53 protein-coding genes, 2 tRNA genes and 1 CRISPR repeat array (2 of these 56 running past the window's edge) are annotated in these 57,671 nt (G+C 43.9%); of the genes, 37 read left to right on the top strand and 18 right to left on the bottom strand.

What is annotated here, in order from left to right:
• A CRISPR array of direct repeats spans positions 1-4,135; the repeat unit is 28 nt; unit sequence ATTCACTGCCGCACACGCAGCTTAGAAA (it extends 933 nt beyond the left edge of the window).
• 363 nt (positions 4,136-4,498) lie between these two features.
• From rpoH to ftsY, 4 genes are all read right to left on the bottom strand, one after another.
• Positions 4,499-5,362 carry an RNA polymerase sigma factor RpoH gene (gene rpoH / locus H0W44_01715; GenBank protein ID MBA3581148.1) on the bottom strand — a complete coding sequence of 288 codons (864 nt, stop codon included), beginning with the start codon at positions 5,360-5,362 and terminating at the stop codon, positions 4,499-4,501.
• A 112-nt stretch (positions 5,363-5,474) separates the two neighbouring features.
• On the bottom strand, positions 5,475-6,446 hold the full coding sequence (gene ftsX, locus H0W44_01710) for a cell division protein FtsX (GenBank protein MBA3581147.1): 972 nt from the start codon (positions 6,444-6,446) through the stop codon (positions 5,475-5,477).
• Positions 6,433-7,125 carry a cell division ATP-binding protein FtsE gene (ftsE, locus tag H0W44_01705; GenBank protein ID MBA3581146.1) on the bottom strand — a complete coding sequence of 231 codons (693 nt, stop codon included), beginning with the start codon at positions 7,123-7,125 and terminating at the stop codon, positions 6,433-6,435. The genes ftsX and ftsE overlap by 14 nt, the downstream gene beginning before the upstream one ends.
• Positions 7,125-8,102, bottom strand: coding sequence for a signal recognition particle-docking protein FtsY (gene ftsY / locus H0W44_01700; protein ID MBA3581145.1), 978 nt, complete (start codon positions 8,100-8,102; stop codon positions 7,125-7,127). Before ftsY ends, ftsE begins: the two co-directional genes overlap by 1 nt.
• A 246-nt stretch (positions 8,103-8,348) precedes the next feature.
• Here ftsY and H0W44_01695 point away from each other — a divergent pair, with 246 nt between their 5' ends.
• Genes H0W44_01695 through coaD form a run of 4 tightly spaced genes read left to right on the top strand, consistent with a single transcriptional unit; the run spans position 8,349 to position 12,125 of the window.
• Entirely contained in the window at positions 8,349-9,713 is a 1,365-nt protein-coding gene (locus H0W44_01695) for an insulinase family protein (GenBank protein MBA3581144.1), read from the top strand.
• A complete protein-coding gene (locus H0W44_01690; protein ID MBA3581143.1) occupies positions 9,710-11,032 on the top strand; it encodes an insulinase family protein in 1,323 nt (440 codons plus the stop codon). The genes H0W44_01695 and H0W44_01690 overlap by 4 nt, the downstream gene beginning before the upstream one ends.
• Before the next feature lie 20 nt (positions 11,033-11,052).
• Positions 11,053-11,592, top strand: coding sequence for a 16S rRNA (guanine(966)-N(2))-methyltransferase RsmD (gene rsmD, locus H0W44_01685; GenBank protein ID MBA3581142.1), 540 nt, complete (start codon positions 11,053-11,055; stop codon positions 11,590-11,592).
• Between the two features lie 41 nt (positions 11,593-11,633).
• A complete protein-coding gene (coaD, locus tag H0W44_01680) occupies positions 11,634-12,125 on the top strand; it encodes a pantetheine-phosphate adenylyltransferase (GenBank protein MBA3581141.1) in 492 nt (163 codons plus the stop codon).
• Positions 12,126-12,132: 7 nt separating this feature from the next.
• Here coaD and mutM read toward each other — a convergent pair whose 3' ends face one another.
• The 5 genes from mutM to H0W44_01655 are packed head-to-tail and all read right to left on the bottom strand — an operon-like array spanning position 12,133 to position 16,953.
• Positions 12,133-12,945: a bifunctional DNA-formamidopyrimidine glycosylase/DNA-(apurinic or apyrimidinic site) lyase gene (mutM, locus tag H0W44_01675; GenBank protein MBA3581140.1), complete on the bottom strand. Its 813-nt coding sequence runs from the start codon at positions 12,943-12,945 to the stop codon at positions 12,133-12,135.
• A 2-nt stretch (positions 12,946-12,947) separates the two neighbouring features.
• Entirely contained in the window at positions 12,948-13,832 is an 885-nt protein-coding gene (locus tag H0W44_01670; protein ID MBA3581139.1) for a hypothetical protein, read from the bottom strand.
• Positions 13,829-15,217 carry a GldG family protein gene (locus tag H0W44_01665; protein MBA3581138.1) on the bottom strand — a complete coding sequence of 463 codons (1,389 nt, stop codon included), beginning with the start codon at positions 15,215-15,217 and terminating at the stop codon, positions 13,829-13,831. The genes H0W44_01670 and H0W44_01665 overlap by 4 nt, the downstream gene beginning before the upstream one ends.
• Before the next feature lie 9 nt (positions 15,218-15,226).
• On the bottom strand, positions 15,227-15,976 hold the full coding sequence (locus H0W44_01660) for an ABC transporter permease subunit (GenBank protein ID MBA3581137.1): 750 nt from the start codon (positions 15,974-15,976) through the stop codon (positions 15,227-15,229).
• The gene (locus H0W44_01655) at positions 15,973-16,953 is read right to left on the bottom strand and encodes an ATP-binding cassette domain-containing protein (GenBank protein ID MBA3581136.1); all 981 of its coding nucleotides are present in this window, start codon (positions 16,951-16,953) and stop codon (positions 15,973-15,975) included. Before H0W44_01655 ends, H0W44_01660 begins: the two co-directional genes overlap by 4 nt.
• Positions 16,954-17,510: 557 nt before the next feature.
• Here H0W44_01655 and H0W44_01650 point away from each other — a divergent pair.
• Entirely contained in the window at positions 17,511-18,695 is a 1,185-nt protein-coding gene (locus H0W44_01650; protein MBA3581135.1) for a fatty acid desaturase, read from the top strand.
• Between the two features lie 97 nt (positions 18,696-18,792).
• Here the strand turns inward: H0W44_01650 and H0W44_01645 are convergent, their stop codons facing one another.
• Complete coding sequence (locus H0W44_01645) at positions 18,793-19,146, bottom strand: DMT family protein (protein MBA3581134.1); 354 nt, start codon at positions 19,144-19,146, stop codon at positions 18,793-18,795.
• A gap of 104 nt (positions 19,147-19,250) precedes the next feature.
• On the opposite strand from H0W44_01645, the gene H0W44_01640 reads away from it, so the two are divergent.
• The 11 genes from H0W44_01640 to H0W44_01590 all read left to right on the top strand — a co-directional run bounded on the left by H0W44_01640 (position 19,251) and on the right by H0W44_01590 (position 28,914).
• Complete coding sequence (locus H0W44_01640; GenBank protein ID MBA3581133.1) at positions 19,251-20,627, top strand: ATP-binding protein; 1,377 nt, start codon at positions 19,251-19,253, stop codon at positions 20,625-20,627.
• On the top strand, positions 20,627-21,130 hold the full coding sequence (locus H0W44_01635) for a hypothetical protein (GenBank protein ID MBA3581132.1): 504 nt from the start codon (positions 20,627-20,629) through the stop codon (positions 21,128-21,130). The genes H0W44_01640 and H0W44_01635 overlap by 1 nt, the downstream gene beginning before the upstream one ends.
• Complete coding sequence (locus tag H0W44_01630; GenBank protein ID MBA3581131.1) at positions 21,123-22,055, top strand: tetratricopeptide repeat protein; 933 nt, start codon at positions 21,123-21,125, stop codon at positions 22,053-22,055. Before H0W44_01635 ends, H0W44_01630 begins: the two co-directional genes overlap by 8 nt.
• 95 nt (positions 22,056-22,150) lie before the next feature.
• The gene (locus tag H0W44_01625; GenBank protein ID MBA3581130.1) at positions 22,151-22,801 is read left to right on the top strand and encodes a methylthioribulose 1-phosphate dehydratase; all 651 of its coding nucleotides are present in this window, start codon (positions 22,151-22,153) and stop codon (positions 22,799-22,801) included.
• A gap of 13 nt (positions 22,802-22,814) precedes the next feature.
• Entirely contained in the window at positions 22,815-23,504 is a 690-nt protein-coding gene (mtnC, locus tag H0W44_01620; GenBank protein ID MBA3581129.1) for an acireductone synthase, read from the top strand.
• The gene (locus H0W44_01615; GenBank protein ID MBA3581128.1) at positions 23,501-24,049 is read left to right on the top strand and encodes a cupin; all 549 of its coding nucleotides are present in this window, start codon (positions 23,501-23,503) and stop codon (positions 24,047-24,049) included. Before mtnC ends, H0W44_01615 begins: the two co-directional genes overlap by 4 nt.
• A 96-nt stretch (positions 24,050-24,145) precedes the next feature.
• A complete protein-coding gene (locus tag H0W44_01610; protein MBA3581127.1) occupies positions 24,146-25,327 on the top strand; it encodes an acetyl-CoA C-acyltransferase in 1,182 nt (393 codons plus the stop codon).
• A 108-nt stretch (positions 25,328-25,435) separates the two neighbouring features.
• Positions 25,436-26,296: a DMT family transporter gene (locus tag H0W44_01605; GenBank protein ID MBA3581126.1), complete on the top strand. Its 861-nt coding sequence runs from the start codon at positions 25,436-25,438 to the stop codon at positions 26,294-26,296.
• 673 nt (positions 26,297-26,969) lie between these two features.
• Positions 26,970-27,704 carry a HupE/UreJ family protein gene (locus tag H0W44_01600; GenBank protein MBA3581125.1) on the top strand — a complete coding sequence of 245 codons (735 nt, stop codon included), beginning with the start codon at positions 26,970-26,972 and terminating at the stop codon, positions 27,702-27,704.
• Between the two features lie 30 nt (positions 27,705-27,734).
• A complete protein-coding gene (locus H0W44_01595; protein MBA3581124.1) occupies positions 27,735-28,376 on the top strand; it encodes a transmembrane anchor protein in 642 nt (213 codons plus the stop codon).
• Between the two features lie 187 nt (positions 28,377-28,563).
• The gene (locus H0W44_01590; GenBank protein ID MBA3581123.1) at positions 28,564-28,914 is read left to right on the top strand and encodes a DUF3147 family protein; all 351 of its coding nucleotides are present in this window, start codon (positions 28,564-28,566) and stop codon (positions 28,912-28,914) included.
• A 4-nt stretch (positions 28,915-28,918) separates the two neighbouring features.
• On the opposite strand, the gene H0W44_01585 is transcribed toward H0W44_01590, so the two are convergent.
• From H0W44_01585 to H0W44_01570, 4 genes are all read right to left on the bottom strand, one after another.
• Positions 28,919-29,302 (bottom strand): VOC family protein, encoded by a 384-nt coding sequence (locus tag H0W44_01585; protein MBA3581122.1) that lies wholly within the window; start codon positions 29,300-29,302, stop codon positions 28,919-28,921.
• A gap of 114 nt (positions 29,303-29,416) precedes the next feature.
• On the bottom strand, positions 29,417-30,253 hold the full coding sequence (prmC, locus tag H0W44_01580; GenBank protein MBA3581121.1) for a peptide chain release factor N(5)-glutamine methyltransferase: 837 nt from the start codon (positions 30,251-30,253) through the stop codon (positions 29,417-29,419).
• The gene (gene prfA / locus H0W44_01575) at positions 30,250-31,332 is read right to left on the bottom strand and encodes a peptide chain release factor 1 (protein ID MBA3581120.1); all 1,083 of its coding nucleotides are present in this window, start codon (positions 31,330-31,332) and stop codon (positions 30,250-30,252) included. The genes prmC and prfA overlap by 4 nt, the downstream gene beginning before the upstream one ends.
• Positions 31,329-32,597, bottom strand: coding sequence for a glutamyl-tRNA reductase (locus tag H0W44_01570; GenBank protein ID MBA3581119.1), 1,269 nt, complete (start codon positions 32,595-32,597; stop codon positions 31,329-31,331). Before H0W44_01570 ends, prfA begins: the two co-directional genes overlap by 4 nt.
• A gap of 319 nt (positions 32,598-32,916) precedes the next feature.
• On the opposite strand from H0W44_01570, the gene H0W44_01565 reads away from it, so the two are divergent.
• From H0W44_01565 to H0W44_01520, 10 genes are all read left to right on the top strand, one after another.
• Positions 32,917-34,680 carry a tetratricopeptide repeat protein gene (locus H0W44_01565; GenBank protein ID MBA3581118.1) on the top strand — a complete coding sequence of 588 codons (1,764 nt, stop codon included), beginning with the start codon at positions 32,917-32,919 and terminating at the stop codon, positions 34,678-34,680.
• A gap of 19 nt (positions 34,681-34,699) precedes the next feature.
• Positions 34,700-35,341 (top strand): outer membrane lipoprotein LolB, encoded by a 642-nt coding sequence (gene lolB, locus H0W44_01560; protein MBA3581117.1) that lies wholly within the window; start codon positions 34,700-34,702, stop codon positions 35,339-35,341.
• A gap of 3 nt (positions 35,342-35,344) precedes the next feature.
• Positions 35,345-36,208: a 4-(cytidine 5'-diphospho)-2-C-methyl-D-erythritol kinase gene (gene ispE / locus H0W44_01555; GenBank protein ID MBA3581116.1), complete on the top strand. Its 864-nt coding sequence runs from the start codon at positions 35,345-35,347 to the stop codon at positions 36,206-36,208.
• A 30-nt stretch (positions 36,209-36,238) separates the two neighbouring features.
• Positions 36,239-36,313, top strand: a tRNA-Gln gene (locus tag H0W44_01550).
• 72 nt (positions 36,314-36,385) lie between these two features.
• Positions 36,386-37,324: a ribose-phosphate diphosphokinase gene (locus H0W44_01545; GenBank protein ID MBA3581115.1), complete on the top strand. Its 939-nt coding sequence runs from the start codon at positions 36,386-36,388 to the stop codon at positions 37,322-37,324.
• A gap of 168 nt (positions 37,325-37,492) precedes the next feature.
• Positions 37,493-38,119, top strand: coding sequence for a 50S ribosomal protein L25/general stress protein Ctc (locus tag H0W44_01540; protein ID MBA3581114.1), 627 nt, complete (start codon positions 37,493-37,495; stop codon positions 38,117-38,119).
• A 24-nt stretch (positions 38,120-38,143) separates the two neighbouring features.
• The gene (gene pth, locus H0W44_01535) at positions 38,144-38,740 is read left to right on the top strand and encodes an aminoacyl-tRNA hydrolase (GenBank protein MBA3581113.1); all 597 of its coding nucleotides are present in this window, start codon (positions 38,144-38,146) and stop codon (positions 38,738-38,740) included.
• Between the two features lie 35 nt (positions 38,741-38,775).
• Positions 38,776-39,867 (top strand): redox-regulated ATPase YchF, encoded by a 1,092-nt coding sequence (gene ychF / locus H0W44_01530; protein ID MBA3581112.1) that lies wholly within the window; start codon positions 38,776-38,778, stop codon positions 39,865-39,867.
• Between the two features lie 119 nt (positions 39,868-39,986).
• A tRNA-Met gene (locus H0W44_01525) sits at positions 39,987-40,063 on the top strand.
• A 99-nt stretch (positions 40,064-40,162) separates the two neighbouring features.
• Positions 40,163-41,629 (top strand): rhomboid family intramembrane serine protease, encoded by a 1,467-nt coding sequence (locus H0W44_01520; GenBank protein MBA3581111.1) that lies wholly within the window; start codon positions 40,163-40,165, stop codon positions 41,627-41,629.
• Here H0W44_01520 and H0W44_01515 read toward each other — a convergent pair whose 3' ends face one another.
• Positions 41,630-42,727, bottom strand: coding sequence for a DUF4013 domain-containing protein (locus H0W44_01515; GenBank protein ID MBA3581110.1), 1,098 nt, complete (start codon positions 42,725-42,727; stop codon positions 41,630-41,632). It lies immediately after the preceding gene.
• A gap of 540 nt (positions 42,728-43,267) precedes the next feature.
• On the opposite strand from H0W44_01515, the gene H0W44_01510 reads away from it, so the two are divergent.
• Genes H0W44_01510 through H0W44_01500 form a run of 3 tightly spaced genes read left to right on the top strand, consistent with a single transcriptional unit; the run spans position 43,268 to position 45,786 of the window.
• Positions 43,268-44,725, top strand: coding sequence for an NADH:flavin oxidoreductase (locus tag H0W44_01510; protein MBA3581109.1), 1,458 nt, complete (start codon positions 43,268-43,270; stop codon positions 44,723-44,725).
• A 41-nt stretch (positions 44,726-44,766) separates the two neighbouring features.
• Positions 44,767-45,246: a hypothetical protein gene (locus H0W44_01505; GenBank protein MBA3581108.1), complete on the top strand. Its 480-nt coding sequence runs from the start codon at positions 44,767-44,769 to the stop codon at positions 45,244-45,246.
• Between the two features lie 57 nt (positions 45,247-45,303).
• Positions 45,304-45,786, top strand: coding sequence for a glutathione peroxidase (locus tag H0W44_01500; GenBank protein ID MBA3581107.1), 483 nt, complete (start codon positions 45,304-45,306; stop codon positions 45,784-45,786).
• A 14-nt stretch (positions 45,787-45,800) separates the two neighbouring features.
• Here the strand turns inward: H0W44_01500 and H0W44_01495 are convergent, their stop codons facing one another.
• From H0W44_01495 to H0W44_01485, 3 genes are all read right to left on the bottom strand, one after another.
• Positions 45,801-47,123, bottom strand: a complete 1,323-nt coding sequence (locus tag H0W44_01495; protein ID MBA3581106.1) for a DEAD/DEAH box helicase — start codon at positions 47,121-47,123, stop codon at positions 45,801-45,803.
• 112 nt (positions 47,124-47,235) lie between these two features.
• A complete protein-coding gene (locus tag H0W44_01490; GenBank protein MBA3581105.1) occupies positions 47,236-49,299 on the bottom strand; it encodes a TonB-dependent receptor in 2,064 nt (687 codons plus the stop codon).
• A 33-nt stretch (positions 49,300-49,332) separates the two neighbouring features.
• Entirely contained in the window at positions 49,333-50,283 is a 951-nt protein-coding gene (locus tag H0W44_01485) for an NAD(P)-dependent alcohol dehydrogenase (protein ID MBA3581104.1), read from the bottom strand.
• 252 nt (positions 50,284-50,535) lie between these two features.
• On the opposite strand from H0W44_01485, the gene pilM reads away from it, so the two are divergent.
• The 8 genes in view from pilM to tadA are tightly spaced (at most 12 nt apart) and all read left to right on the top strand, a layout consistent with a single transcriptional unit that may run on beyond the window.
• Positions 50,536-51,498: a pilus assembly protein PilM gene (gene pilM, locus H0W44_01480; protein ID MBA3581103.1), complete on the top strand. Its 963-nt coding sequence runs from the start codon at positions 50,536-50,538 to the stop codon at positions 51,496-51,498.
• Positions 51,495-52,142 carry a PilN domain-containing protein gene (locus H0W44_01475; GenBank protein ID MBA3581102.1) on the top strand — a complete coding sequence of 216 codons (648 nt, stop codon included), beginning with the start codon at positions 51,495-51,497 and terminating at the stop codon, positions 52,140-52,142. Before pilM ends, H0W44_01475 begins: the two co-directional genes overlap by 4 nt.
• A complete protein-coding gene (locus tag H0W44_01470) occupies positions 52,139-52,858 on the top strand; it encodes a hypothetical protein (protein MBA3581101.1) in 720 nt (239 codons plus the stop codon). The genes H0W44_01475 and H0W44_01470 overlap by 4 nt, the downstream gene beginning before the upstream one ends.
• Complete coding sequence (locus tag H0W44_01465; protein ID MBA3581100.1) at positions 52,851-53,225, top strand: hypothetical protein; 375 nt, start codon at positions 52,851-52,853, stop codon at positions 53,223-53,225. Before H0W44_01470 ends, H0W44_01465 begins: the two co-directional genes overlap by 8 nt.
• Positions 53,222-54,934, top strand: coding sequence for a pilus (MSHA type) biogenesis protein MshL (gene mshL / locus H0W44_01460; protein MBA3581099.1), 1,713 nt, complete (start codon positions 53,222-53,224; stop codon positions 54,932-54,934). Before H0W44_01465 ends, mshL begins: the two co-directional genes overlap by 4 nt.
• A gap of 12 nt (positions 54,935-54,946) precedes the next feature.
• Positions 54,947-55,861 carry an AAA family ATPase gene (locus H0W44_01455; GenBank protein ID MBA3581098.1) on the top strand — a complete coding sequence of 305 codons (915 nt, stop codon included), beginning with the start codon at positions 54,947-54,949 and terminating at the stop codon, positions 55,859-55,861.
• Positions 55,858-57,153 (top strand): tetratricopeptide repeat protein, encoded by a 1,296-nt coding sequence (locus tag H0W44_01450; GenBank protein MBA3581097.1) that lies wholly within the window; start codon positions 55,858-55,860, stop codon positions 57,151-57,153. Before H0W44_01455 ends, H0W44_01450 begins: the two co-directional genes overlap by 4 nt.
• Before the next feature lie 9 nt (positions 57,154-57,162).
• A protein-coding gene (tadA, locus tag H0W44_01445) for a Flp pilus assembly complex ATPase component TadA (protein MBA3581096.1) crosses the window boundary here: on the top strand, positions 57,163-57,671 show its beginning. 1,225 nt of this gene lie beyond the right edge of the window; the window shows 509 of its 1,734 coding nt (coding positions 1-509); it begins with the start codon at positions 57,163-57,165; its stop codon lies beyond the right edge, outside the window.

Genomic DNA, 57,671 nt, shown 5'->3' with positions numbered 1-57,671 from the left:
CACCAGTGACCTTGCCAGCAGTAATAGATTCACTGCCGCACACGCAGCTTAGAAATCATCCATAATAGTTATAGCGTATCTGTTTGCATTCACTGCCGCACACGCAGCTTAGAAACACAGCCGCCCTTCGGGGCGGCGACTTATACAATTCACTGCCGCACACGCAGCTTAGAAAGCAGCATTTTCGGCGATATTGGCGCAGTGCGCATTCACTGCCGCACACGCAGCTTAGAAAAAATGCGCGGAAGCCCAGGCCTTACGAAAGGCATTCACTGCCGCACACGCAGCTTAGAAAGATCCAGGTGAGCGGCGTTGTATTCGGGATTGATTCACTGCCGCACACGCAGCTTAGAAAAACTTTAGAAGCTATAGCGTCGCTGGGTCCTCATTCACTGCCGCACACGCAGCTTAGAAAACTGGCAAGATTCCAATTTGCCAGTTTCTGTTATTCACTGCCGCACACGCAGCTTAGAAATAGTAGATACATATCTTGCAGCAGTAGCCGGGATTCACTGCCGCACACGCAGCTTAGAAAGCATCATAATGCGCCTGTAATTTATGTATTAAATTCACTGCCGCACACGCAGCTTAGAAACGTCTGTTTTGTTTGTCGGGCGGCAAAGCTGAATTCACTGCCGCACACGCAGCTTAGAAAGCCGCAATGCTGTCATTAACACTTATATATGTATTCACTGCCGCACACGCAGCTTAGAAAATAATCATTACTACGCGCTGCTTGAGTGCGGTATTCACTGCCGCACACGCAGCTTAGAAAAATACATTCTAGAAATGCCGAGCCAAGAACCAATTCACTGCCGCACACGCAGCTTAGAAAGCCGCCGAATTGCTGGCTTTTTATTTTTTGAAATTCACTGCCGCACACGCAGCTTAGAAATACAAATTCATCGTCTGCGATTTGATAATAAAATTCACTGCCGCACACGCAGCTTAGAAAGCTGCGCCATTTTCGGTTGGCTGGTGGGCGATATTCACTGCCGCACACGCAGCTTAGAAAACTGAGAAATATTTTATAGCGGTTCCCGCAAGATTCACTGCCGCACACGCAGCTTAGAAAAAACACTAAAGTACGCCGAAAAATATTCTTTTATTCACTGCCGCACACGCAGCTTAGAAAATTGAAAACGATTGTTTATTTCCCATAATTATATTCACTGCCGCACACGCAGCTTAGAAAGCCTCTGTTTCACTAATTAACTCCCCGTCATGATTCACTGCCGCACACGCAGCTTAGAAATTGCCATGCGACTACGCGATACTTATCTATTAATTCACTGCCGCACACGCAGCTTAGAAAGCTCTGCTTTAGCTTAATAATTCTAACTTGATATTCACTGCCGCACACGCAGCTTAGAAAATCTCAACTCGAAAATAATAAAATCTTAACTCATTCACTGCCGCACACGCAGCTTAGAAAGAATCAAACCGAGAAAAAATGGTTAAACAAAGATTCACTGCCGCACACGCAGCTTAGAAAGAAAAACTTTCGGGCGAGAGCATCGATTTATTATTCACTGCCGCACACGCAGCTTAGAAAGGTCACTTGACGAATAATCGAGCCGCCCCAGAATTCACTGCCGCACACGCAGCTTAGAAAAGCCAGGCAGGTAGCCGGCGCGGCATTTAAGGATTCACTGCCGCACACGCAGCTTAGAAAGTTAACGATTGATCAGTGGGAAGCAGAATATGATTCACTGCCGCACACGCAGCTTAGAAAGCAGTTTCTGTAATCACCGGCGCTGAAGCTGCATTCACTGCCGCACACGCAGCTTAGAAAAGACGTTGAATTTCTAAAAGATGAGCTGCCCCATTCACTGCCGCACACGCAGCTTAGAAAGAATCCTAATGCGCCAGATGGTTACGGCACTTATTCACTGCCGCACACGCAGCTTAGAAAGCCTAAAATACCCATCGGCTGACCATCTGCGCATTCACTGCCGCACACGCAGCTTAGAAATCTGCGTGTTTTAGCTGACTATCAACAAACACATTCACTGCCGCACACGCAGCTTAGAAATAGAACCAAAAATGCACGCATTCCCGAGAATAATTCACTGCCGCACACGCAGCTTAGAAAAGCGGTAACTTGAGTGCTTGTTGCGGCTTTGTATTCACTGCCGCACACGCAGCTTAGAAAGTGACGTGTCGCCCATCGCGCCGGCTTGTGGTATTCACTGCCGCACACGCAGCTTAGAAATAATATCGCCGATCGTGGCTATGGCTAATAGCATTCACTGCCGCACACGCAGCTTAGAAACAGACGATTCCTTGAGTCAGCAACTCGGAATCATTCACTGCCGCACACGCAGCTTAGAAAACCGCTCAAAACCGCAAATCCACATGCTATATATTCACTGCCGCACACGCAGCTTAGAAAAGGGGAAATATGGTAGCGAGTTATCGCTACTCATTCACTGCCGCACACGCAGCTTAGAAAACCGGATGAACCGCCACCACCACCGCCGCCGAATTCACTGCCGCACACGCAGCTTAGAAATAAGAACAAATAGACCAAAATGGAACGTAATTATTCACTGCCGCACACGCAGCTTAGAAAGTGATCACAGCGCTTAAAAATAATGACCCACTATTCACTGCCGCACACGCAGCTTAGAAACGATATATTTGTTTGATCGCCGGTATTTGTGCATTCACTGCCGCACACGCAGCTTAGAAAGCATTGATTTTCCGTAGTAAATCAATATCAAGATTCACTGCCGCACACGCAGCTTAGAAAATCTATTACCGCGATGTATAACTTCAATATGCATTCACTGCCGCACACGCAGCTTAGAAAATGTCAACGGACGTGCAGTTTTGATCCGATGTATTCACTGCCGCACACGCAGCTTAGAAAGGCACTAGGTAATGTTACAGTTGACACACAATATTCACTGCCGCACACGCAGCTTAGAAATTGTAGACCGCGTGGCGTATGGCCTCCAGCCTATTCACTGCCGCACACGCAGCTTAGAAACTATTTTTCAATATTAGAAACTCTTTGGTGTGATTCACTGCCGCACACGCAGCTTAGAAACAGATGAATTGTGTCAGCGGCTTCAGCGCTTGATTCACTGCCGCACACGCAGCTTAGAAAGGACGTTGAATTTCTAAAAGATGAGCTGCCCCATTCACTGCCGCACACGCAGCTTAGAAATAAGCGATGATGCGTACGTCAATCTTGTTGAGATTCACTGCCGCACACGCAGCTTAGAAAAGTCTAAACAAAATAATGACGTTGGACTAAACATTCACTGCCGCACACGCAGCTTAGAAAGGATTCTATCGCCGCGACTAACTGCGCTTTATATTCACTGCCGCACACGCAGCTTAGAAATATGTGTATGTTTAATGATTTTTTTATACCGAATTCACTGCCGCACACGCAGCTTAGAAAGAGCACCTCGTGGCTGATTGTCACCGCGCAGAATTCACTGCCGCACACGCAGCTTAGAAATACTATGCCGACGATTAAGCAGTGGACACCTGATTCACTGCCGCACACGCAGCTTAGAAAATTGTTAAGCGACAAGAAACGCATGGTGGATTATTCACTGCCGCACACGCAGCTTAGAAATAGCATCATCGGCGGGGCGCTGACAACGGCAAATTCACTGCCGCACACGCAGCTTAGAAAGAAACCAGTCGTTAGCAAGTTATAACTAAGCTATTCACTGCCGCACACGCAGCTTAGAAAAATCATGACTATTTACTTGCCCGCGAACAGTAATTCACTGCCGCACACGCAGCTTAGAAAGTTCAGCGGTGGTCGCGATATCACCGAAGAATATTCACTGCCGCACACGCAGCTTAGAAAAGCACGTTGACGTTATTCAAGTTGCCGTTGCCATTCACTGCCGCACACGCAGCTTAGAAATCATCGGAAAAACTTGCTTGCTTTGTTGGAGCATTCACTGCCGCACACGCAGCTTAGAAAAATAAAGTCTGGATTAATTAAATCGGCTCGGAATTCACTGCCGCACACGCAGCTTAGAAACCAAAAAAGCGGCGCTATAAACTGCAAAATGCATTCACTGCCGCACACGCAGCTTAGAAATAGAAGCCGGCGGAAAAGTAGACGGCTGGAAAATTCACTGCCGCACACGCAGCTTAGAAAAATAGCCAAGGAGACCGAAAAAAGTATTAAGCTTTATGAAAATACCGAAACAAGACCAAACACTACCGAAAAACAAAAAAGCACGGGGATTGCTGCGCTCAAAACGTTATCCGGACGACTCAGCAATTTTAGTAAATAAGACGGGAATAACATTGGTGGAAGCGAAGGCTCCGTACTCGGTGGACGAATCTTAGAAAATATTGCCGCTGAGCAACCAAATCAACTTATAGGTCAAGTCGATAGACGCTTGATAAAAATTTTTATATTTCTAGATTGTGCTTTGCAATAAAAAGACGGATTGATATAAATGAACCGGTAACAATTTGTCACCGGTTCATCGATAAGAGTTATAGCAAGGATTTCTTACGCACTAATCGCGGTGCGCAGTTTCTTGATGGCGTTATTTTCTAATTGACGAATGCGTTCTGCGGATACGCCGTATTCGTCTGCGAGTTGATGCAGGGTGGCTTTTTTGTCAGCTAGCCAGCGGCGTTCGAGAATCGCACGGCTGCGATCGTCCAGTTTGATTAACGCATCGCTGAGTTTATCGGCATGGGTGTCTTGCCAGTCGTCGCGTTCGAGTAAGCGCGCAGGATCTGCGTTCGGGGCTTCTAAATATTGCACGGGTGCAAAGCTGGTTTCTTCATCGGCGTCGTCGTGTAAGTCAAAGCCGATGTCTTTGCCGCTCATGCGGCTTTCCATTTCTATAACGCTGGCGACGTCTACGCCGAGTTCGCGTGCCACGGTTTCTACTTCATCTTGGTTTAGCCAAGCGAGTTGTTTTTTGGCGCTGCGCAATTTAAAAAATAATTTGCGTTGTGCTTTGGTGGTGGCAACTTTAACGATGCGCCAGTTGCGAATAATGTATTCGTGAATTTCGGCGCGTATCCAATGCACCGCAAACGAAACGAGGCGTACGCCTATCTTGTGGTCAAAGCGTTTGACGGCTTTCATTAGGCCGATATTGCCTTCTTGGATGAGGTCGGCCATGGGCAGGCCATAGCCCTTATAGCCGCGTGCGATGTGTGCGACAAAACGTAGGTGCGACAAAATAAGTTTTTGCGCGGCAGCAAGGTCATTTTGTTCGTGTAAACGAATCGCTAGCGCGTGTTCTTCGTCCGCGCTGAGGATGGGAATTTGGCTGAGGTGTGCCATATAGCGATCCAGCGTATCGCTGGATAATACGGGTAAGGTATTGAAATCATGGCGAATAACGGCAGTCGTCATCGGTGAAGTCCCCTTGGAAAGTGGATAGAGTCTAGCAGTGTTTATCAGTTTTGGCACTCGGAGCGTTAGAGTGCTAATGATAAGGCAGGTTCCCGTGCGCGTGAAGCGGGTTTTAGCGGCTACCGGGCTCGATGGTTTGTAGGTGGCGGCTGACGGCTAGCCAGGAACCTAATAAACCCAAACTAATGGCGACGCCCAGCAATATAAAGGTGTCTACAAAGCCGAATGTTTGCAATTGGAAGTCGCTGTTGTAGCTGCCGGCAAGATGTTTAACCGGACTGCGGAGCATGCCTAAGCCGCCGTTGACTAACAAAAGGGCGATGATGCCGCCGCTAAGGCCATACCAAAAACCGGTGTACAAAAACGGTCGACGAATAAAGCCGGCGGTTGCGCCGATCAGTTTCATGACTTGGATTTCATGGCGACGATTTAGGATGTCGAGGCGGATGGTGTTGCCGATCACCAGCACGACGCCCAGTGCTAATAAGCTGGCAATAATCAGTAAGCCGCGTTGAATCAAATCCATGATGGCGTATAAGCGTTTTAACCACTGTAAATCTAGCTGGACTTGATCAACTTCTGAAAACTGCTGTAATTCAGCCGCGAAAGCTTCTAACGCTGCCGGCTCCGCATTGGCGGCGGTGGGTGTGATCACAATCACGGCAGGCAATGGATTGTTAGGTAAGGCGTCTAATGCCGTGCCATATTCGCTACGGGTTTTAAATTCTTCTAATGCTTGATCGGCGCTAATGAATTGTAAGTGAGCAACTTCTGAGCGTAGTCGCAAACTCTGCACGAGTTGTGTAATACGTTCGTTGGGCTGATCACGTTTCATATATAAGGAGACGCGCGCGATACCATCCCAGCCACCACTTAAACGTTGCGCATTTTCTAATACAATAAAAAATCCTGCCGGTAATGCCAGTGAAATTGCGATAACCGCAGCAGTCATTAAGCTCGCAATCGGTGCGCGCCATAAACGACCCAAGCTGCTAATACACACTTGTGCATGATTGATAGCGTAAGCGCTAATCAGCCCTTGCCATGCCGGTGATTGTTTGCGACGTGCTTCAACCATGCGCATCTTCCTCATGCAATGCGGCATGACCATCGTGAATTAATTTGCCTTGGCTTAAAATAATACGTCGATAAGGCAGTGTGTTAATTAAATCAATCGCGTGAGTAGCCACTAACACGGTCACACCGACTTGGTGGAAGCTTGCGAATAAATTCATAATGTCGCGCGATAATGCGGGATCTAAATTACCCGTAGGTTCATCGGCAAGTAAAATGGGTGGTTTGTTCACTACCGCGCGCGCGATGCCAACACGTTGTTGTTCACCACCGGATAAAGTGATGGGATACGCTCGTTCTTTATGGAGCAAATCAACTTTGTCTAAAGAAGCGCGCACCCGTCGACCAATTTCTCGATGCGCATAACCCGCAATAATTAAAGGCAACGCAACATTATCAAACACGGTGCGATCATGCAGTAATTGATGATCTTGAAAAATCACGCCGATTTGTCGACGTAAATACGGCACACGCCATTTGGGTAATTTGCTGATGTTCATGCCATTAATAATAATTTGGCCACGCGAGCAATATTCAATAGCGGTAACGAGTTTTAAAAAAGTACTTTTGCCCGCACCCGAATGTCCGGTTAAAAACGCCATTTCACCCGCTGCGAGAAAAAAATTCACATCACTCAGTGCATCTTGTCCGCTGGGATAACGTTTAAAGACATGATCGAATTGCAACATTAGGGCGTGTTCTCATCTAACAATGCGGCGACATAACTTACCGGCTCAAAGACGCGTAAATCATCGGCCTTTTCGCCTACGCCAATAAATCGAATCGGCAAACCGAGTTCGCGGCTGATGGCAAATACAATACCACCTTTTGCAGTGCCGTCTAATTTTGTTAACACTAAACCGGTGACGCCAATCGCTTCATGAAATTGTCGTGCTTGCACTAACGCATTTTGACCGCTGCTGGCATCTAACACCAATAAGGTTTCATGCGGCGCTGTTGCATCTAATTTACTGAGGACGCGCTTTACTTTTTTTAACTCATCCATCAAGCCTTGTTGAGTATGCAAACGGCCAGCGGTGTCAGCAATTAAAATATCAACCTTGCGTGCTTGCGCAGCTTGTAACGCATCAAAAATTACCGCTGCACTATCGGCGCCAGATTGTTGGGCAATAACCGCCACGTCATTGCGCTGACCCCACGCTTGCAATTGTTCAATCGCAGCCGCGCGGAAAGTATCACCCGCAGCTAACAACACCTGTTGGTTTTGTTGCTTAAAATAATGCGCTAACTTGCCAATGGTGGTGGTTTTGCCGCTGCCATTAACACCGATAACTAAGAAGGTAAATGGTTTTGCGGCATCAATAGTAAGGGCAGGTTTGTTGGTTTGCAGGCTCTCGCACAAGATGTTAAATAAATGTTGCATCAACGCATCAGGATCAGTGCTCTCATTAAAACTACTCCGACTACGGAGTTGGTCAATAATCCATTCCGTGGTGCTAATGCCGACATCCGCCATCAATAAACGTGTTTCTAGATCTTCGAGCGTGGCGGCATCAATATTTTTCTTGCCGCGCAACAAATCACCTAAATCAGTGGTCAATATCGCGCGAGTTTTTCGTAGACTCTGTTGCAACGCCGAGCGGTTGGCGGGACTCGTGTCCGGCGTACTCGGATGGGATTGGAAAACACGTTGTAGCCAATTCATGATGTAAACCTGATATAAACCTTATTAAAGTGAGGCAGCGTCATCCGCAAAGTTCAAGCTGGGATTGCCGCCGGCAGTATCGTATCATCTGCAGCCCGTGCTGGTAAGAAATTAGCGCTGCTGCTGTTTAAGAATTAAGTGGTTTATTTTATGTCGTTATTAGAAAACAGTTAGAAAATTGGAGTATTAATGCGCTTAATTAATAGTATTAAAAATAAATACCGACAAGCAAATTTCTTTAAGCTAATGGGAATAGCTCTTTTATGTAACGCCGGTGTGTATAACACGCTAGCACATGCCGAATTATTGCCAGCTACTACGGCAGCAAATGTAACGGTTTATGAATTAGATAATGGCATGCGGATTTTGGTGTTGCCCGATCATCGCGCACCGGTAGTGGTGTCGCAAGTATGGTATCGCGTGGGTTCTAGCTATGAACACAACGGCGTTACCGGCATCTCGCATATGTTGGAACATATGATGTTTAAAGGCACCAAAAAATTAAAGCCTGGCGAATTTTCAGAAATTATTGCGTTTAATGGCGGCGAAGAAAACGCTTTTACTGGTACGGATTACACTGCATATTTTCAAACGATTGCGGCAGATCGTTTAGAGTTGTGCTTGCGTTTGGAAGCGGAGCGGATGCGCAATTTAAAATTAGATGAAACCGAATTGAAAAAAGAATTACAAGTTGTTAAAGAAGAGCGCCGTATGCGCACCGAAGATAATCCGCAAGCTTTAACATTCGAACAATTTCAAGCCACTGCTTTTGTGAACAGTCCGTATCATCATCCGATCATTGGTTGGATGGATGATATTACGAATTACAAAGTGAACGATGCACGTGAATGGTATGATCGTTGGTATGCACCGAATAACGCTATCTTAGTAGTGGTCGGAGATGTGCAGCCCGCAGCAGTTTATGCTTTAGCCAAAAAATATTTCGGCAAACTTAAACCTTCTCTATTAGTCCCGCCAAAAACTCAAATTGAAATTCCGCAATTAGGTGAACGGCGCATAAAAGTGCATGCGCCAGCAGAAGTCCCTTATGTAGTGTTAGGTTATCCCGTGCCCGTATTAAAAACTGCCAAAGAAGCTTGGCAAGTGTACGCACTGGATGTATTGGCGGGTGTGTTAGACGGTGGCGATAGCGCGCGCTTGAGTCGTGAATTAATTCGCGGGCAACAAATTGCCGCGCAAGTGAGCGTCAGTTATGACATGTATGACCGTTTGAATTCTTCGTTTGTATTGAGTGCTGTGCCGAACGACAACAAAAAAGTCGCTGATATTGAAACCGCATTGCGCCAACAATTAAATAAATTAAAAACGCATAAAATCAGCGCTGAAGAGTTAGCACGCGTCAAAGCCCAAGTGTTAGCCAGTGAAGTATATCAGCGCGATTCTATGTTTTATCAAGGCATGCGCTTAGGTCTCTTAGAAGCGGTTGGTTTAGGTTGGCAACGTGCAGATGAATATGTCGCAGGAATTAAAGCGGTGACGGCTGAACAAGTTCAATCTGTAGCGAAAGAGTATTTTGTTGATCAGCATGTGACAGTGGCAGAACTTGTGCCGCAGTCATCTATAACTGCTCCTAACGTGAGCGGAGAATAAACATGAAAAAATTAATTACAGTAATGAGCATGATGTTATGGGCTTCGGTTGTGATAGCGGGGCCGACTATTCAACAATGGTCGACTACGAAAGGCAGTAAAGTTTTATTTGTTGCTTCACCTGAAATTCCGATGCTAGATGTGCGCGTAGTATTTGCTGCTGGCAGTGCGCGCGATGCGCAACAGCCCGGTGTGGCGCAGTTAACCAGTGCTTTATTAATGAGTGGCGCAGGTAATTGGAATGCTGATCAAATTGCAAGTCGCTTAGAAAATATAGGCGCGGTCGTTTCAACCGGTGCGGATCGTGATATGGCAACTTTAAGTTTGCGTAGTTTGACCGATGCAGATCAATTAAAAATTGCCTTAGAAACAGCCAGTGTTATTTTATCCAAACCTACTTTTCCAATAGCTGATGTTGAGCGCGATAAAAATCGTTTGTTATTGGGAATTAAAGCGAAGCAGCAATCGCCAGGAGATATTGCCGCAGATGCTTTTTATGCGGCGATTTATGGCACACATGCTTATGCTTCACCTGAAGAAGGTGTGGCTGAAAGTGTGCAAAAATTAAAGGCTAAAGATTTACAAGCATTTCATCAGCAATATTACGTCGCGAAAAATGCGTTGGTAGTATTGGTTGGCGACGTGTCGCGCGCGCAAGCAGAAGCGATAGCGGAACAATTAACCCAGGGTTTAGCGACAGGAACAAAAGCGGCGGCTTTACCAACAGTTGCGAATAAAGTCGCGAATTTAGAAAAGCGTATCGCTATGCCGACGGCGCAAACACATATTTTGTTAGGCCAAGCGATAGTAGCGCGTAATGATCCCGATTATTTTGCTTTATATGTGGGGAATCATATTTTAGGCGGCAGTGGTTTTGCTTCGCGATTAATGCAAAGTATTCGTGAAGATCGCGGTTTAGCTTATAGCGTGTACAGTTATTTTGCGCCGATGGCGGTCGCTGGTCCTTTCACTGCCGGCATGCAAACGCGCAACGATCAAGCGGAAGCTGCTATTGCGTTGATGCGTGAGCAAATCAAAAAATTCGTTGAACAAGGCCCAACTGAAAAAGAACTAGAAAAATCCATCCAAAATATTACCAGCGGTTTTGCTTTGCGCATTGATAGTAACAAAGAGCGCATCGGTTATTTAGCGATGATGGGTTTTTATGATGTGCCCTTAGATTATTTAAATACATTCAATGAAAAAATTCGCGCTGTCACTGTAACGGATATTCGCGATGCTTTTACTAGGCGCGTACATCCTGAGCAATTAGCCTTGGTGATCGTCGGCGGCGCTGTGACCAAGCCCGCAAATAAATAATGCCTGCAGCCGCTAATACGATCCGCATTATTGCAGGCACGTGGCGCGGGCGACGTATTCCGGTGTTAAATGCCGAAGGTCTGCGACCCACTAAAGATATGGTGCGTGAGACTTTGTTTAATTGGTTGACCCCGCGAATGGCAGGCGCACGTTGTTTGGATATGTTTGCAGGTAGTGGCGCGTTAGGGTTTGAAGCAGCGTCACGTGGCGCAAGCCACGTACTAATGTTAGAGCAGCAAGCAATACTGGTAAAACATTTGCGTACGCAAAAGGATTTATTGAACGCAACACAAATAGAGATTCAGCAAGTGGACAGCTTGCAATATCTTGCTAGTCTTCAGCAGATTTTTGATATTGTATTTATTGACCCACCTTTTACTGCGCTAAATATGCAGCAGGTGTTGGCGGTATTGCACAGCAGTCAATGTTTAACGGCGCATACACTATTATATATAGAGCAATCGGCCGCTCAGGGTTTGCCAGCACTACCCTCGGGCTGGCATTATGAGCGGCAGAAACAATCCGGCGACGTTGTTTATGGTTTGGTTGCTATAAACTAATTAGCTAAAAATATTTCGTTATTTATTGAGAGGACTCGCGCATGCAAGTAACCGCCATCTACCCTGGGACTTTTGATCCCATTACCAATGGTCATGCAGATTTGGTGCGCCGCGCAGCAAAAGTTTTCGGCAAAGTTGTTTTGGCGATTGCGGCGAGTTCGTCGAAGAATCCGTTGTTTACTTTAGATGAGCGTGCCGCATTAGCCCGTGAAGTACTCAGTGAATTTAAAAACGTAGAAGTCACTACCTTTGGTAATTTGATGGTTGAATATGCGCGTGATGTGGGTGCCAGCGTTATTATTCGTGGCTTGCGTGCAGTTTCTGATTTTGAATACGAAGTGCAGCTTGCTGGTATGAATCGCAGCATGCAGCCTAATATCGAAACGGTTTATTTAAGTCCCGCAGTTGAATTTACTTTTTTGTCTTCTACCTTGATCAAAGATATTGCGCGTCATGGTGGTGATGTAGCCGCTTATGTGCATCCTGCAGTATTGAGAGAAATGAATAAAAAATTACCAGCCTCTAAAAAATAATATAATTTTATTTCTGGCAGTTTGAGCAATAATAAGTACTTCGTTGGCCTAATACATATTGTTTGATTATGTGTTGGCATTTACGACAAGCTTGGCCTTCTCGACCATAAACAAATAATTGTTGTTTAAAATATCCTGGTGTACCGTCTTCGCGCACAAAATCACGCAAGGTTGTTCCGCCTTGTTCGATAGCTGCTTTTAATATAATTTTAATTGCGCAAGCTAAAGCTTCGCTGTCTGCTTTGCTTATACGTTGCGCCATACGCTTGGGGCGAATTCCCGCCATAAATAAAGCTTCACTTGCATAAATATTACCAACGCCGGTAACGATATGGCTATTCATGATTAGATTTTTAATGGCCACGCTGCGTTTGCGACTAGTCGCATGTAAATAAGCACCATTAAATTCATCAGCAAAAGGCTCGGGCCCCAATACTTTTATAAGTGAATGCTCGGCCGCATTTTCAGCCCACAACACGCAACCAAAACGTCGTGGATCATGGAAACGCATAATTTTATTATTATCCAGCAACCATTCAACATGATCATGTTTACGTAAAGGCGTATTAGGCTCAACGATACGCAAACTCCCCGACATGCCGAGATGAATAATTAATGTACCAACAGCGGTGTTAATTAATAAATATTTGCCGCGTCTTTCGACGGCATTAATAGATTGATTGCGGAAACGACTGATTAAATCTTGCGGCACTGGCCAGCGTAAATTTTTATTATGAACGCGAATATCAGTAATAGATTGTTGGAGCAGATAAGGTGAAATACCGAGACGTGTTGTTTCAACCTCCGGTAACTCAGGCATTGCTAAGGTGTTGCGGTGTTTACAGCGGCGGGAAGAGCGGGCTCGTTAGCAATACTTTGAAAAATTTCATAACTAAAATGATATTTGATGCCGACATCCGCACGATACAGTGCGGTTTCACCATTGCTAGTAATAAGATGATATTGCAATTGGCTTTTGTCCGCGAAATGCAGAATAACGATCGGCGCATTGTTAGTGTCAAGATTAACAAATCGTTCGGCAAAAACAGCACGCGCTTGTTGCCACTGAGTAATCCATGCTTGCAAGCTATCGCTGGTGTGTTGTTGGTTTGCGGGTGAAATTGCCCAAGCACCTTTCGTGGTTTGGCTAATGGTAAATTTCGGCATTTGAATGTTGAGTAGCTTTTGGGTTTCGGGAATAGCTTGTGAATCCACGAGACCGGCTAAGCCGCTGCTGATCAACGGAAAATAATCATCTGTGATCAGCAAAATTTCATTTTCAATTTTCACATACCGTTGCTGACCTAATTCAGCGATGCCGCCAAATTCAATGACATGCTCATTGAGAATTAAACGCGCTTGCGGCGGCATTAACTCAAATTGAGTTAAATCTAAATCATTAGCAGCATAATGTTTTTCGCTATTAGCTTGAGTAATGCTTAATATTTTTTCGATGCGAAAGCGATTAGCCGGAATAGTAATCGGCGCGGTAATCTGCCAAACGCCATTTTGTTTTTTAATCTGCACAGATTCTTTGTTGGAAACCTGTAGTTCGATATTTTGCACTTGGTCTGCAGTTAATGCGGCAAATATTTTTGCTGCCGTGGGTTGTCCAGGTTTTAGCCAGACAACCGCAACTAGCGCTAAAACGATAATGATTAGCGCTAAATTAACGTAATGCTTTTTTAATAGAAAACTATTTTTCATGATTTAGCTTTGCGACGTTTTAACCAAATAACCACGCCAGCACTGATCAGCGCTAAAGGCAGCAACACCACAAAAAATATTTCTAACGCAAGCAGTTGCATATTGCTGAGGGTGAGCTGCGTGTCGGGTGGCATGATCGGCGCCACATTCAGCATATTGTCATCATGTGCTAACCAATTCATCATCGACAAGCCGAGTTCTAAATTTCCACCATTACCGATAACCGCGTTGGCTAAAAAGTCACCATCACCGACAACAATGACACGTTGTTCTGAGCGATTAGTTTTATTTTCATTAGGCGTGGTTGGCGTTTCAAGCGTGCGCGTTAATGCAAAACCGAGCGTGATAGGGCCGGCTACTTCTTGCGTGTTGGCATTAAAATCAATGTCGCCGCCTTTGTTAATATCGCTTAATTCCGTCCACGAGCGTTCTTGAGTTTGTAATAAAGCTTCCGCGCTAAAACTTTCGCCAGCATGATCTAAACCAACCGCTTGCGGAAAGACTGTGATCGCGCTTAAAGCATGAGTGACCGGATGCGATGAATATTTGCTGACTAAAGCAAAGTCTACTTGTTGAATGCCTAATGCTTGCGTCATCGCATCAACAATCATGCCTGGCAAAATTTTAATGCCTAAGTTAGTGGCTAAACTTTCTAAACCGGCTTGTTCAGCAGGATCGGTTAACCATAATAAATTGCCGCCGCCAGCAATGTACTCATTAATGAGTTTGATCTCACCGCTGAGCAGTTTCACTTGCGGACTGGCTATTACTAAAACGCTGGTGTTAGTGGCGATAGCGGGAGTTTCTGCCAAGTTAATAGTTTGAATTTTATAACCACGGTTTTCTAATTGAATGTTAAATTTATTAAAGTCGTGATTAGCGTTGCCCAAAGGATTGCGCTCGCCGTGACCTTGCAAGAACAACACCCAATGCTCCTGAGTTTGTAACATGCGTTGTAGCGCATTACTAAAATCAGCTTCGTTTAGATTAGATAAACGTTCTTCTTTGTCTTGGTATTGAACGACTAACTCACCCGCGTAATTAATTTTTAAAGCTCTAACTAGTGCAGGGTTGGTGTCTGGATTGATAAATTCAAATTTAAAGTTTTCTTTAAACCGGCTATAACGATCCAATAAGGTTTTTATTGAGCTCGCTTGTGGTGCGTCTTCTGCGAGAAATATTTTGACCGTGATGGGATCCGGCATTTTTTTGAGCAACTGGCGACTAGCATCGGTCAGCGTATTGCGATTAGCGGCGCTTAGATCAAACTGATCGTGATATTGGGTGCTGAGCCAGCTCAATAAAGCGACAATGGCAATAAGCAAAAAAGTGCCGCTAGCATGTTGCCAGCGCAGTGAACGAATAATTTTTTTATCAAGTTTCATAATAGTGTCTTAGGCGTGTAAGCGTTCTGCATCTAAACGACGGATGCTGAGTAAAAGGAAAAAGCCAGTGAATAAACCGTAATAAACTAAATCGCGGCTGTCGATCAAGCCACGATAAAAGTTATCTTGATGTTGAGTGAGCGATAACCATTTTAATACTTCGCCGGCTTCTCCCACCATGCTGGCACCCACGCCGAGTATCCATAATAAAAATAAAGCGCCATAGGTGAGCACACCAGCCACCATGGGTTCACGATTTAACGTTGAAATATATAAACCAATGGCGGCGAATAAACCCAGTGACAATAAAACACCAAAAATACCGGTAGTGATTTGCCCCCAATCTAATTGAGTGCCTAGCGACAACGATAACAACATCAAGAATAACAATGCTTGCGTGATTAAAATAAAAATCAGCATCGCAAAAAATTTGCCGAGAATAATGCGCGTAGTAGTTGTCGGCGCCGCCAGCAACAGCGGCAAGGTTTTATTGCGATGTTCACCGCTGATTAAGCGTGGTGTTAATAAGGGCATGATAAATAACATCACAAAACTTAAAACCGCCATGCATTGTGGTGCAACAATATCAGTTACGCCTAAGGTGGACTCGCCGCTAAGTTGGGCTTGATAACGTATGAATTCATTAATGGTAATTGCAAAAAAGAATCCCACGATAATTTGTACTACGGCTAAACACACCCACGCTAAAGGTGAATGAAATAAGCCGCGTAATTCGCGTTTGGCGATGGTTAATATCATGCTGCAACCTCGTTTGAAATAATTTGATCGGTAGCAATAAGATTCATGAATACTTGTTCCAAACTATGTGATTCGGGAATGAGTTCTTGTAAACCCCAGTGTTCTTGCACGCTGCGTTCAACTAATATTTCAGCCGGGTTTTGTTCGTTGGCGTAATGCAGGCGGGCACGTTGTTTGTCGATCATATCGACTTGTTGTACACCCGGTAAGTTGGCGAGCTCTGCTTCGCTGGGTAATTGCCGACAGCTAATTAACAAGCGACTCGCTTGCATCTGTTTATTTAAATGTTCGATGTTGTTGTTAAAGACTAATTCACCATGATTAATAATTTGCACGCGATTACAGACCATTTGTACTTCGGGCAAAATGTGAGTAGATAAAATTACCCCGTGATCGCGACCAATTTCGCGAATTAAATTTCGGATGTCGCGGATTTGCACCGGATCTAAACCCACGGTGGGTTCGTCAAGTACGACGATGCGAGGTGAATGCACCAGCGCTTGAGCGATACCAACACGTTGTTGATAACCTTTCGATAATGTACCGATTAAACGTTTGCCAACATCCGTTAAACCGCAACGTTGTTTGACGCTATCAAGCGCCGCCGCGATCTGAAGTTTTTTAACGTTATGCAGCTGCGCGCAAAAGTGCAGATACTCATCGACGGTTGCATCTAAATCAACCGGTGGATTTTCGGGTAGATAACCGATGTGTTGTTTGGCGCGTACTGCATCGGTGAGTAAATCAATGCCATCAATAGTGATAGAGCCTGCTGAAGGCGCCAGCGTGCCGCAAATCATTTGCATCGTCGTCGATTTGCCGGCGCCGTTAGGGCCCAGAAAACCTAAAATCTCGCCCGGATGTAATACAAAGCTAAGATTATTCACAGCGCGCACATTGCCGTAGTTGCGACTAACGCCACTTAGCTCAACTAAAGGTTGGACTAAAGCGGGCTGCGGGTTTAAATCATCGGTCATATATAAAGCCTAATTCGTTGGGTGAATCTGTGTTGTTAGCATCTCACCAATGGGATTGGGTGGGACTTGATAACAGGCGTCATGATATGCAACTAGAGAGACAGTGCAAGTCTGATTTTGAGTTTTGATTTATTGATGGAGCTACGGCTTGTATTTGTACAGCAGACCCACCATATACTGCGGGCCGCTATAGGCTGATTTTGTAAGACGGGTAGCGATGGGGCGCTTCACTATGACGTTTCGGTGAGTGTTGGATGATTTTTAGATGACAGGCGGTGCTAGCATCTGCGAAAAACCCATGATTAAATGCCCAGCTCTGAAATCCGGCTAAATGTGGGATTTACAATAACTTTTCGAGTTATTTGCGCAATCTGCAATGCACATAATGGCTTATGTCATTATTGTCTGGTCAGGACAGGGATCCCCTCATAAGAACTAAGCATGAGGCTCGTTAGTTTTCTTATGTTAATTTTAGGCGAGAATGTCAGATTCGCGCCGCTAATAAAGTTTGATTGTGGTTTGTACGAAATTTTAACCTCCTTATATAGGGTGTATCTATGTCAGTACTGAATGGTTTGTTTGATTTACCGTGGTGGGGCTACGTGTTGTACGCCGTGCTTGTTTGCCAAATTACCATTGCCGGCGTTACTTTGTATTTGCATCGTAGTCAGGCACACCTAGGTTTGGATTTACATCCGGTAATACAACAGTTTTTCCGTGCGTGGTTGTGGACTACAACGGGCATGTCGACACGTGAATGGGTCGCGATCCATCGTAAGCATCATGCTAAATGCGAAACCGTAGACGATCCGCACAGCCCACGTGTATATGGTATTCGCAAAGTATTGTTAGAAGGCGCCGAATTGTATCGTCACGAATCTAACAATGCAGAAACCATTGCTAAATACAGCCATGGCACACCGAATGATTTTATGGAAAATAAAATCTACAGCGGCAAACCTAAAGAAATGGGTATTTATATTTCTATGGCCATCAATCTCATATTGTTTGGACCCATTGGTTTAACGATTTGGGCCTTGCAAATGGTTTGGATTCCTATCCACGCTGCGGGCGGTATTAACGGCTTGGGTCATTATTGGGGTTATCGTAATTATGAAACCGTTGATGATGCGACCAACTTAATTCCTTGGGCATTTTGGATTGGCGGCGAAGAATTGCACAACAATCATCATGCGTATCCAAGCTCAGCAAAATTTTCGATTAAGCCATGGGAATTTGATATTGGCTGGATGTACATTCGTGTATTAGAAACATTGGGTTTAGCGAAAGTGAAAAAAGTAGCACCGCAACCACAAATTGATCACAGCAAAGAACAGATTGATATGGAAACGGTTAAAGCTATTATTCGCAGTAAAATGCATGTAATGGCAGGTTATGCCGATACGGTTATTAAGCCAGTATTACAAGAAGAGTACAGCAAGGCTGATGAGCAAGCGCGTAAAGTATTAAAACATGCGCAGGTTGCTTTAACGCGTGAAGAAGTGCGTATGAATGAAAGTCATCGTCAAACTTTAGCGCAAACCTTGAGCAGTCATAAATCGTTGGAATTGGTTTATCAATATCGCAGTCAGTTACGCGAAATTTGGGAACGCACTTACGAAAGCCAAGAAAAATTACTGCAAGCCATTATTGAATGGTGCCGTCGCGCAGAACAATCTGGCGTAGAAGCTTTGCGTCAATTTGCTGCAAGCTTGCGTGGTTATACCTTAGTAGCAGGTTAGTTTTTTTTGCAGACGTTCTGATGAAAATTAAAAACGCCCGGCATGTCCGGGCGTTTTTTTATGTATCCGTTTTTTAAGTCATCCGCTTTTTATCTCATCACAGCGTAATCTTCGGCCGCATAATAAAAAACACGGCACCCAGCAAGCAGATACAGGCCAGTAAATAATTAATACTAATTTTTTCTTTCATATACAAAATCGCAAACGGCACAAATACCGCTAAACTAATTACTTCTTGGATGACTTTCATTTGTTCCAAGGAAAAAGTTTGATAACCCGCGCGATTAGCCGGAACTTGAAATAAGTATTCCATTAAAGCAATGCCCCAGCTGATCAGTGCCGCAATAAACCACGGTTTACCGCCAAGCTCTTTTAAATGGGCATACCAGGCAATGGTCATAAACACATTGCTTAAAATCAAACCTAAAACAAAAAAGATCGGGGTTGGCATAACGTCTCACTTTAGGTTAAAGATGGATCATCTGCGTTTTCTTAGTTGCGAGCGGGCGACAGAGGCAATACTATCGTATCTCAAATATTACGCAGTGCGATGCTATGTCTGACGAAATTAATGCTCTACAACAAGCTTTAAATATTAATCCTGATAATGCCGCATTGCGCGGTTTGTTATGTAAAGCCCTCGTTCAGGCCGGGCGTGATAATGAAGCGTATACCGAATTGTCACAATTGCCGGTTAGTCATTGGTTAAGCGCTCAAGAACAAATTGTAATGGCGGCATTATGTCGTCGTCAGCAAGCACCGCAGGTGGGTTTGAAATTATTATTGCTAGAGCAAGCCGATGTTTGGCTCGCGCGTGCGCAATGTTATCTAGCCGCGAATGAGATTAGCGAAGCGCGCACTTGGCATCAACGTGCGATTACGGCCAATGCTATGTTGGCTGATTTGCCAGAAGCGCTCGAATTAGTGCGCGCTTTAAATACCCCAGTAAATACTCCAGTCGCGACGAATATGGGTAATAAGACTGAAAGTGCGCGGCCGAAATTACGCGTGGTGGCGAATGATGATACCAATGTCACCGAGTTAAAACGTTTAGTTGAACCCGAGCATGAGCACGTTAGTTTCGCGGATGTTGGCGGTTTAGAAGATGTTAAACAACAAATCCGTAAAAAAATTATTTTGCCATTTCAAAAACCCTCTTTGTTTCAAGTGTTTCGCAAACGTGTCGGCGGCGGAATTTTATTATATGGCCCACCCGGATGCGGCAAAACTTTGTTAGCGCGCGCAACCGCGGGTGAATGTCAGGCGAAATTTTTTAATGTTGCGATTTCCGATATTTTAGATATGTACATCGGTGAATCCGAACAAAAACTTCATGCGATGTTTGAACAAGCGCGACGCAATACGCCCGCAGTAATTTTTTTCGATGAAGTTGAAGCGTTAGCAGGTAAACGCCAACACACGCGAGAAGGCACGAGTTCTAAATTAGTCAGTCAGTTTTTATCCGAGCTGGATGGTTTTGCACAAAATAATAGCGGAGTCTTAGTGTTAGCGGCGACCAATGTACCGTGGGCATTAGATTCGGCATTTCGGCGGCCGGGTCGTTTTGATCGCGTGGTGTTTATTGCGCCGCCGGATCAAGCCGCACGCGAATCCGTATTGCGAATTTTATTAGCTGAGCGTCCGGTTGCTAATGATATTGATATTAATTTTTTAGCTAAAAATACTAGCGGTTTTTCCGGCGCAGATTTACGCAATGTAGTTGAAACAGCAGTAGATGAAGCCATTCAAGCGGCAATTGCCAGTGGTCAGCAAGGCGTGATTGAAATGGAGCATTTGCAAACAGCGTTACGGGAAGTTAAACCTACTACTTTAGAATGGTTAACGACGGCGCGTAATTATGCGCGTTATGCGAATGAAGCAGGTCAATACGATGATGTATTACGGTTTCTTGATAAACATGGCAGCCGTTAATGAGCGTTGATTCTTCTGCAAGCTATGAAATCATTGATGAGCCTAAACGTAGCTTAGCAGCGCGTTTGGTAGTGGATCCTTTATGGCCTTTATTAGCCGTGATGTTTGGCGGCGCGTTGATTAGTTGGGCGTGGTTTATTTATAACAGCATTGCCTTGGGCAGTCCGCGTAAACGTTATGAAATTGGTTTGTTGATCTTGGCGTATATTGTGTTTGTTATGTTGGTATTGCTGGCTGCCGCTGCTTTGCATTTTGAATGGTTGTCGGTCAGTGATTTGCGTTATGCGCGTTTAGCATTAACAGTTGTGACCTTGTATGTTTGTTATATGGTGTATTTAAGTCAAGCGCAGGCGTTTGCTTTATTTCATTATTTTTCAGGGCAGGCTATGACCGGTATTCCCGGATTGTTCCTCGCTTATTTTATTGGCCGCAGATTAGAAAGTGTGGTGATTGATAGTTTAATTAATTTTGGCAAACACTTTTTGAGTCAATGGTATGGATGATCAAGCCATTAGTAGTTTGTGGCAACGCGCTGATCAACAATTGCGTTATGGTAATGCTGCGGGTGCTATTGAAACTTTACGCGAAGCCTTAAGCATTGCACCGCACATGGGTGGCTTGCATAGTTTTTTAGCGTTTGTTTTAACTTTGCATAAACGTTTATATGCAGCCGCGTATGAAGCGGAATTAGGTTTGCGTTTAGAACCGGAAAATCCCTTTTGTCATTATGTGCAAGGTCGGGTTTGTTTGTTGCAAAACAAAGCTAAACTTGCGCATACATATTTTACTTCGGCCTTAGAGTTGGCGCCTGAACATGCGGATTATTTAATGGGTTTGTCGGCCGCGTCAGAACAAATGGGCAAGATGGCCGAGGCGCAACAATATTTACAGCAGGCTTTATCTATTTCGCCAGATGATCCCGATATTCATGAACGTGATGCGGATTTAAAACTACGCTTGGGTCAACGCCTTGCTGCTGAACACGCGTATCGTGAAGCGTTGCGTTTGCAGCCTAATCATCGTGATGCATTGATCGGTTTGGGACAAATGTTATTAGTGCAAGGTGATGTTGCGCAAGCGCGTGATCATGCTATTTGGGTTTTGCAACAAGACGCTAATCATGTTGGTGCGATTCGTTTATTAGCAGAAATTAAAATGCGTGACAGTATTTTCTTAGGATGTTGGTGGCGTTTTAATGCGTGGTTAACGCGCGGTTCGCAACAACGGGTGATTGGTTTATTGATTGCGTTATATCTGATATTTCAAGTGAGTACCTTGGCATTGGGCGATGCCGGTTATCCCAATGCGAGTTTCGCGATAACCTTATTGTGGTTAGCCGTGGTCATTTATTCTTGGGTGGGCCCTACCTGGTTTCAGCGCGTGCTGAAACGTGAGCTAGCCACCGTCAAACTTAAAGGCAACTTCTGATTCTGCCGGTCTATTGAGTCGGTTGGGTCTGCAGCCCAGCCGGCCAATTGCGTTATAATGCCGCCCGGTTTTGACTTCTGCTGAGCTCCGATTGCATGAACCTAACTAATTCCACTGTTGCCGAAGCGACGAATGGCTTGATCGCCGCCGCGCAATTTATTGCTGCAAAAGGCTGGTGCCCGGCCACGGGCGGTAATTTTTCGCAGCGTTTAAACGACAAAACGGCCTTAATGACGGCTTCGGGTCGTGATAAAGCCGCGCTTAGCGCCGCAGATTTTTTGACTGTCGACTGGCAAGGCCAAGCACTGGGCAGCGAGTTAAAGCCCTCGGCCGAAACGCTGCTACACACGAATTTATATCAATTAGATGCAACCATAGGTGCGGTGCTGCACACGCATTCTGTCGCGGCGACCGTATTATCAGTTATGAGCGGTTCTGGATTAAAACTACACGATCTGGAAATGCTTAAATCGCTGCAGGGAATTACCACGCATGAAACCGAAGTGTGCATTCCCATTTTCAATAATCATCAAGATATGACGGTACTGGCGCGTCAATTACGCCAACAGTGGACTAAAAAACCAATCGCCTGGGGCTTTTTAGTTCGTGGCCACGGTCTATACTCCTTCGGCTCTACGATGGCCGAAGCTCGTCGTCACATGGAAGGGTTGGAATTTTTGATGCAATGCGAATTGACCTTGCGGCAGTTGGGTCATGCAGTACAAGCGCCTGCGACCGATCGTTAAAGGAGCCTATATCATGAGCATCACCGCTATTTTGACCGACATCGAAGGCACGACTACCGATCTTGCTTTTGTTAAAGACATATTGTTTCCCTTTGCTGCCCGTGAATTGCCCGCTTTTGTGCGCACTCACCAAGCAGATCAACAAGTGGCTTCTTTATTAAATGATTCGCGTCAGGAAATGCAGCGCCTTGATGCAGATCTCGAAGAAGTGATTGATGCTTTATTAACGTGGATAGCGAAAGATCGTAAAATCACCCCGCTCAAACAGTTGCAAGGTTTGATTTGGGAGCACGGCTATACGAGTGGCGAATTACATGCGCATGTTTATCCCGATGCTTACGACAGCTTAAAGCGTTGGCATGCACAAGGTTATGGTTTGTATGTGTTTTCATCTGGCTCAGTGAGAGCCCAAAAATTATTATTTCGTTACGCCAACCAAGGTGACATGAGTAGTTGGTTTAAAGATTATTTTGATACGTTAACTGGCGCAAAACGTGAAGCGGATGCTTATCGCATCATTGCTAAACATATGAATGTACCCGTGGCGCAAATTTTATTTTTATCGGACATTACCGAAGAGCTAGATGCCGCGCATACGGCCGGTATGCAAACTTGCCAATTAGTGCGCGGCGAAGTTCCGAAAAATTCGCAGCACAAACAAGTACAACGTTTCGATCAAATTCCATTGGGAGATGATACATGAGTCAAATTAAAGTTTATGCAGATCACCAACCCACCGTGGTTGTAGAGCAAGCCACTGATGGTTCAGCGATTGCGGATATCTTAGGCGCAGTAGGTGTGCGTTTTGAACGTTGGCAAGCGACGCATGAAGTCACGCCTGATATGGATCAAGCGGCGATCATAAATGCGTATCAACGCGAAATTGATAGACTTAAACACGAAGGTGGCTATGTCACCGTGGATGTTGTGAACATGCATCCTGAACATCCGCAAAAAGATGAATTTCGCAAAAAGTTTTTAGAAGAACATACTCATGGTGAAGATGAAGTGCGTTTTTTTGTTGCTGGCCAAGGTTTGTTTAGCTTACATATCGACAATAAAGTGTACGCCGTGTTGTGCACGCAAAATGATTTAATCAGCGTGCCTGCAAACACGCCGCATTGGTTTGACATGGGGCCGGAGCCGCATTTTAGTGCGATTCGTTTATTTAATAATCCTGAAGGTTGGGTGGCTCAATTTACCGGTACACCCATTGCCGCAAATTTCCCGCGTTTTGATACGCTTTAATTTATTTGTGTTCACATGCTGAATATTTCTCTACTTGGTTTTTTTAATTATATTTTTTATAAATTTCGTCAACGCAGCAAAGGCTGGGAGTAAAGCATGCAAGCAGATCCAATTGTTATTGTCGGTATGGCGCGCACCGCGATGGGCGGATTCCAAGGTGTATTATCAGAAGCTAGTGCAGTGCAATTAGGCGCAGCCGCGATTAAAGCAGCGGTAAAAAATGCAGGTTTGAATGTTGATGCGATTGATGAAGTCGTTATGGGTAATGTGTTATCCGCAGGTCAAGGCCAAGCACCGGCTCGACAAGCCGCGTTAGCCGCGGGTTTACCAAAATCAGTTAATTGTGTGACGATTAATAAAATGTGCGGCTCTGGTATGCAAGCGTTAATGATGGCGCACGATTCTATTTTAGCGGGTACACATGATATCTATGTTGTTGGCGGCATGGAAAGTATGACTAATGCACCGTATTTATTACCTAAAGCACGCGGCGGTTATCGTATGGGTCATGGTCAAATTATTGATCACATGATGTTAGATGGTTTAGAAGACGCGTATAAAAAAACCGCAATGGGTGTATTCGCAGAAGCAACCGTCGAAAAATTTGGTTTTACTCGTGCAGATCAGGACCAATTTGCAATAACGTCTCTGCAACGTGCTCAGCAAGCGATTAATGACGGCAGTTTTAAAAATGAAATTGCGCCCATCACACTTAAAACGCGCCAAGGCGATATCACGGTTGAAGTAGACGAACAACCCGGCAAAGCAAAACCCGAAAAAATTCCGCAATTAAAACCGGCATTTAAAGAAGGCGGCACTGTAACGGCGGCAAATTCAAGTTCTATTTCTGATGGTGCAGCAGCATTAGTATTGATGAAACAATCAGAAGCCAAAAAACGCGGCTTAAAACCGCTTGCTGCGATTCGCGCACACGGCACCTGGTCGCATGAACCGGAATGGTTTACGACTGCACCAGTAGGCGCGATCAAAAAAGTATTAGAAAAAACCAACTGGAAAGCGAGCGATGTTGATTTGTATGAAATCAATGAAGCGTTTGCAGTCGTCACAATGGCAGCAATGAAAGAACTAAACTTGCCGCATGATAAAGTTAATGTGCATGGTGGTGCTTGCGCTTTAGGTCATCCTATCGGCGCATCCGGCGCGCGAATTATCGTAACCTTGCTGGCCGCTTTGCAAAAATATGAAAAGCAAAAAGGTATCGCGTCATTATGTATCGGCGGCGGCGAAGGTGTGGCAATCGCTATCGAACGTTTATAAGTTACGTGTTTATCTAACAAGCGCAGGTTTATCCCTGCGCTTTTTTTATGCTTCATTCATAAACACTCGTTACAATACCAGTGCCTTAAGATAACCGAGCATGCTGTTTTGACAACTTCTTCACGACGTGGCTTTTGGGCTTTATACCTCTCCGTTGTTTTATTATCCGCCAATGGTTTGTTTGCAAAATTATTACCGCTAACACCACTACCCGTGACAGCCATGCGCTGTGCAATTGCGGCTATCGTGTTGGCTGGATTAATTATTTGGCGTAAACAATTATTTATTCTGCAACCTCGTCGCGACATTGCCATTGCTCTAGGGTTAGGTGTATTAATGGGCGTGCACTGGATAACATTTTTTCATTCCTTGCAGGTATCAACCATTACCATCGGCGTATTAGCAACCTTCACCTATCCCGTGTTAACTGTATTTCTCGAACCGCTGTGGCGCAAAGAAAAAATCCAATGGCAAGATATCATCAGCGGCTGTGTTGTATTTTTAGGTGTGTGGTTATTAGTGCCACATTTTTCATGGAACAGCGGCGCAACCCAAGGCGTGATTTGGGGTGTGTTTTCCGGTTTGTGTTTAGCGATACGCAATATCGGCGTGCGCCATTATTTAAAAAGTCATCCTTCGCAAATTACTTTTTTCTGGCAAGTGCTCGCCGTCGCCGTGGTGTTTCTACCCTTCGTGCGTATGAATGATGTCGCGATGATGTCATCAATGGATTGGTGGAAATTATTATTACTCGGTGCGTTTTTTACTGCGATTGGTCATGGTTTATTAGCCGAAAGCTTGCGATTCTTCAGTGCCAAAACAGTAGGACTTGTTAGCTGCGCACAACCGGTGATGGCAGCCGTTATGGCGTATTTTTTATTAAACGAAGCACTCACGTGGAATATCGCATTGGGTGGTGCATTGATTTTAGGTGCGGCAGTATTTGAATCGTTGAGGGTGAGTCGTTAAAATTTTATAGTTGAAAAATAAAAAGCGTTTCGCTCGTCGCTACACGACTACAGCGAGTAACTTTGATTGCCCTGGATGGCATAAATGCAGATTTTGCAGGAGCAAAAATCTGTTTGTCGTAACAAAAAGTCACCAATGCCGCTCTATTGCATCCCTGCAATCGCGGCATTCGAACATCCTGTTCATCAAATACTTGCTCGGATGCTGTGTACTTTAATGGAATTGCATTCCATTAAAGTGTGCCCTCGCCGTGCTTAAGGGTTAACGCGTCGCCTCAACACAACATCCTGTTGCGATCGATTCACATGAACATCCTTGTTCATGTGTCGCTATCCCTTAAACACTGCTCGGCACACCATAACCGGCATTGTTTCTTCGTTTAATATTTAAGTTAAATAAGAGTACCAGACTTAATTAAAATGGAGCCCAGTATGTATGGGCGAAATCCGGGAACGTTCTTTAACAACTCTTCCCGGGTTGCGCCGAATAAATTCGGCTTCATCCGGGCTACGTTACTGCTTAATTACGATCAACCTGGGTCTTGTTTTTAATGAATGACACCCGTACATCAAAAGCATGCTTGCTCTGCTGGGCTAAACAAGAGATATAGGATATAACTACGACACATCTAAGGATGTTTTGATTTTGCAATTAAACTGTGGCGAGGATTTTCATGGTTGATCTATATTATCGAAACACATGCTTTTTTTGTGTATGGTCTCGAGTTTGTCTTTGGGTGATGCGTGTTATTAGCGCGATCTTTATTCTTTATCCGGCGATGATTTTTGCGCATGGTGTAACAGAGGGTGACAAGGGCTACATTGCAGAGATTGCCGGTGTTCAGTTGTTGCCTTTTGTTTACTTAGGGGCAAAACATATGATCACTGGATATGACCACCTGCTTTTTTTATTTGGCGTTATATTTTTTCTGTATCGCATAAAAGACATTGGTATTTATGTCAGCCTTTTTGCTTTTGGTCATTCAACGACTATGCTGGCAGGTGTTTATTTTGATATTAACGTTAGTAGTTATTTGATCGATGCAATTATTGGTTTGTCTATTGTTTATAAAGCACTGGATAATATGGGGGCGTATCCGCGATGGCTTGGTGTTCAGCCGAATACAAAAATAGCGACATTAATATTTGGTTTGTTTCATGGTTTTGGTTTGGCAACTAAAATTCAAGAATACGAAATGTCACGCGAAGGATTATTGCCTAACTTGCTTGCCTTCAATGTTGGTGTTGAAATTGGCCAATTGTTGGCGCTAGGTGCTATTTTAATTTTTATGGGTTATTGGCGACGCGCTGCTAGTTTTCAGCGACATGCTTACTTAGCAAATGTGATAATAATGAGTGCTGGATTTTTGTTAGTTCAGTATCAACTGACTGGTTTTTTCCTTTCTTAAACATCCACTTTTATAAATAGAGATTTCATTATGTATAACGCTCCAATGCCGTCACCAAATGAACTTCCTTCCTCACGTCAATTGCTACGATCAAGTATTATTGCGTTTATAGTCGCGACCGTTTTGATGATTACCGTGGTGTTGCCTGCTGAGTATGGTAAAGATCCAACAGGCGTGGGCAACTTATTGGGGTTAACTTCAATGGGTGAAATTAAACAATCGTTAGCCGCTGAAGTTACGCGTGAGAAAATTATTGCTCCTGAGATTGCCTCCGCGATAATTGTAGCGCCGCCTGTCGAGAATGCCGCTGTTAGTGCAACAGCTATGCTAGTTGCAGAGAATAAAATAGCGCAACGTAGTGATGAAATGATTGTGACTTTAGCGCCTAATGAAGGCACGGAAATAAAGGTTGAGCTCAAAAAAGGCCATAAAGTTAATTATGTTTGGTTTACTAATGGCGGTAAGGCTAACTTTGATATTCATGGCGACTCTAAGAAATTAAAAATTGATTATCATGGTTATGGCAAAGGCTCTAAAGAGCGTGATGAAGGCGTTATTGAAGCTGCTTTTGATGGTCACCACGGTTGGTTCTGGCGTAATCGAACAGATAAAACGTTGACGGTAACGCTCCAAACAATTGGTGCTTATACCGATATTAAACATTTAAAATAAGGAAAAGCCGAATGAATACCTCTGCTAAAAAATATATAGCGCTGGCTATTGTGGTTTTAATTATTATTTTAGCTATGGTTATGCTCGGTGGTATTGATGGAAGTGGAGTGGGCGATCACGGTCACACACATTAGTAATTCTTGATTGTAAGCCAGACTTCTTTAAAAAGGTAACAGAGATATTTATTATGCAGACTTGGATTAAATATTTAATTACAGCGGCGCTGGTTGTCATTATTTCCGAAGTGGCGAAGCGTTCCGACAAAGCTGGCGCATTGATTGGTGCTCTGCCCTGGATGACTATCATGGTGTTGTTATGGTTGTATTTTGAAAATCAAGAATCATCGAAAATCGCGGCACATGCTTATTATACTTTCTGGTATGTGTTGCCGACTTTACCGATGTTTTTATTGTTGCCCTATTTGCTTAATAAACAGGTTATGTTTGGTTGGGCGATGTTGGCGGGCGTCGCATTAACGATTAGTTTATTTGCGGTGGAAGTATTAGTGCTGCGACGGTTCAATATTAATTTGATTTAAGATATCAAGTCATGGAATGAAGCGCAATCCGATTGCCTTCGCTGTCGATGATTAACGCCATATAACCATACTCCGGACTAATCTGACGTTTTTTAAGTAGAATTTTTCCGCCCGCTGTTTCGACGCGTTGCAATGCTTCTTCTAAATCAGGGCTTGCGTTTAAATAGATCAACGCGCCTTGCTGGCTGGGTGTATAAAATTCATGCCGTTCACACAGGCTGCCGCCGATTGTGCCTTCGGTGTTAGGGAACAACGCCATTTTTAAATCTTCGCCGATGTCTAAATCGTGCATGCTAATGTCTAACACAGTTTCGTAAAATTTTTTAGCGCGTTCTAAATTCGTCACGGGGATTTCAAACCAAACGGCGACGTTGTCGATAGTTTTCATTGCGTGTTGTTATCCTATAAGAAAAGGAAATTTTAGTTTAAAGGTTTAATACGGCTATAGCGTCCGATTTGTAGCTGTCTTGAATCCTAAAGCGTTAATGTGATGCTTTTGTGTCTATTTCGATGCTTGTGCACTGACTGCGCGTGCACGACCCGCGATATCGTGATGAATATGGATATTAAAAAAATCTGCCATTTTTAATAAATCGCGCACCCCGTCTGCTTGGTCATAACCCATTTCGAGTATCAGATACGCTGCCGGTTTTAAATAGTGTGTCGCGTGTTGGATGATGTGGCGCAAGGCATTTAAACCATCTGCACCGGCAGTTAACGCTAATAAAGGTTCATGCGGTAATAAGTCGCGCAAATGCGCATCATCGTCAGCAATGTAAGGCGGATTGCTAATAATTAAATCAAATTGTGTTGCATCGACTGCATCATACCAATGGCTATGACGAAATTGTAAATTTGTTAATTGATAACGTGCGCGGTTTTTTTCGGCAATCTGTAATGCGTCTGCTGAAACATCGCAACTTAAAATCTGCCAGTCCGGTCGTTCGTGCGCTAATGTCACCGCAATACAGCCGCTGCCTGTCCCTAATTCCAATACTTGAATAGGCGTTGACGGTAATTTTTCGAGTGCAAGTTGAATCAATACTTCAGTATCAGCGCGCGGAATTAATACAGCAGGTGATACATAAAAATTTAAAGACCAAAATGCTTGTTTGCCGATTAGATAAGCCAGCGGCGTGCCTTGCTGATGTTGCTTTACTGAATCTAAAAATAGAGTTTCTTCTGGAAGTGTTAATGCTTTATCTGGCCATGTGTGTAAATAACTGCGCGGTTGTTGCAGAACATGACTGAGTAAATGTTCTAGATCAATACGCACAGTTGGATCAGTAGGGTTGTTTGAGTGAGTGAATGCCCAGCGCAATGCTTCACGCAAGGTCATAGTTGCTGACTGAGTTGTGCTAATAAGTCTGCTTGATATTCATTAATCAATGGCCCAACAATATCTTCTAGTCCGCCACCGATGACTTCGTCGAGTTTGTATAAGGTTAAGTTAATGCGATGATCGGTGACGCGACCTTGTGGAAAATTATACGTGCGAATGCGTTCCGAGCGATCACCACTACCGACTAATGATTTGCGAGTTTGTGCTTGTTCTTGTCGTTGTTTGTCTTGTTGACCTTGCAAAATACGTGACTTCAATAAAGACATCGCGCGTGCGCGATTTTTATGTTGTGAGCGTTCTTCTTGGCATTCGACGACCACGCCGGTAGGAATATGCGTGATGCGAATCGCCGAATCCGTTTTATTAATGTGCTGTCCGCCGGCACCGGATGCACGATAGGTATCGACGCGTAAATCTGCAGCATTAATTTCAACGTCTTCGATTTCATCGACTTCGGGTAAAATCGCCACGGTCGCAGCAGACGTGTGCACACGTCCTTGTGATTCGGTTTCGGGTACGCGTTGCACGCGATGCGCACCGGATTCAAATTTTAATTTCGAATAAGCACCTTTGCCCGCGATGCGTGCAATAATTTCTTTATAGCCGCCGTGTTCGCCTTGATGTTCGCTTAGTATTTCAATGCCCCAGCGATTAAGTTCGGCATAACGTGTATACATGCGAAATAAATCGCCAGCAAAAATAGCGGCTTCGTCACCACCGGTGCCCGCACGAATTTCTAAAAAGATATTGCTTTCATCGTGCGGATCTTTGGGCAATAACAATAATTGCAGATCTTTTTCAAGTTTGCTTAATTCCGCATCAATGCTGTTGAGTTCATCTTGCGCCATATCTTTCATGTCGGGATCGTTAAGCATATCTACTGCGGCTGCGCGATTATTGATTTGAGTGCAGTAATGTAAAAAATGGTTACTGATGGGGTCTAATTGCGAGTATTCGCGCGACAACTCGCGGAATTTATTTTGGTTACTAATAATACTAGGCTCTGCTAAGAGCGCAGTCACTTCTTCATGCCGAGCAGTTAGCTGCTCAAGTTTGCTACGAATACTAGGGTTCATTTTTTTGGATTATGGTTGTCGAGTTCGAAAAGTTCACTGGCGGCGCTGAGCAGTTGTTCACGGCCTTCACGTGCGGCTTGATTAAGTTTAATGGTGGGCGTGTGTAATAATTTATTGGTCAGTGTATGCGCTAAAAATTGTAAGGCTTCTTCCGGTGTTTTGCCGGTCGCCAACATTTTTTTAGCTTTATCTAAAACATCATTGCTCATGTCGGTAGCGGCTGCGCGATATTTGCGAATGGTATTGACGGCATCGAGCGAGCGTTGCCATGCCATAAACTCAGCGACTTTTAAGGTGATGATAGCTTCGGCTTGTTCAGCGGCTTGTTCGCGTGAGCGCCGATTTTCTTCAATGACGGATTCCATATCATCAACGCTATATAAATAAACATCGTTGAGTTTTTCTACTTCGGGTTCGATATCACGCGGTACCGCAATATCAATCATTAACATGGGTTGATGTTTACGCTTTTTCAACGCGCGTTCGACGGTGCCTTTACCAATAACGGGAATGGGGCTAGCGGTACACGAAATAACAATATCGGCGCGATGTAAATTATTCGCAAGCTCGGTTAATGCAACAGCTTCGCCTTCGAATTCGCGTGCTAAGGGACGGGCGCGTTCAATCGTGCGATTGGCAATAATAATATGACCAATGCCTTGGCCTTTTAAATGACGGGCCGCGAGTTCAATCATTTCGCCTGCACCGACTAATAAAGCGGTACGGTTTTCTAAATCACTAAAAATGCGTTGCGCTAAACGTACCGCTGCAAAGGCAATTGAAACCGGATTTGCGCCAATATCAGTACGCGTGCGTACTTCTTTGGCGACGGAAAAGGCAAATTGAAATAAGTGACTGAGTTGTAAGCCGACGGTGCCTGCGGTTTCCGCTGCTTGATAAGCGGTTTTTAATTGGCCGAGAATTTGTGGTTCGCCTAGCACCATAGAATCTAAACCGCAGGCAACGCGAAATAAATGTCTAACGGTGTGTTCATCAAGATGACGATATAAAAACTGGCTGTGATTGCTGGCTTCTAAACCATGTTTATTTAAAAACCATTGCAGCGCTACATCGTCGCTTTCGGAGTCGACGTTGTAATAAATTTCGGTGCGATTACAGGTCGATAAAATCGCGACTTCGTTGACTTCGGGAACCCCCGCTAAACCTTTAAGCGCGTCTAACAATTGTTCCGGCCCAAAGGTGACCTGTTCCCGTAAATCAATGGGAGCGGTTTTGTGGTTTAGACCTAGGGCAACAAGCGGCATAGTGGGCTTCGCTGAAAAATCAAATGCTTAGTAGGATTCTACACCAGCTGCAGGTATCTGCAGCAGCGCTAATCGTCTATGTCACCGCTTTAGGCTGAATCGGCGCCGCCGCATCTCGCTGCTGCGGATATTAATGGTAAATAGATCAACAAACCGCCGACAAGCCGGGAATTAATTAGGCTGAGGCGATTCAAAAAGTGGCTGTTAGGCCGCCAATGTGTGAGCTGGTAACGCAAATGCTGGCAGTTATTGATTGAAATTTATCGATGGATGAATAATGAGACAGATTTTTCTGGGAATTCTGATTTATAGTTGAGCTATGCCACGTACTTATATTCATAACGCACGACTGTTGATGGCCATCCTGATCAGCCCAGTGTTTAGCCTGGTGCTTAGCGGTTGTGCCAGCACTGTGCCTGTACCGATGACGATAGCGTCGGCACCCTATTATTTGGATCAGCCGCGCATTCGACCCGCGCAGATTAATCCTTCCACTGAAGATCAAGCGATCGCGCATTTTCTGATGGGCGAAGTGGCGGTGCGCAATGAAGATTGGCCAGTGGCCATGCAGCATTTAACTGCGGCTGCAGACTTGATTGATGACGCGGTGTTAGCAGAACGCGTCGTGCATATCGGCGTTTACGCTAAAGATAATGCACATGCTTATCAAGCGTCACAACGCTGGGTTGCATTAGCGCCGGATAATGTCGAGGCATGGCAATTTAATGCCATGTTGGCCTTGCGTGTGAACGATTTACCGCAAGCACGTACGGCGATGCGTGCGATCTTAGCGTTAACTGATGACGCGAAAGGTTTTATGTCGGTGGCAACGTTGTTAGCGATCGAATCGGATGCCACGTTAGCATTGCAACGGATGGCTGAACTCATTGTTGATTATCGTAGCAATCCGCATGCGTTATTTGCTTACGCAAGTTTGGCGGCGATTTTTCAACGTTACGAAGCCGCATTGCATTTAAGTAAAGCGGCCTTAACCCTAAAACCAGACTTAAGTGCAGCGTTAATTTTACAAGCGCGTTTATTGCGGCAGCTAGATCAAACGGAAGCGGCTTTAGCATTGTTAGAAAAAGCTTTATTAACCCAGCCGAAAGATTTCGAATTACGCTCAGCTTATGCCTTGTTATTAATGTCTAGCAAACGTTATCCGCAAGCCAGTGAGCAATATCAGTTATTGTTACAACAAGCACCGAATGACGGTGATTTATTATTAAGCGATGCTTTGTTAGCCATGGACATGGGGCGCACCGTCGTAGCAGAAAAACAATTGCGTAAAATGTTGGCGCTCAATCAACGCAGTGATGAAGCACATTATTTTCTCGGCCGTCTTGCTGAGGGCAGCGGCAGTGATGCTGCTGCCATTACGGCTTATCAAGCCGTTAGCGAAGAAAGTAAATATGTTTTAGAAGCAAGACTGCGCATGTTACATGCGATGGCACGCGTCGGTAAAATTAACGATGCTTTAATTTTGATTCAGCAATGGCGCGCAAATGAAATAACCGATGCTTTCAGAATACGTTTTTGGTTAACAGAAGCGCAATTATTCCGCGAAGCGAAAAAAACAGAAGAGGCTTTTGCGGCATTAACTACCGCATTAAAAGAATATCCCGATAATGGCGATATATTATATAACCGCGCTTTAATAGCTGAAACCTTAGGCCAGCCATTAGTAGCCGAAGCGGATTTACGCGCGGTGTTAAAAAAAGAACCTGAAAACGCCAGCGCTATGAATGCGTTGGGTTATTTGTTGGCCAACCACACAACACGTTATCAAGAAGCGTTTATGTTGGTAGATAAAGCGTTGAAGTTAAAACCAGATGATGCTGCGATTACCGATAGTTTAGGCTGGGTGTTGTATCGCATGGGAAAATATCGCGAAGCCGCTATTTTTTTAAAGCGCGCATTAATATTGCAATACGATACTGAAATTGCAGCACATTTAGGCGAAGTCTTGTGGGTAGCAGGCGAGCATCAAGCGGCTGAAATGATCTGGCGCAAAGCTTTAGAACAAACGCCGAACGATACGCATGTTCGTGATACGATGCGTCAATTCAACGTTCCTTTCTAGATTAAAAATTAGCATCATAATGAACTATTGGTATTCTTTTCGGAAACCTATTGCGGTTAGTTGTTTATTATTTATAAGCGCCGCCTGCACACCCGTTTTAAAATCAACACTGCCCACGACGAATGATCCGCAGCATGCATGGAAACTCCATCAACAAAGTGTTGCGCAAATTCAACAATGGCAATTCAGCGGACGTTTAGGCATTGTCACTGCTAATGAAACGGGCACGGTGACAGTACATTGGCAACAAGCAAACGTGGCGAGTACGGCAGATTTTGATTTGCAAATCGTCGGCCCCTTAGGACGTGGTAATTTACAATTAAGAAAAAATGCGGACGTGATTGAGCTCATCAGTGCAGAGGGCGTGTCACAAGCAAGCAATCCAGAATTATTAATTTGGCAGCAAACCGGTTGGTTAATTCCGGTGGCTGATTTGCAAGCGTGGGTATTAGGTTTGCCGGGTCAAGCGCAGGTTTTAGCATGGGATGCAGCTGGTCGTTTAGCGCATTGTCAAAAAGGCGAGTGGGATGTAACGTATGTTGATTATCAACAAGTGCGCGGCATTAGTTTGCCAAAACAGTTGGTGTTAAAACATCCTGATGTAACTTTAAAGTTAGTGATTCGTGATTTTAAAATAACGACAACTAAAGACATTCAATAATAAATGATCAATAAATTTAATTTGGTTTGGCCAGCACCCGCTAAAATAAATTGGTTTTTGCATATTACCGGTAGACGTGCTGACGGTTATCATGAATTACAAACGGCGTTTCAATTTGTCGAATTCGGAGACACCTTACAATTTGAACTCACTGATGATGCGCAGGTGCAATTACTTACGCCTTTGCCGAATGTTAATCCTGATCATGATTTAACCGTGCGTGCCGCACGTTTATTACAAACGCATACTCGCGTAACGCAAGGCGCGAATATTCGTTTGCAAAAAAATATTCCATTAGGTGGTGGTTTAGGTGGTGGTAGTTCGGATGCTGCGACTACCTTGGTGGCGTTAAATCATTTATGGAATACTCAACTAACACTGACAGAACTCGCCCAGCTTGGTTTGAGCTTAGGCGCGGATGTGCCCGTGTTTGTGCAAGGTCATGCGGCGTGGGCGGAAGGTGTTGGCGAACAGCTCACACCCATCACATTACCGGAACAGTACTTATTATTGATTTTGCCGCCAGTGAGTGTCGCCACTGCGACGATATTTCAAGATCCTCATTTGACACGTGACTGTCCGCCTAGCACAATACGCGACCTTTTGTCGGGGGCCTGTCGCAATGTTTGCGAGCCGGTCACCATTCGCCACTACCCACTTATTGGTGAGGCGATGGCATGGTTAAATGGTCATACCCGCGCGTATATGAGCGGCACAGGCAGCACGGTGTTTGGGTTTTTTACAGAACGTGCGCTGGCTGAAAACTGTTTAGCAGCATTGCAAAAACAGTTGCCCTCAGATTTTCGAGGCGTGCTCACACGCGGTATGAATCGTTCAACTTTGCATTTTTTGCTGGATGATTTGTAAAATTTCCAGCGATCGACAATGGATCTCTGTTGGGGCGTCGCCAAGCGGTAAGGCAACGGGTTTTGATCCCGTCATGCGTAGGTTCGAATCCTTCCGCCCCAGCCATATTTTTATTCTTGTCCATCACATGACGAGGATTGCGTGGTAGAAAAAAAACTTAAAACAGGTGACGCAGGCATGATGTTATTCACCGGCAATGCCAACCCTGCTTTAGCATTAGCAGTTGCCCGTGAGTTACGTATTCCCCTTGGTAAAGCCTTGGTCGGTCAATTCAGTGACGGCGAAGTCATGGTCGAAATTGAAGAAAATGTCCGCGGCCAAGACGTTTTTATTATCCAATCTACTTCTAAGCCTACCAATCGCAATTTAATGGAATTGATGATTATGGTAGACGCCCTGCGTCGCTCTTCAGCGGATCGCATCACGGCTGTCATTCCTTATATGGGTTATTCACGCCAAGATCGGCGCGTGCGTTCTTCGCGCGTGGCCATTACCGCTAAAGTGGTGGCCAATATGTTGACCTCCGTAGGTGTGGATCGAGTTTTAACGATAGACCTGCACGCCGAGCAAATTCAAGGTTTCTTCGATATTCCGGTGGATAACGTTTACGGCTCGCCTTTGTTGATCGCTGATATTTGGCGCCAAAAATACCCAAATGTAATGGTGGTATCACCCGATGTCGGCGGTGTGGTGCGCGCGCGCGCCATTGCCAAACAATTAGATGATGCCGATTTAGCGATTATCGATAAACGTCGTCCCAAGGCGAACGTCTCGCAAGTAATGCATATTATTGGTGATGTGGCTGGCCGCAGCTGCGTCATCGTCGACGATATGGTCGATACGGCCGGCACTTTGTGCAAAGCCGCTGATGCTTTAAAAGAACACGGTGCGACCAAAGTGGTTGCTTATGTAACCCATCCCGTTTTATCGGGCGCAGCCTTGGACAATATCCGCAAATCGAGCTTGGATGAGTTAGTGGTCAGCGACACCATTCCGCTGACTGAAGAAGCCAAAGCGTTGCCTACCATTCGGCAGCTAACCGTAGCCAATATGCTGGCTGAAACCATTCGCCGGATCCATCAGGACGAATCGGTCAGCAGCATGTATATGGACTAAGCAGTTAATTTTGTTTTGCCTTATTCTCAGCCGATTTTAGGCTAATCCCACGCTAGTAAGCCCTTCGGGGCGATGTTATCATCGCGCCCCCACTGCCATAGCCGGCAAGGGCTGTTCGTAACTGGTCGCGGTTGCGGACGGACATTCATCCATTATCAGGAGTTCATCATGAGCACAGCATTCATTCTGGATGCCGAGTTGCGTACTGACCAAGGTAAAGGTGCGAGCCGCCGCCTACGTCATGCCAATAAGGTACCTGCCATTATTTATGGCGATAACAAAGAAGCCACCAATATTTCTTTGGTGCAACACGAAGTGCAACATCAATTGCACAATGAATCGTTCTATTCGCACATTCTGACTATTAAAGTTGGCAAAGTGGAAGAACAAGTTATTTTACGTGACCTTCAACGTCATCCGTATCGCGCGTATTTATTGCATTTAGATTTTCAACGCGTCAGTAAAGGCAAAGCTTTGCACGTACATGTACCTTTGCATTTTATTAATGAAGCTAAGAATGAGGCAATCAAACAAGGCGGCGTATTAAATAAAGTACTCTCTGACGTAGAAATTTCTTGCTTACCAAAAGATTTGCCAGAATACATTGAAGTTGACATACAAGGTTTAACTTTAGGTCATTCGATTCATTTAACCGAAGTGAAATTACCGAAAGGCGTTTCTTTGGTTGCGTTGTCGCATGGTGATGTCCATGAACATGACACAGCGGTAGTTACTATTCAAAAGAGTCGTGCAGCGGTAGAAGATGAGCCTGCTGTAGGCGGCGAACCTGCTTAAGTCGTGAGACCAAAGGCCGGTTGAATGGCCCCTCAATTTGCTCAAGTAGAATCTGGATTGCTGTTGGTTGTAGGCCTTGGCAATCCAGGTAGCAAGTATGAAGCAACCCGGCATAACGCCGGGTTTTGGTTTTTAGATACGCTGGCACGCCGTTTAAATGCGACGTTTCGTACTCAAAGTAAATTTCACGGGGAATTTGCCGACGTTGATTACGAAGGCCGTAAATTATTTTTATTAAAACCGACGACCTATATGAATGACAGCGGTCGCGCAGTATCAGCGGTTGCCCAATTTTATAAAGTACCAGCGGCTAATATATTAGTCGCGCATGATGAATTAGATTTACCACCGGGTACCGCCCGTTTAAAAAATAGCGGTGGCCACGGTGGTCATAATGGATTGCGCGATATTATTAGCGCAGTAAACAGTAAAGATTTTTGGCGTTTACGAATTGGCATTGGTCATCCTGGCGATAAAAATTTAGTGTTGGATTATGTGTTGAAAAACGCCAGCAAAGCCGATCAGCAAGCTATTAATCACGCCATGGATAAGGCAGTAGATTTACAAAGCGATATTTTAAGTGGCCGACTTGAACACGCCATGCATCAATTACACAGTTAATATTTTTTTTATTCTTCGCGACCGAGTAATACATTATGGGTTTTAAATGCGGCATTGTAGGCTTACCTAACGTTGGCAAATCCACGTTGTTTAACGCCTTAACTAAAGCAGCCATTCCTGCAGAAAACTATCCGTTTTGTACGATTGATCCGAATGTGGGAATTGTTGCAGTACCTGATCCACGGTTAGATGATTTAGCCGCCATTGTAAAACCTCAAAAAATTTATCCTACCGCGATGGAATTTGTTGATATTGCGGGTTTAGTTGCCGGCGCTTCTAAAGGCGAAGGTTTAGGTAATCAATTTTTATCACATATACGTGAAACTGATGCGATCGCGCATGTGGTACGTTGTTTTATTAATGACGATATTATTCATGTGGCCGGTAAAGTTGATCCTTTGTCAGACATCGAAATTATTAATACCGAATTAATGTTGGCTGACTTAGAAACAGCTGAAAAAAGTTATGACAAAGCCGTGCGCAATGCAAAGTCAGGCGATAAAAAATTAGTCGCGCGTGCAAAATTACTCGAACAATTAAAAGATCATTTAGGTGCCGGTCATCCAGCGCGAACATTAGTAATGGATGAAGAGCAACGTCGCAGCGCGCGCGAGCTCGGCATGATTAGCGCAAAGCCGATGATGTATATCGCTAACGTTAACGACGATGGTTTTGAAAATAATCCTCTATTAGATGCCTTGCGTGCACGCGCAGCAGCGGAAGGCGCCGATGTGGTACCGGTGTGCGCGGCGATTGAAGCGGAAATTGCGTTATTAGATGAAGCAGATAAAGTCGATTTTTTGCGTGACATGGGTTTAACCGAACCTGGATTAAATCGCGTCATTCGCGCGGGTTATCATTTGTTGGGCTTGCAGACTTTTTTCACCGCAGGCGTTAAAGAAGTACGCGCTTGGACGGTTAAACAAGGCGCAACTGCACCACAAGGTGCGGGTTGTATTCATACCGATTTTGAAAAAGGTTTTATTCGCGCTGAAGTAATTGCTTACACGGATTTTATTCAGGGCCGTGGCGAGCAAGGCGCTAAAGATGCAGGTAAATGGCGCTTGGAAGGCAAGGAATACATTATGCAAGAAGGTGATGTGGTTCACTTCCGTTTTAATGTGTAATAAAAATATTGCCTTATAGCATTTGATTTTACGGGCTCACTGCCTTGCAGCCCTGACAATTTTGGGCTATCTTGCGCCTCCTCATAGGCTTGTTGAGATCGTCGACAAGCGCAGTTTTTGGCTACGTAGCTCAGCTGGTTAGAGCACCGCATTCATAATGCGGGGGTCGTTGGTTCAAGTCCAACCGTAGCTACCATTTCCCCCTTTGGTCTTTTTCCGGCTTACTCACCTTGTGTTGCTGTAAGCGCTTGTTTACATTAGCTTGAATCAAAATTGAGCGCGAACGCGACCACCCATGTTAATTATTCCTGTTGAACAACCTTTAGATTCTCATCGTCCGCCTCTGATTACCTTGGCATTAGTGTTGACGTGTTTGCTGGTGTTTATGGCGTGTTTTTTACACGACACTGCGCTGAGCCAAAAAATTCAAACGAGTTATGCGGAAAATAAGTTATTCGCTTATGAGCGAGATGTTTATGTTGATTACCTACAAGATAACCAACGCCCTGAATTAGACGCTATAACGCAAGAAACTAATCTTGATATGCAAACCATCATGCTGCAGCAATTGGCTGCGCAAGATAAAGCGTTTGGCGAATATTTAGTGGATCAGTATTTTTGGAAGCAGTACACCCCTGAAGCTTGGAAAAATGCACGCATACCCTTTAATCGTTTGCATGGCGACTATAGTGTTTTACGTTATGGTTTTGTACCCGCACAGGCGAATGTTACGCGTGCTTTTACCGCGCTGTATGTGCATGCGGATTGGGGGCATGTATTTTTTAATATGGTATTTCTGTTTATTTTTGGTTTTTCTTTAGAAGTCGCGTTAGGCCGCTGGTGGTATTTGGGTTTGTATCATGTAACAGGACTTGCTGGTTGGCTTGTAACCTGGGCAGTAGCAAGCAGTTCTCTTGTTCCGCATGTAGGAGCTTCGGGTGCCGTGTTTGGTTTGTTGGGTATGTATTTAGGTCTATATGGTTTGCGACCCATTAAATTCTTTTTTACTTTAGGTTTTTATAATCAATATTTTAAAGCGCCTGCTGCCTTAATGTTGTTGTATTGGGGCGGTTATGAACTTTATCAATATTTCACTAGCGCCGATCATGTCGCACGGTTTGCACATTTAGGTGGCTTGTTGACAGGTTTTCTTTTGGTATTCGCGGCGCGTCGTATGCAGTGGTTAAAAGTAGACGAAGCTTATGTCGAGCATCAAGAACCGGATAAAGAATATCATCAAGCCTTAGATCGTATTTATCGAGCAATGGAACATTTGGATTTTGAAAAAGCCCGCCATGAATTGCGTGCAGTATTCCGCACTAAACCCAATGATTTTCGTTTGCTACGCTTAGGATTTGATTTGTATAAAAACGAACCCAATTCCGACACCTTGGGAAAAATTGCACAAAAATTATTTTCTTTTAAAACCACGCATCCAGATGATGTCGATATGTTATTGCGCGCACGCATGGATTATGAGCGTATTGTTGGCAAACCAATTGATGATACCGCTGATTTTCAGTTAATTAATGTTTTAATAAAACAAGGCCGTGTAGAAGACGCAGCGATCTTAGTAAAACGTTACGAGACCGAAGCGCGTTATGCGGATAAATTAGGTAGTATTTTTTTACGTATGGGTCAAGCCTGTTTAGCGAATCGTGACACCGTGCAGGCTAAGCTGTATTTAAAGCGAGTAACTAACGACTTTTCAAAAAGCTTATCAGCAGAGCAAGCAGCCGCGTTATTGCGCAGTTTAAATTAATTATTGCAGCGTGCGTTCAAGTCGTTCGGCGGCTTGGCGTATACCACCGTCAATGCCGGGCGTTTTTAATAAATATTTAATGTACGGCTCTGCCTTGTCGGGCAGCGCCCAGTGTTCTACATAAATTCGTGCGGCCGTAAGATAAGCTTCAGCAAGTTTTGGAAAGTCTCTTTGCAATTTAGCTAAGCGCACAATTAAGTTAATCGCCGGTTTGTAATGTCCGCGCGTGTAAAGCGGCTCTATTAGCGCAAAACAAACATTGACGTCGTCGATGTGAAACAATTTGTCAGATGCAATCGTATCTAAAAAAACATCACAGGCTCTGGCGACTTGATTTTTTTCTATGAGCTCGATAATTAATTGACGACTATAATCGTTTAGCTTTTCATGATGAACGTGCGCCATTAAAGCATTGGTGCGGCGTTTAATATCAAAATTATCGGGTTGCTCTATGGCCGCTTTTGCCAGCATCTCAATAGCTTCTGCAAAACGGCCTTCGATTACATAGGCATTCGCGCGCGCGATTAACTGCTGACTTTTTAATTGTTTGTTATAGATTTTTTTAGTGTCTTCTTCTATAGCGCTATAACCTAACGCTAATTGATATTGGTAAATAGCATAACCCGCCATAGCCGACAGCGCGCAGGTTGTTAAACTGAGTGACGCGCTAACAGATACCAATAGGGTTCTTGGGTCGGTTATGGAAAAAAGCGCGATCGGCGTGTACACAATTAAGCTTAATAAGGCGATGCTTAAACCGTATAAAATTAAATAGCCACTGCCCATGTTTTGAATCAATGAATAAATTTCTACTGGATTGATCGCTGATGAGAGATTTTTTTGTGTCGCCAATAACAAAGCGCTTGCGGGAAAAATCGCATACAAAACAATCATCACTACTGTTATTAATAAAACAAATTTTCCTAATAAAGCAATCAGCACGCCGGCGACTACGCCTAATATAATTTGCGCAAAAGCATATTTGGCGAGCAACGCGATACTGTCTATCGAAAAAATATCGAACAATGAAGGCGCTTTGCTTTTACCTTGCGCAACGGCATCTATTATTAAGAAAGCATAGGCCGATAAAGCTATCATCGAGATTAGCATTGAAAATATTAAAAAAGTTTTATTGCTTGCACTAATAAAAACAAGCGCAGTGATCGCAAGGCTTAGGATTAAACAATTAGGCTTAAATGCATAAAAGATAAAGCTATTAATCTTGCTCCAAAAAGGCGTGATATTGTGATGTGCTTGTCGGGCTAAAGGAATGTCGGTGAGTAAACAACGCGCCGGTTCGCCGGAGTCCGCGGCAGGCATGCACTTACTACAATAAAAACGCGCAGATTCATGGCAGGCCCAGTCAGCATATTCGGTGGGGTGAAAAGAGCAACGATGTCCTTGCATAACGCATCCTAACTATTGAATTGAGCTAAGTCGATATTCTGCCACGAAACCCACATCGTACTTTCTGATTTAAATAACGGGTTATCGGTTTTGTGCGGGAACATACTGCCGAACAATTTAATTAATGTAAGCAATGATTTGGGTGGATTTTTAACGCTACGTAAGATGCACCTGGCAGGCATACATGCTACCTTTGCTGCCCTTCGAATGTTGGATTAGAGGTAGCAAACGATGTGGAAACCGCCCCAAAAAATTATGTTTCATCCCCAGCCCGGATATTGGCCGACACGGGAAGAAGCGGCGGCTTCGCGATTGTTTACGCCTATTCAAGTGGGCGCGACCCGTCTTGAGCAACGCACGTGGATTCCTGCGATGGTGCCGTGGCGTTCCAATGAAGAGGGGTATGTCACTGATGAAGTGCTAGCCTGGTATGAGCGTTTTGCGCAAGGACAACCCGGCGCGATTGTGATTGAAGCGACGGGTATTCGTGATGTGCCGAGTGGCCCTTTGTTACGCATTGGTGATGATCGTTTTATCGCAGGTTTACAAGAACTAACACAAACGGTGCAGCGCGCGAGTGCGGGTCAAACAAAATTATTTATTCAAATTATCGATTTCTTAAACATCCGTCGACGTCCCGATGTGGCTAAATATTTTCAGCGGTTTTTAACAATAACCGATGAGCATCGTGAAAAACTCGGCGCGCAAAATTGGCCAGAAGAAAAAATCCGCGAGCATTTAGCGAGTCTTAAAGATGATGCATTGGATACTATATTAAATGAACGTGAATTAGAAAGTTTGCGTATGGGTTATCGCGAACGCGTGACTGATCTTGAATTGCCCCATATCAAGGCGTTGCCCACCGTATTGCCAGATTTGTTTGCCAGCGCAGCAGAACGCGCGCAACGCGCTAATTTTGATGGCGTAGAACTGCATTACGCTCATGCTTATACTATGGCCTCTTTTATTTCAGCAAAAAACACGCGCACAGATGGTTATGGCGGTGTGCGTGAACAACGCGCGCGCCTACCCCTAGAAGTATTTCGCCGTGTTCGTGAACGTGTTGGTAACAATTACACGGTAGGCTGTCGTTTTTTAAGCGATGAAATTATAGACCAAGGCAATCACGTTGAAGATGCGATTTATTTCGGGGTTGAATTTGCCAAAGCTGGTATGGATTTTTTATCTTTATCACGCGGCGGAAAATTTGATGATGCTAAACAACCTAAAGTGGGAAGTGCGGCGTATCCATACACGGGTCCTAGTGGTTATGAATGCATGCCACAAAATATTTCTGATGAATTTGGCCCCTTTGGGCGAAACGTGGAAGCGACCGCAGCGATTCATCACGCAGTGCGCGCCGCGGGTTTAAGGACCCCGATTGTAGTAGCCGGCGGCATTCATAATTTTACGCAAGCAGAAAATTTATTAGCCACGAACCAAGCCGATATCATTGGCTTAGCTCGGCAAGCGATGGCAGATCCTGATTGGTTTATTAAAATTAAAACCGGTTTTGGTCAACAAGTACGTTTATGTGAATATACAAATTATTGCGAAGGCCTAGATCAAAAACATAAACAAGTAACCTGTCAGCTGTGGGATAAAGAAGCCTTAGATGAAAAAGATGTGATGATGTCGAGTGATGGTAGACGGCGCTTAAACGCGCCTGCTTGGAAAAAAAGCGAGTAATGAATATTAGATTTTATTTATTAATTTAACGGAGTATCAACATGCGTAATACTAAAAAATATATTCAATTGGGATTAATAAGTGTGACAGCACTGTTTATTTTAAATGGGTGCAGTCGTTCAGCAAAACCAGAAGCGGCACCTACGCAGAATGAGGCAAGCACTACAGCTGCTCAAAAACCGGCTAAAACAGCTAAAACGGCACGCGGTACGGTTAATGCCGATGGTGGTATAGAAGGCAAAATTACTGCTGGCAGTAAATTTTCTAAAATAAAAATCAATATGACAGATAAAGAAGTGGTTGCTTTGATTGGCCAGCCTACCACGCGCCGCGCTCATCTGACGGGCAAAGCATTTATTCCGTTTCACCGTGGCAATGACACAGCACGGATGATTGTTGCGTACCAAGGTGAAGGTACGATTGTCTATCAAACTGTGCGCTGTGGCTGGCACTGCTCAGTCTTTAAAGTGTACAAAATTATTGTTGATAAAAAAGAAACCGGCGCACCGGATAAAAAATAGCTCAATATTTTATTAATATGAATACCTGGAAATTCAGCGCAGCAAAAGGAATCCTGTATGAGTCTTTATGATATTCCATTGATTACGATAGATGGCGAAGAAGCCACGTTAGCGCCTTACAAAGGCAAACATTTATTGATTGTAAATGTTGCGAGTAAATGTGGTTTTACGCCACAGTATGAAGGCCTAGAAACCTTGTCCCAACAATATAAAAGCAAAGGCTTGGTAGTCTTAGGTTTTCCATGCGATCAATTTGGTCATCAAGAGCCTGGCGAAGAAGCCGAAATAAAAAACTTTTGCACGACGCGCTTTAATGTGAGCTTCCCGATGTTTGCAAAAATTGATGTCAATGGCGAACATGCGCATCCTTTGTATGAGCATTTAAAAAAAGCGAAAAAAGGTATTTTAGGTACTGAATCTATTAAATGGAATTTCACAAAATTTTGGGTAGATGCGCAGGGCGACGTGCGCAAACGTTATGCTCCCAATGATACGCCGGCGAAAATTGCGCAAGATCTTGCAGCAGAAGCCGGTTTTTAATTCGATTTACATTTTTAAGGTTTGCGACCTTGGGGTTTTGGTTTTCTGTTTTGTGGTTTTGCAGAAGTGGTAGTGCGGCGTTGATTGGGCGCAGCAGGTTTTGCCGAGCGCGGTGCTTGTGACGCGGGTTTTTTCGGGCTATTAGGTCTTGCTTGTGAACGTGGTCTGGCTTTATCGCCGGCGGGTGTTTGCGGCACATTGTGATTCGGTTCATAACCATCTACCACTTTGCGTAACAAAGTTTGACGAATTAATTTTTCAATGCTGGATAAATAATCTTTTTCATCGGCGCTAACCAGTGAAAAGGCTTGGCCATCGGCACCTGCACGACCGGTGCGACCGATACGATGCACATAATCTTCGGCTATGTTGGGCAGATCAAAATTAATCACCATGGGTAATTGACTAATATCTAAACCGCGAGCAGCAATATCGGTCGCAACCAATACACGAACTTTACCACTTTTAAAATCGGCTAATGCTTTGGTGCGCGCTGATTGAGTTTTGTTGCCGTGAATTGCGGTGGCTTTAATGCCATCTTTGTTTAATTTTTCGGTTAAATGATTGGCGCCATGTTTGGTTCGCGAAAAAACTAAGATTTGATTCCAACTATTATTAATTAACAAATGACTGAGCAAGGCAGCTTTGCGACTTTTATCAACGGGATGCACCCATTGTGTAACGGTATTGGCCGCAGCATTACGCGGACTGACTTCAATCTCCACTGGATTGTTTAATAAGCCTTGCGTTAAACGACGAATATCATCCGAAAAAGTAGCAGAGAACATTAAATTTTGGCGTTGTTTCGGTAACGCGACGAGGATTTTTTTAATGTCATTGATAAACCCCATGTCTAACATGCGATCAGCTTCGTCTAATACTAAAATCTGCACTTGATTAAGTTTTACTGCATTTTGTTGAAACAAATCTAATAAGCGGCCGGGTGTGGCAACCAACACATCAACGCCGCGCCGTAATTGCATCATTTGCGGATTAATTTTTACACCACCAAAAACCACCATCGAGCGCAGCGGCAAATGTTTACCGTAATATTTAACGCTTTCGCCTACTTGAGCAGCCAATTCGCGTGTCGGTGTTAAAATTAATGCGCGCACTGAATTCGGCGCATGCGCAGCATTGTTTTCACTTAAGCGTTGTAATAACGGCAAAGTAAAACCTGCGGTTTTGCCGGTGCCGGTTTGTGCCGCCGCCATCACATCACGTCCCGCTAATACGGCAGGAATAGCTTTAATTTGAATGGGCGATGGTTCGGTGTAATTTTTTTCGCTGACGGCACGAAGTAAAGGTTCAGATAAACCTAAAGAAGCAAATGTCATGACTGAGATCCTTACCAATAATGAAGTACAGCGGCGCTGAAGCTATAAGATGAAGGCGCGCAGCTTACAGTAAGTGCTTATAACATACGAGAGATACTGCTGATTGGGCCTATCAGAAGGTCATTTTTACGCCAATCGAAGGGAAAAATCCTATGCCTTCGGTAGCTGAAACCGGCACATTTTGGCCAAAACCATCAGGAGTAGCTGACTCCGTGCTATTGCCATTGGATGATAAATAATAGCCATCGACATTGCGTTGACCATACGCGTTTAATAAATCCACAAATAAAGATAATTGATTACGTGGAAAATTAAAATTTCGTTCTAAGCGAATATCTAAACGATGATAAAACGGCAAGCGTTCGGAATTAATCTCGCCGTAGATCGGATCAATTATCGCAGGATTGTTAGCGTTCGTTTGCACATCTACAATCGGTGTATATAAAGTGCCACTTTGCACACTCCATTTAATTCCCAGTAACCAATTAGGATTCCATTGGTAGTTAGCCACTATATTTAAAATAACCGGTTTATCGTAATCAAACGGACGCGTTTCACCTGTGCGTTCATTATGGCGTTCGGTTTTAGCAAGGCTTAACGAAGTCCAGCCATACCAATGTTCGGTAAAGTTTTTGTTCAAGAAAAATTCTACACCGTACGCTTTGCCTGCAGCATCATTGCTATAGTTATTAGCCGCATCAAGATCCGTCGCAGGATCTAAACTTAAGACTAAGTCATAAAGTTTTTTATAATAAATTTCTGATTTCCAACTCCAGCCATCAGAAAAATCATGTTCTAGACCCGCGACATAATGCGTCGCTTTGGGTGAATGTAATTCAGGATTGCCAATCGTCGGTAATATTTCAAATAATTGCGGACGTTGATGATAACGACCGAAGGCGGCAGTGATACGCCAATCATCGGTCATGCGAAATAGGGCGCGCACTCGCGGTTCAGTAATATTTTCTTTTAAGTAATCATCTTGGCTGTAATGTAATCCTGGCGTAATACTTAAGCGTGACGTTATTTGCCATTGGTCTTCAATATATAAATCTACGGTATTAATGGTCAACTGATCGTTTAATGTGTAACGGATCGCGTCTGTGGTTGCGCAATCGGCTACAAAAAAACCGCAAGGTCTAATTTTAGCGTCTAGCGTATAAGCATAATCGGTATTATCAAAACCGCCGCCAATAATGGCTTGATGTTGCGCATTAATAATAAAACCCAGTTCGGTTTTTAAAATGGTACTGTTGGCATCGGTGTTTTGATATTGCGCGCTGCCATAACTAACCGCATATTGCGTATTGATATGACTAAGCGCGGTTTTAAGTTGTGTATGATATTGATCGCTATCCCAATCCCAAATTAAACCTTGGCTATCAAATCCTAATGCAATTTTAGCGAAGCCTAATAAATCGGGATCACGCAACACATCATTAGAATTTTGTTTTAAAGTAGCAGCGACCTCATCGCTAGCACCGGCTAAGACCACGCTAACATTATGTTGGTCGCTAGCCATCCAGCGATATTTAACTTGATAGTCTGTTGAAACGGGCAAGCTATTAACTTTTATACCTTCTTCTTTTTCGAGCTTGTCTTGTTCGCTTTCTGGATAAAATTGGTCAATTAAACTGCGCCGATAAGAAGCATAAAATGCTTGGTTTTCACTGAGCGCACTTTCAATTAAAACGCCGGTGCGTAAAAAACTCCAATCTAAAGTTGCCGTAAAATCCGTTTGTTTTGGATTACGTAACGTTACATCAATCACCGCGCCGGTGGCATTCGCGTATTCATTGCCAAATGCAGCTGGGATTAAATCAAAATCATAAATAACATTTTCATTAAAAATACTGTCGCCAAACATATGGAAAACATAACTAGCCGGAATAAAATCGATCACATAACTATTGTCTTCGGGCGCAGCACCACGCACGGCCGGCGCGCTTTGTGTATCACTCACAAAGGTTACGCCGGGCAAGCTAAAAACCGCGACTAAAGGATCGCCATGGGTGCCCGCCGTTTTTAGTAACTGTTGGGTTTTGGGTGTCATGATCGATAGATCACGTTTTTCGGCAGTGACTTTGATTTCTTCTAAAGAAGTGGGGTTAGTTCCATCATCAGCAAGCACAGAGGTGCTGATGAACACGAGCAAAAGCACAAGAGTTCTAAACATAATTAATCCGCTAATATATTTTGAGCACGAAGTTTAAATGATTTGGATGACATTACGTCCTTGGGTGTTACCAGTTTCGTAATAGGTTTGGGCTGCGCCAATTTGTTCTAAGGGAAACACTTGGTCGACGATGGGGCGTAAGATATTTTTTTCAATGAGTTGCGAAATTTCAGCGAGACGCGAGCCTTCTGCGGCCGCTATTAAAAAGGCGGCTTTTTTGCCAGGACGTAAATGCGTCATAACAATATGCAACATCGTGAAATTATTTGGTACCGTGGTGAGATAGCGACCTTTGGGTTTAAGTTTGGATTTACATTCTGCATAACTGCGTTTTGCGGCGACATCAAAAATTAAATCATACGAACCGGCATAGTGCATAAAGTCGTCAACACTGTAATCCAACACACGATCAGCGCCAAAATCCCGCATCAGTTGTTGATGTTCAGGATGCGCGACCGCCGTAATATTGGCGCCTAGGTGTTTCGCGAGCTGCACGGCATAAATACCAACACCGCCACAGGCACCATTAATAAGTATGTCGTGGCCAGCCAGTGTGCGATGGCTAAATTTGAGTGCTTGCCACGCAGTGAGTGCGCCTAGCGGTACGCTTGCAGCTTGTAGAAAATCTAAATTATGCGGTTTGTGTGCGACTTGTTTAGCGGGCAGCGCCACGTATTCGGCATAACCACCGCCTTGTTTGCCTTGTGATAAAGCATAAACCGCATCACCGGTACGAAAGCCCTGCACATTCTTGCCGACTTCAACCACTTCACCGGCAATGTCGTACCCCAAGATTGAAATCTTCGGATAACGTTTACCCGAAAAAATTTTAATATCGCCGCGCCGAATTTTGACATCAGAAGGATTTACAGAACTGGCGTGAATCTTGATAAGTAATTCATCATCTCCTGCGATAGGCGTAGGAAGATTTTCGAGTACGAAGGCTTCGGGGCCGCCGTAAAATTTAAGCACCATGGCGCGCATTGGTCGAACCTGCAGGTTATCGTGATTAGGTTGCGATGATTTCGCGGTTTTTCCGGTAAGTTGCCAAGGAACTGTTAACCGGGCGCTTACTATAACACGGCATTAAAACGGTTCTAGTGACTTCATTACCTAAAGGAATTAACGAACACTGACATAAAAGTGTCAAGAAGTAGGCGGCGATGCCGCTGTAAAGCGCAAGCTCTGAGGATTAGAGCGATTAGGGAAGCAACATAATAGGAAAGGATGCAGGCTGTGTGGAAAAAATGGCAAAAACCGACAACGAATAAAGCGCACGTGGCGTTAAGTTTCGCTGAGCACGGTTTAATGCTGGCGGTATTGCACGGTGTTCCTGCTACACCTAACAGTAAAACGGCCTGTGAAATTCATCAATTAGCCTGCGAATCGATGGAGTGGGCAGACGTTTTAGCTGCATGGGTTAATAAACAACAATTGCGCGGCGCACGTGTTCACTTGGCGTTGCCGTTTTCAGATTATCAATTACATCAACTTGCCTTACCGAAATTATCACCAATAGAGTTGCGCGCAGCTGCTGGTTGGAAGTTACGTGAATTTTTACCTTTTGCGCTTGATCAAGCAGTGATCGAAGTATTTGAAAGTCCGGGTCGTGTAATTGAAGGCGAGCATCGTTATTTTGCAGCTGTTGCTCATCGTGATGTTATTCAGCTTCGACTGGATGGTTTATTAGCCAGCGGCTTACAACCTGACGTGATTGATGTTGCGGAGTTGGCTTGTCGTCATAGTTTGGTGCAACAACTACAGCAAATAGAAAATGGCCATGAGAATGGTGTGTTAGCTGTCATGTTGAATGCGCATGAAGGTTTGTTGGTGATGATTAAACAAGGACTGTTTCATATTAGCCGTCGTTTAGATTGGGGTCATGCAGATGCTATGCAAGCCGGCAGTGTCGATAACGCCTGGTTAGATCGTCTGGTGTTAGAAGTACAGCGCTCATTAGATTTTTTTGAAGTTAATTTCAAACAAGCACCACCCAAAATTTCCTTATTAGCACCAGCATTAGAAGATGAGCGTTTAACGCAAATGTTGCGCAATTTAAATATGCAATTATTGCCTTTTAATACAGCCACTTTGCCGTTTTCACGTTTGGTTTTGCCAGACAAAATTAATTTAGACACCTGTGTGCTAATGGGTATGGCAACACGTGCGGCGGCTTTAGAAAAAGAGGTGGCCGCATGAAACAGCACATTAATTTTTACCAAGACCAATTTCGCGCACCCATCATTCAGTTATCTGCGCAACATATATTTTTGTTATTGGCGGGAAGTTTATTATTTATTGTTATTACTTCTGCCAGCTTGGCGGCGTTTAATTATTCTAGAAACGCTCACGCACAAGCGTATCAAGAATCTCTGACGGCAATGGAGCACGATGTGCAAACCATGCAAGCCGCCATCCAAACACAAAAAGTAGATGTTTCTATGCAGCGTTCGGTGCGTGCTGCTGAATTGCGTATGGAACGCAAACGTCTGTTGTTAAGTCACATTCAACAACCTATGGAAGAACCACAAGCTCAATTTTCAGTGTTGTTAAAAGGTTTGGCGGAACAAGTGCCAATGGGGTTATGGGTAGATCATTTTTATATTCATAGCAAAGGCAATGAATTATTAATCGAAGGCGCGACCTCCAGTGCAAGTGCTTTGCCACAGTTTTTGGCAGACTTAAGCCGTTCGGTTGGTTTTAATGGTCGTGATTTTCGTACCGTAATGGCGATGCGCGATGAAAAGAATAGCGGCCAACTTAATTTCGTTTTAGCTACTGAAACGATTAAAGATGAAGAATTAAAAATGATCGCTTGGATTAAGGAGAATAAGACGAAATGAACTTATTCAGAAGCTTATCCGGACGTAAAAAATACACCGAATACACGCATAAAATCAACGCGTTGAGTTTTAGAGAGCGACTGATTATCGCGGTAAGCGGAGCATTGATTGTATTGTTTCTGTGGGATCAGGCTTTATTGTCAGATCAACTTCAAGCACGCAAAAATAATGCAGCAAAAATTGCTGACATTGAGAATAAATTAAAACAACAAATAGTTCTGCAAACCGCACTACGAGAAAAACTTGCACAAGATCCCACGGCGCGTGAACGTCAACATCTAGCGCAATTAGAAATTGAAATGCAGCGCATAGATAAAGAATTGGAAAGCAAAGCTTTGTCATTTGTGTCGTCGCAACAAATGGTTAAAGCACTGCGAGATATGCTCCAAGCTCAAAACAGTTTAAGTCTACTAAGAATAGAATTAAAAAAATCTTTACCCGTGTTTTTAACTGACAACCAAGCCATCAATATCACCACGGTCGGCGACACTCCGCCAGCGGATAAGCCAACGTTGCCTAATGTGTATCGGCATCGTTTTGAATTAGAAGTTGAAGGTAGTTATTTAGATATGCTGGCCTATGTTCAGCAATTAGAAAAAATGAGTTGGCATATTCGTTGGCAAGCGGTAGACATCCGCACCAAAGATTATCCGCGTGCCATCATGCGGTTAGAGTTAGAAACGATGAGTCTTACGGAGGGATGGATAGGTGTATAAATCATTTTTCATGATTGTCGCGGCAGTTTTATGTTTTGGTTTTGGCTATGGTTACGGCTGCTTAGCGTATGCGGTAGAGGGTTTGCGTGATCCACTACGTCCTGCACAAGCGGTTAGCGCTAGCAATCATGTTGTGCGTAGTGGTGAAGTGCAATCACCATGGCGCTTACAGTCTATTTTTATTTCGCCAGAACGGCGAATCGCTATTTTGAATGAAAAACTAGTTAGCGTTGGCGATCGTGTTGCCGGTGCAGAAGTCATGGCAATTGAAGCTAATAAAGTAGTATTGCAAAGCGCAGGTTCGCGCTTCGCAGTTAATATGCATACTAAAATATTGAAAGAAGAGCAAAAGGATATGCCGCGATGAAACACTATTTTGTGTTTAAAATTTTAATAGTAGCGCTGACTATATTTTTAGCAGCTTGTAATTCAACGCCTAAAAAATCCGATGAGCAAAACACTAAAGCTAAAAAACGCGGACCAGAAGCTTATATTGCCGAAGCTTTAACAGTTGATAAAAAAGTGGATAGCGAAATTCCGGGCGCGCCACCCGCTGCTGTTCAAGACGCTATGTTGCCGGGGTATGTGGTGAGCGATAGCAATAAAACGGCTGGCATTAAAAAGCTAGAACAAGAACGTTTTGATATTAATGTAGCAAAACTTCCCGCAAAAACATTTTTTATGAGTTTAATCCAAGATTCATCTATTAATATGATCGTGCATCCCGATGTAGTGGGTGTGATTACGTTGGATCTAAAGCGCATTAGCATTCCAGAGTTAATGGAAATTGTACGAGAAGTCTATGGATATGAATATGAGCGTCAAGGTAATAGTTATATGGTGTTGCCCGCTCGTCTACAATCAAAAATATTTTATGTGAATTATTTAAATATAGATCGACGCGGCGAATCGAATATGCGCGTGACCTCAGGACAATTAGCCGATACTAATAACAACGGCAGTAGTAATAACTCAAGTAACCGAAACGACAGCAGCAGTGCGCAAGCTTTTGAATCAACAAAATTAAGAACCGAAAATAAAATGGATTTCTGGGGTAATTTAGAAGCTAGCTTGCGTTCTATCATTGGAGAATCAGCAGGTCGCAGTGTGGTGACAAATGCACAAGCCGGTTTAGTGGTCGTGCGCGCCTTGCCTGCTGAGTTGCGTGACGTGGGTCGTTTTTTAGCGACCGCCAATACTTCATTGCATAGACAAGTTATTTTAGAAGCAAAAATAATTGAAGTCGAATTAAGTGAGACGCATCAAGCGGGCATTAACTGGGTCGCTTTAAATCAAAGTGGTTCAACTAATAGAACCGCAAGTCAAATTGAATTAGTTAATGGCAATTCAGAGTTTTATGACAACAGCTTGGCGAGCACTTTGCCTGGGGCATTAGGCTCTGACATCATCAAAGGCTTTGGTAATGTGTTTACATATGCAGTAACGGGCAATGATTTTGAAGTAATACTGCGTTTGTTAGATACGCAAGGCACTGCCAATGTCTTGTCGAGTCCGCGCATTTCTACGGTTAATAATCAAAAAGCAGTTATTAAAGTGGGCTCGGATGAATATTTTGTCACTGAAGTTAAATCTACGACCACAACCGGTACCAGCACAACGACTACACCAGAAATTACATTAACGCCATTTTTCTCAGGCATTGCTTTAGATGTCACGCCACAAATTGATGAAAATGGTGATGTGATATTGCATGTGCATCCTTCTGTAAGCGAAGTAAAAGATCAGATAAAACAAATTACTTTAGCTAATCAGACACAAGTTTTACCTCTGGCTTTTAGTACGGTTAGAGAATCAGATTCAATTATCAAAGCTAAAAATCAGCAAATCGTAGTCATAGGCGGTTTGATGAAAGATTACACGATTAAAAATGAAGGTGGTTTGCCATTTCTAAAAGATTTACCTTTGATAGGTCATTTATTTAAACATACGCAATCGATCAAAAAACGTAATGAATTGGTAATACTGCTCAAGCCCACTGTAATCGATGATGGAGCCAATGAAGTTTGGGATAATGATAGAGAACAAGTCAAACAACGCATTAGTAATTTCCGTTAACGGCTGATAGTCATGTACGAAAATTATTTTGGCTTAAAAGAAAAACCATTTTCCTTGTCGCCTGACACGCAATACTTTTTTTGTCACGAAGGGCAGCAACAAGCCTTAAATACGTTGTTAATTGCCTTAGAAAGCGGCGAAGGATTTGTCAAAGTCGTAGGCGAAGTTGGCACGGGTAAAACCTTATTGTGTCGCGAATTATTAAACAGATTAGACACACAGCGTTTTTACACCGCGTATGTTCCCAATCCCTATTTAAGCCCCAGTGGATTGCGCATGGCTATAGGTGCAGAGTTAGGAATTTCTAGCAATAAACTGCAGGACCATAATCGTTTAGTTAATCATATTTACGAACGGTTGATTGAATTAAGTACGTCTGGAAAACAAGTCGTGTTGTGTTTGGACGAAGTGCAAGCCATGCCCGATAAAACCTTAGAAGCATTACGTCTGTTAACTAATTTAGAAACCGAGAAGCGTAAATTATTACAAGTTGTTTTATTCGGTCAGCCGGAGTTAGATAAAAAGTTAAACGAACCACATATTCGACAATTACGTCAACGTATTGTTTATTCAGTGCATTTAGGCGCTTTAGATATTCAACGGGTCGCAGGTTACGTGCGCCATCGTCTGAGTGTCGCGGGATATAAAGGAGAATTTTTATTCTCTAGACCCGCAGTAAATCAATTATATAGAGCCAGTCGCGGTGTGCCACGCTTAATTAATATTTTATGCGGAAAATCAATGTTGGTAGCTTATGGTAAAGGTGACTCGGTTATTTCCCCGCAGCATGTTAGCGCAGCCGCAGAAGATACCGAAGGTTTAGATCCTATTTCTTTTTTAGAATGGCATGGCGTTGATGTGGTAATAATATTAAGTTTATGTTGTTTTGCTTTAGCAGTAGCGTCTTGGTGGATGAGTCTGCAATGAGCATTATTAATCAAATGTTAAAAGATTTAGAGCGTCGTCAAAAACGTGAAACGTCTACGTTGACTTATGCCACTCGCAGCGATTGGCGCCAACATTTAAATGGGCGTTTTAATTGGCAAGCGGCCAAATGGTTGGTGCTAATTCTTAGCAGCACGGCGTCCGTAGCGTTATTAGCGTCAGTATTAGCGCCTAAAGCAGATTATTTTTATAAACCAGAATTTATAAAATCGGTGCAGACACCGGTTTTGAGTAAAACAGAATTATTGCCAGCTAATGAAGTGCATATCACGCCGAATATAGCGCTGAATATTGTCTGGATGAACACTGAACAAGGTTTACGTTTAACGCTAGAGTCCGAAAAAGTCATTGCGGCCGATAAATTTTCGATGCTACAAAATGACAACATGCTGATAATTAAAGTGCAGCAAGCAGAATTTAATGCGGCTGCGGCTGCGGCTGCGTCTGCTGCTTTAATAAAAAATCCTCTGCTGGCTGTTCAGCTTGAACAAAATGCAGATGAAGTAATCATTAAAATTCAACACCGCGCAGCTATACAAACGCAAAAATTATTGCTGCCTGCTAGTGATGTGTATGGTTTTCGCTGGATTTTAGATGTGCAAACATTGAATGACGCGCAAGTTGTACAATCCGCTGGAAAAACGATTGCGATCTCCGAAAGCCAAAAGCTTGCTCGCACGGAGGGCGTTAAACGTAATTTTAATAAACCTAGCTATAAAGAACTTAATGAACAGGGATTAAACGCATTAGTGAGTCGAGACGGTTTTAGCGCAATTGATTTGTATCAACAAAGTTTAAGTCTACAAGCCGATCAGACCGATATTCGAATTCAATTAGCGGCTTTGTATTTAGATTATGGTAAAGCAAACGAGGCTTTTACAGTTGTTGAGCAAGGTTTGGCGTTAGCGCCTAGTCACACACGGTTGAATCATTTATATGCACGTTTATTAATTGATCGTAATGAGATTGCGCGCGCGGTCGATGTTTTAGAAGCCGCTAAGCCTTATGTAAAAAATGATCCAGAATTTTTTGCTTTATTAGGCGCAGCTTATCAACGTTTGCAACGTCCTACAGAATCGGTTGCTTATTACCAACAAGCTTTAAGTGATGCACCTGCGCAAGCCGCGTGGTGGTTAGGTTTAGCGATTGGTTTAGAGCAAATAGCGGATCCTAAAAATGCCAAACAAGCTTATGAAAAAGCGCAGCAATATGGCGGCTTAAATATTGCCGCACAACATTATGTCGTTGAAAGACTCGCGGCGCTGAGTCAATAGAGGTGTGAGATGCAAGTAGGGACGCAATCAACAGACGTTAGAAAAAAAATTCGAATTGGGGATTTGCTGGTACAAAATGCCATCATTAGCCAAGAGCAGCTTGAGTTAGCATTAAAAGAACAAAAAAAGTTTGGCCGAAAATTAGGCAACACCTTAATTGACTTGGGTTATGTCGAAGAAGAAGCATTTTTGCAGTTTTTATCTAAACAGTTAGGCGTGGCTTTAATTGATTTAAAACATTATGAATTTGATCCAGAGATAGTTAAAAAAATTCCGGAGACAATAGCGAGGCGTTATCGAGCTTTAGTATTAAAAGCAGAAAACGGTCGTTTTGTGGTCGGCATGGCAGATCCTACCGATTTATATGCATATGACGAAATTGTTAAATCGTTAGGCCAACAAGCGGAAATCGCTTTAATCCGCGAAGCGGATTTATTAGTCACGTTTGATATGGTGTATCGCCGCACCAGTGAGATTAGCAGCTTAGCGAAAGAATTAGGCCGAGAATTATCCGACGG

The organism is Gammaproteobacteria bacterium (assembly GCA_013817245.1).
Lineage (GTDB): Bacteria > Pseudomonadota > Gammaproteobacteria > HTCC5015 > HTCC5015 > JACDDA01.
This window is presented reverse-complemented; position numbering and strand designations above follow the sequence as displayed.

Excerpts from the sequence above, each read along its gene's own strand:
- mtnC (MBA3581129.1), top strand. The coding sequence starts at position 22,815 with ATGAGCATCACCGCTATTTTGACCGACATCGAAGGCACGACTACCGAT.
- H0W44_01495 (MBA3581106.1), bottom strand. The coding sequence starts at position 47,123 with ATGACATTTGCTTCTTTAGGTTTATCTGAACCTTTACTTCGTGCCGTC.
- H0W44_01565 (MBA3581118.1), top strand. The coding sequence starts at position 32,917 with ATGCCACGTACTTATATTCATAACGCACGACTGTTGATGGCCATCCTG.
- ispE (MBA3581116.1), top strand. The coding sequence starts at position 35,345 with ATGATCAATAAATTTAATTTGGTTTGGCCAGCACCCGCTAAAATAAAT.
- H0W44_01490 (MBA3581105.1), bottom strand. The coding sequence starts at position 49,299 with ATGTTTAGAACTCTTGTGCTTTTGCTCGTGTTCATCAGCACCTCTGTG.
- H0W44_01695 (MBA3581144.1), top strand. The coding sequence starts at position 8,349 with ATGGGAATAGCTCTTTTATGTAACGCCGGTGTGTATAACACGCTAGCA.
- H0W44_01510 (MBA3581109.1), top strand. The coding sequence starts at position 43,268 with ATGTGGAAACCGCCCCAAAAAATTATGTTTCATCCCCAGCCCGGATAT.
- H0W44_01515 (MBA3581110.1), bottom strand. The coding sequence starts at position 42,727 with ATGATAGCTTTATCGGCCTATGCTTTCTTAATAATAGATGCCGTTGCG.
- H0W44_01545 (MBA3581115.1), top strand. The coding sequence starts at position 36,386 with ATGATGTTATTCACCGGCAATGCCAACCCTGCTTTAGCATTAGCAGTT.
- H0W44_01455 (MBA3581098.1), top strand. The coding sequence starts at position 54,947 with ATGTACGAAAATTATTTTGGCTTAAAAGAAAAACCATTTTCCTTGTCG.
- prmC (MBA3581121.1), bottom strand. The coding sequence starts at position 30,253 with ATGACCTTGCGTGAAGCATTGCGCTGGGCATTCACTCACTCAAACAAC.
- mshL (MBA3581099.1), top strand. The coding sequence starts at position 53,222 with ATGAAACACTATTTTGTGTTTAAAATTTTAATAGTAGCGCTGACTATA.
- H0W44_01625 (MBA3581130.1), top strand. The coding sequence starts at position 22,151 with ATGAACCTAACTAATTCCACTGTTGCCGAAGCGACGAATGGCTTGATC.
- pth (MBA3581113.1), top strand. The coding sequence starts at position 38,144 with ATGGCCCCTCAATTTGCTCAAGTAGAATCTGGATTGCTGTTGGTTGTA.
- H0W44_01615 (MBA3581128.1), top strand. The coding sequence starts at position 23,501 with ATGAGTCAAATTAAAGTTTATGCAGATCACCAACCCACCGTGGTTGTA.
- H0W44_01520 (MBA3581111.1), top strand. The coding sequence starts at position 40,163 with ATGTTAATTATTCCTGTTGAACAACCTTTAGATTCTCATCGTCCGCCT.
- H0W44_01600 (MBA3581125.1), top strand. The coding sequence starts at position 26,970 with ATGGTTGATCTATATTATCGAAACACATGCTTTTTTTGTGTATGGTCT.
- H0W44_01485 (MBA3581104.1), bottom strand. The coding sequence starts at position 50,283 with ATGCGCGCCATGGTGCTTAAATTTTACGGCGGCCCCGAAGCCTTCGTA.
- H0W44_01660 (MBA3581137.1), bottom strand. The coding sequence starts at position 15,976 with ATGATATTAACCATCGCCAAACGCGAATTACGCGGCTTATTTCATTCA.
- H0W44_01450 (MBA3581097.1), top strand. The coding sequence starts at position 55,858 with ATGAGCATTATTAATCAAATGTTAAAAGATTTAGAGCGTCGTCAAAAA.
- H0W44_01540 (MBA3581114.1), top strand. The coding sequence starts at position 37,493 with ATGAGCACAGCATTCATTCTGGATGCCGAGTTGCGTACTGACCAAGGT.
- H0W44_01630 (MBA3581131.1), top strand. The coding sequence starts at position 21,123 with ATGGATGATCAAGCCATTAGTAGTTTGTGGCAACGCGCTGATCAACAA.
- ychF (MBA3581112.1), top strand. The coding sequence starts at position 38,776 with ATGGGTTTTAAATGCGGCATTGTAGGCTTACCTAACGTTGGCAAATCC.
- H0W44_01655 (MBA3581136.1), bottom strand. The coding sequence starts at position 16,953 with ATGACCGATGATTTAAACCCGCAGCCCGCTTTAGTCCAACCTTTAGTT.
- H0W44_01585 (MBA3581122.1), bottom strand. The coding sequence starts at position 29,302 with ATGAAAACTATCGACAACGTCGCCGTTTGGTTTGAAATCCCCGTGACG.
- H0W44_01505 (MBA3581108.1), top strand. The coding sequence starts at position 44,767 with ATGCGTAATACTAAAAAATATATTCAATTGGGATTAATAAGTGTGACA.
- H0W44_01590 (MBA3581123.1), top strand. The coding sequence starts at position 28,564 with ATGCAGACTTGGATTAAATATTTAATTACAGCGGCGCTGGTTGTCATT.
- H0W44_01595 (MBA3581124.1), top strand. The coding sequence starts at position 27,735 with ATGTATAACGCTCCAATGCCGTCACCAAATGAACTTCCTTCCTCACGT.
- H0W44_01475 (MBA3581102.1), top strand. The coding sequence starts at position 51,495 with ATGAAACAGCACATTAATTTTTACCAAGACCAATTTCGCGCACCCATC.
- coaD (MBA3581141.1), top strand. The coding sequence starts at position 11,634 with ATGCAAGTAACCGCCATCTACCCTGGGACTTTTGATCCCATTACCAAT.
- H0W44_01645 (MBA3581134.1), bottom strand. The coding sequence starts at position 19,146 with ATGCCAACCCCGATCTTTTTTGTTTTAGGTTTGATTTTAAGCAATGTG.
- prfA (MBA3581120.1), bottom strand. The coding sequence starts at position 31,332 with ATGAACCCTAGTATTCGTAGCAAACTTGAGCAGCTAACTGCTCGGCAT.
- ftsY (MBA3581145.1), bottom strand. The coding sequence starts at position 8,102 with ATGAATTGGCTACAACGTGTTTTCCAATCCCATCCGAGTACGCCGGAC.
- H0W44_01610 (MBA3581127.1), top strand. The coding sequence starts at position 24,146 with ATGCAAGCAGATCCAATTGTTATTGTCGGTATGGCGCGCACCGCGATG.
- H0W44_01570 (MBA3581119.1), bottom strand. The coding sequence starts at position 32,597 with ATGCCGCTTGTTGCCCTAGGTCTAAACCACAAAACCGCTCCCATTGAT.
- H0W44_01670 (MBA3581139.1), bottom strand. The coding sequence starts at position 13,832 with ATGAAAAATAGTTTTCTATTAAAAAAGCATTACGTTAATTTAGCGCTA.
- H0W44_01500 (MBA3581107.1), top strand. The coding sequence starts at position 45,304 with ATGAGTCTTTATGATATTCCATTGATTACGATAGATGGCGAAGAAGCC.
- ftsX (MBA3581147.1), bottom strand. The coding sequence starts at position 6,446 with ATGCGCATGGTTGAAGCACGTCGCAAACAATCACCGGCATGGCAAGGG.
- H0W44_01470 (MBA3581101.1), top strand. The coding sequence starts at position 52,139 with ATGAACTTATTCAGAAGCTTATCCGGACGTAAAAAATACACCGAATAC.
- rpoH (MBA3581148.1), bottom strand. The coding sequence starts at position 5,362 with ATGACGACTGCCGTTATTCGCCATGATTTCAATACCTTACCCGTATTA.
- mutM (MBA3581140.1), bottom strand. The coding sequence starts at position 12,945 with ATGCCTGAGTTACCGGAGGTTGAAACAACACGTCTCGGTATTTCACCT.
- H0W44_01650 (MBA3581135.1), top strand. The coding sequence starts at position 17,511 with ATGTCAGTACTGAATGGTTTGTTTGATTTACCGTGGTGGGGCTACGTG.
- lolB (MBA3581117.1), top strand. The coding sequence starts at position 34,700 with ATGAACTATTGGTATTCTTTTCGGAAACCTATTGCGGTTAGTTGTTTA.
- H0W44_01640 (MBA3581133.1), top strand. The coding sequence starts at position 19,251 with ATGTCTGACGAAATTAATGCTCTACAACAAGCTTTAAATATTAATCCT.
- H0W44_01635 (MBA3581132.1), top strand. The coding sequence starts at position 20,627 with ATGAGCGTTGATTCTTCTGCAAGCTATGAAATCATTGATGAGCCTAAA.
- H0W44_01665 (MBA3581138.1), bottom strand. The coding sequence starts at position 15,217 with ATGAAACTTGATAAAAAAATTATTCGTTCACTGCGCTGGCAACATGCT.
- ftsE (MBA3581146.1), bottom strand. The coding sequence starts at position 7,125 with ATGTTGCAATTCGATCATGTCTTTAAACGTTATCCCAGCGGACAAGAT.